This is a genomic window from Bifidobacterium erythrocebi, from assembly GCF_012932675.1.
GTDB lineage: Bacteria > Actinomycetota > Actinomycetes > Actinomycetales > Bifidobacteriaceae > Bifidobacterium > Bifidobacterium erythrocebi.
Genome location: NZ_JAAIIF010000018.1, coordinates 173,015 through 213,423, shown reverse-complemented (window position 1 = coordinate 213,423; position 40,409 = coordinate 173,015). Strand labels below are relative to the sequence as shown.

31 protein-coding genes (1 of these 31 cut by a window edge) are annotated in these 40,409 nt (G+C 60.5%); 14 read left to right on the top strand and 17 right to left on the bottom strand.

Annotated elements, in window-relative coordinates; genetic code table 11:
* Positions 1-344: 344 nt before the first annotated feature.
* Positions 345-1,100, top strand: coding sequence for an SIR2 family NAD-dependent protein deacylase (locus G1C98_RS09170; RefSeq protein WP_169080894.1), 756 nt, complete (start codon positions 345-347; stop codon positions 1,098-1,100).
* 112 nt (positions 1,101-1,212) lie between these two features.
* Here G1C98_RS09170 and ilvA read toward each other — a convergent pair whose 3' ends face one another.
* The 5 genes from ilvA to G1C98_RS09145 all read right to left on the bottom strand — a co-directional run bounded on the left by ilvA (position 1,213) and on the right by G1C98_RS09145 (position 8,118).
* Positions 1,213-2,478, bottom strand: a complete 1,266-nt coding sequence (gene ilvA / locus G1C98_RS09165; RefSeq protein WP_169080893.1) for a threonine ammonia-lyase — start codon at positions 2,476-2,478, stop codon at positions 1,213-1,215.
* 196 nt (positions 2,479-2,674) lie between these two features.
* The gene (locus tag G1C98_RS09160) at positions 2,675-4,495 is read right to left on the bottom strand and encodes a glycoside hydrolase family 13 protein (RefSeq protein ID WP_169080892.1); all 1,821 of its coding nucleotides are present in this window, start codon (positions 4,493-4,495) and stop codon (positions 2,675-2,677) included.
* Positions 4,496-4,995: 500 nt separating this feature from the next.
* Positions 4,996-5,868 carry a carbohydrate ABC transporter permease gene (locus tag G1C98_RS09155; protein ID WP_169080891.1) on the bottom strand — a complete coding sequence of 291 codons (873 nt, stop codon included), beginning with the start codon at positions 5,866-5,868 and terminating at the stop codon, positions 4,996-4,998.
* Positions 5,869-5,887: 19 nt separating this feature from the next.
* Complete coding sequence (locus G1C98_RS09150) at positions 5,888-6,811, bottom strand: carbohydrate ABC transporter permease (RefSeq protein WP_169080890.1); 924 nt, start codon at positions 6,809-6,811, stop codon at positions 5,888-5,890.
* A gap of 14 nt (positions 6,812-6,825) precedes the next feature.
* Complete coding sequence (locus tag G1C98_RS09145) at positions 6,826-8,118, bottom strand: ABC transporter substrate-binding protein (protein ID WP_169080915.1); 1,293 nt, start codon at positions 8,116-8,118, stop codon at positions 6,826-6,828.
* A 306-nt stretch (positions 8,119-8,424) separates the two neighbouring features.
* Here G1C98_RS09145 and G1C98_RS09140 point away from each other — a divergent pair, with 306 nt between their 5' ends.
* Complete coding sequence (locus tag G1C98_RS09140; RefSeq protein ID WP_169080889.1) at positions 8,425-9,627, top strand: ROK family protein; 1,203 nt, start codon at positions 8,425-8,427, stop codon at positions 9,625-9,627.
* A 194-nt stretch (positions 9,628-9,821) separates the two neighbouring features.
* Here the strand turns inward: G1C98_RS09140 and G1C98_RS09135 are convergent, their stop codons facing one another.
* Positions 9,822-12,116 (bottom strand): alpha-galactosidase, encoded by a 2,295-nt coding sequence (locus G1C98_RS09135; protein ID WP_169080888.1) that lies wholly within the window; start codon positions 12,114-12,116, stop codon positions 9,822-9,824.
* A gap of 195 nt (positions 12,117-12,311) precedes the next feature.
* Here G1C98_RS09135 and G1C98_RS09130 point away from each other — a divergent pair, with 195 nt between their 5' ends.
* Positions 12,312-13,166 (top strand): sulfite exporter TauE/SafE family protein, encoded by an 855-nt coding sequence (locus G1C98_RS09130; protein ID WP_169080887.1) that lies wholly within the window; start codon positions 12,312-12,314, stop codon positions 13,164-13,166.
* A 62-nt stretch (positions 13,167-13,228) separates the two neighbouring features.
* Here G1C98_RS09130 and G1C98_RS09125 read toward each other — a convergent pair whose 3' ends face one another.
* Entirely contained in the window at positions 13,229-13,672 is a 444-nt protein-coding gene (locus G1C98_RS09125) for a nucleoside deaminase (protein WP_169080886.1), read from the bottom strand.
* A 160-nt stretch (positions 13,673-13,832) separates the two neighbouring features.
* Between G1C98_RS09125 and G1C98_RS09120 the strand changes: the two genes are divergently transcribed.
* From G1C98_RS09120 to rlmB, 4 genes are all read left to right on the top strand, one after another.
* Positions 13,833-15,905, top strand: coding sequence for a cation:proton antiporter (locus tag G1C98_RS09120; protein ID WP_169080885.1), 2,073 nt, complete (start codon positions 13,833-13,835; stop codon positions 15,903-15,905).
* Between the two features lie 336 nt (positions 15,906-16,241).
* Positions 16,242-16,823: a dCTP deaminase gene (gene dcd, locus G1C98_RS09115; RefSeq protein ID WP_169080884.1), complete on the top strand. Its 582-nt coding sequence runs from the start codon at positions 16,242-16,244 to the stop codon at positions 16,821-16,823.
* A 77-nt stretch (positions 16,824-16,900) separates the two neighbouring features.
* On the top strand, positions 16,901-18,472 hold the full coding sequence (locus G1C98_RS09110) for a PAT1 family protein (RefSeq protein WP_169080883.1): 1,572 nt from the start codon (positions 16,901-16,903) through the stop codon (positions 18,470-18,472).
* A gap of 175 nt (positions 18,473-18,647) precedes the next feature.
* The gene (gene rlmB, locus G1C98_RS09105; RefSeq protein ID WP_169080882.1) at positions 18,648-19,640 is read left to right on the top strand and encodes a 23S rRNA (guanosine(2251)-2'-O)-methyltransferase RlmB; all 993 of its coding nucleotides are present in this window, start codon (positions 18,648-18,650) and stop codon (positions 19,638-19,640) included.
* Between the two features lie 402 nt (positions 19,641-20,042).
* Here the strand turns inward: rlmB and G1C98_RS09100 are convergent, their stop codons facing one another.
* The 9 genes from G1C98_RS09100 to dnaA all read right to left on the bottom strand — a co-directional run bounded on the left by G1C98_RS09100 (position 20,043) and on the right by dnaA (position 33,944).
* Complete coding sequence (locus tag G1C98_RS09100) at positions 20,043-21,455, bottom strand: DUF4032 domain-containing protein (protein WP_169080881.1); 1,413 nt, start codon at positions 21,453-21,455, stop codon at positions 20,043-20,045.
* A 254-nt stretch (positions 21,456-21,709) separates the two neighbouring features.
* Positions 21,710-22,837 (bottom strand): ABC transporter ATP-binding protein, encoded by a 1,128-nt coding sequence (locus G1C98_RS09095; protein ID WP_169080880.1) that lies wholly within the window; start codon positions 22,835-22,837, stop codon positions 21,710-21,712.
* A 391-nt stretch (positions 22,838-23,228) separates the two neighbouring features.
* On the bottom strand, positions 23,229-23,831 hold the full coding sequence (locus tag G1C98_RS09090) for a DUF3566 domain-containing protein (RefSeq protein ID WP_205831964.1): 603 nt from the start codon (positions 23,829-23,831) through the stop codon (positions 23,229-23,231).
* Positions 23,832-23,886: 55 nt separating this feature from the next.
* Positions 23,887-26,568 carry a DNA gyrase subunit A gene (gene gyrA, locus G1C98_RS09085; protein ID WP_169080879.1) on the bottom strand — a complete coding sequence of 894 codons (2,682 nt, stop codon included), beginning with the start codon at positions 26,566-26,568 and terminating at the stop codon, positions 23,887-23,889.
* A gap of 162 nt (positions 26,569-26,730) precedes the next feature.
* Positions 26,731-28,821, bottom strand: coding sequence for a DNA topoisomerase (ATP-hydrolyzing) subunit B (gene gyrB, locus G1C98_RS09080; RefSeq protein ID WP_169080913.1), 2,091 nt, complete (start codon positions 28,819-28,821; stop codon positions 26,731-26,733).
* A gap of 157 nt (positions 28,822-28,978) precedes the next feature.
* Positions 28,979-29,449, bottom strand: coding sequence for a DciA family protein (locus G1C98_RS09075; RefSeq protein ID WP_169080878.1), 471 nt, complete (start codon positions 29,447-29,449; stop codon positions 28,979-28,981).
* The gene (recF, locus tag G1C98_RS09070; protein ID WP_169080877.1) at positions 29,446-30,636 is read right to left on the bottom strand and encodes a DNA replication/repair protein RecF; all 1,191 of its coding nucleotides are present in this window, start codon (positions 30,634-30,636) and stop codon (positions 29,446-29,448) included. Before recF ends, G1C98_RS09075 begins: the two co-directional genes overlap by 4 nt.
* A 65-nt stretch (positions 30,637-30,701) precedes the next feature.
* Entirely contained in the window at positions 30,702-31,826 is a 1,125-nt protein-coding gene (gene dnaN, locus G1C98_RS09065) for a DNA polymerase III subunit beta (RefSeq protein WP_169080876.1), read from the bottom strand.
* Between the two features lie 558 nt (positions 31,827-32,384).
* A complete protein-coding gene (gene dnaA, locus G1C98_RS09060; RefSeq protein WP_417852316.1) occupies positions 32,385-33,944 on the bottom strand; it encodes a chromosomal replication initiator protein DnaA in 1,560 nt (519 codons plus the stop codon).
* Between the two features lie 312 nt (positions 33,945-34,256).
* Here dnaA and rpmH point away from each other — a divergent pair, with 312 nt between their 5' ends.
* The 6 genes from rpmH to rsmG all read left to right on the top strand — a co-directional run bounded on the left by rpmH (position 34,257) and on the right by rsmG (position 37,564).
* Positions 34,257-34,391 (top strand): 50S ribosomal protein L34, encoded by a 135-nt coding sequence (rpmH, locus tag G1C98_RS09055; RefSeq protein WP_003825298.1) that lies wholly within the window; start codon positions 34,257-34,259, stop codon positions 34,389-34,391.
* Positions 34,392-34,417: 26 nt separating this feature from the next.
* Positions 34,418-34,780 (top strand): ribonuclease P protein component, encoded by a 363-nt coding sequence (rnpA, locus tag G1C98_RS09050; protein ID WP_169080874.1) that lies wholly within the window; start codon positions 34,418-34,420, stop codon positions 34,778-34,780.
* A 1-nt stretch (position 34,781) separates the two neighbouring features.
* Positions 34,782-35,099, top strand: a complete 318-nt coding sequence (yidD, locus tag G1C98_RS09045) for a membrane protein insertion efficiency factor YidD (RefSeq protein ID WP_169080873.1) — start codon at positions 34,782-34,784, stop codon at positions 35,097-35,099.
* Entirely contained in the window at positions 35,099-36,139 is a 1,041-nt protein-coding gene (yidC, locus tag G1C98_RS09040) for a membrane protein insertase YidC (RefSeq protein ID WP_169080872.1), read from the top strand. Before yidD ends, yidC begins: the two co-directional genes overlap by 1 nt.
* Positions 36,140-36,256: 117 nt before the next feature.
* On the top strand, positions 36,257-36,775 hold the full coding sequence (locus G1C98_RS09035) for a Jag family protein (RefSeq protein WP_169080871.1): 519 nt from the start codon (positions 36,257-36,259) through the stop codon (positions 36,773-36,775).
* A gap of 120 nt (positions 36,776-36,895) precedes the next feature.
* Complete coding sequence (rsmG, locus tag G1C98_RS09030; protein ID WP_169080870.1) at positions 36,896-37,564, top strand: 16S rRNA (guanine(527)-N(7))-methyltransferase RsmG; 669 nt, start codon at positions 36,896-36,898, stop codon at positions 37,562-37,564.
* Positions 37,565-38,195: 631 nt separating this feature from the next.
* On the opposite strand, the gene trxB is transcribed toward rsmG, so the two are convergent.
* The gene (trxB, locus tag G1C98_RS09025) at positions 38,196-39,143 is read right to left on the bottom strand and encodes a thioredoxin-disulfide reductase (RefSeq protein WP_169080869.1); all 948 of its coding nucleotides are present in this window, start codon (positions 39,141-39,143) and stop codon (positions 38,196-38,198) included.
* A 585-nt stretch (positions 39,144-39,728) separates the two neighbouring features.
* Here trxB and G1C98_RS09020 point away from each other — a divergent pair.
* Positions 39,729-40,409 carry the 5' portion of a ParA family protein gene (locus tag G1C98_RS09020; protein WP_169080868.1) on the top strand. The gene runs 285 nt beyond the window's last position, so 681 of the gene's 966 nt are visible here — the first part of the coding sequence; its start codon is at positions 39,729-39,731; its stop codon lies off the right edge, out of view.

Sequence of the window (40,409 nt, the reverse complement as noted above, 5' to 3'; positions counted from 1 at the left end):
CATAAAGTAGTACAGACACGCTCTTGAGTTCTCAAACCACCACCGCACCGGACCCGGAGGAACCAGACCCAAGGGGCGAACCCCCGTGCCGAGCAGCAAGAGAAAAACTTACACCAACCACGCCCCCAACGCAACCCCGCACACCCGAGACAACCCCGGAACCCTTGCAAACACACGCATCCACCGGCGTGTCGAAAACAAGACAAAACACCCAGAAGGACACGCAAAACGAAAGAGAACAAGACGAAAAACAACACAAAAACAGAAAAACAACGGCGCGTTGCATTTCCCAAACCGTATTCAAGACCCATGCATATATATCCGAAAGGCGTAGGGTAGTGGTCATGAGCAAAAAAATCGCAGTATTGACGGGCGCGGGCATTTCCACCTCCGCCGGCATCCCCGACTTTCGCGGACCGGACGGTGTATGGACCAAACACCCGGAGCAAATGAACGTATACGACATCGACGCCTTCATGGCCAACAAGGAGGACCGCGAGTACTCGTGGCGCTGGCAGAAGGAATCGCCGGTATGGAACGCACAGCCCGGAGCGGCACACAAGGCCCTGGTCAAGCTCGAAAAAGCCGGCATGCTGACACTGCTGGCCACGCAGAACTTCGACGCATTGCACGAGAAGGCCGGCAACAGCAGTGACATCATCGTGAACCTGCACGGCACCATTGGCACGTCGCATTGCATGAAGTGCCATCAGAAATACGACACCGCAGACATCATGAACCACCTGGACGAAGAGCCGGACCCGCACTGCCACCGCAAACTGCCATACAGCGGAAATATGCCATGCGACGGATTGATCAAAACCGACGTCGTCTACTTCGGCGAGGCACTGCCCGATGGCGCGATGGAAAAATCGTACCGGCTGGCCACGCAGGCGGACGAGCTGTGGGTAATCGGCTCCACCCTGGAAGTGATGCCGGCGGCAAGCATCGTCCCCGTCGCGGCGCAGGCCGGCGTACCGATCACCATCATGAACATGGGTCGCACGCAGTACGACCGCCTGGCAACGCGACTGATTCGCGACGACATCGCGGTTGCGCTGCCGCAATTGGTCGACGAGACAATCGCGGCAAACAGCTGAACGACAGACCGGTTGCCGACGGGCAGCCAACCGCACAAACAAAAGGTCCGGTTCATTGTGAACCGGACCTTTTAAGTACCCGCAAGCGTCATATGCATGACGCGAACTGCAATCAGTAGATGCGCTTGGGCTGGAAGCCGGCTTCGCGCAACGCCGTAAGAATACGGTCGATATGATCCGGACCGTTCGTCTCCACGGTCACGCCCAGAGCGACGGCATTGGTGTAGTGGGCGGAGGCCTTGAACTGGTCATGATCAAGCGCAATGACATTGGCGCGCTCATTGGCCAGGATGGTCGCCACCTTGACCAGCTGGCCGGGCTTATCGGGAAGCTCGACCTCGAAGTTCATGATGCGCCCGCGGGCGATCATGCCTTTCTGAATCACAGCGCCGATGGAGACGGTATCCTCGTTGCCGCCGGAAAGAATCGGCACCACCACATGCGGGCCCTGCGCCTCGGCGAACTTGCGGGAGCGGAGATTGAGGTGTTCCAGCGCAGCCAGGGACACCGCACCGGCGGCCTCGACCACCAGCTTGTGCTTTTCCAGCATGAGCAGAATCATCTCGTTGATATCGCGCTCAGACACAGTAACCAGATCGTCAAGGAACTCATTGAGCAGCGCGAACGTAAGGTCGCCCGGACGCTTGACCGCAACACCTTCCGCGGAAGTAACCACATCGTCGGCAGGCACGACACGGCCGGCGGCGAGAGAATTCTTCCACGCGGGGCTGCCCTCGGGAATCGCGCCGATCACACGCACTTCCGGCTTGAACGTCTTGATGGCCAGCGCCACGCCGGCACCCAGACCACCGCCGCCCAGCGGAACGACGACATCGGTGACGTTCGGCACGTCTTCAAGGATTTCAAGACCGATGGTGCCCTGGCCACACAGCACCTCATAATCGTCGAACGGCGGCACGTAGATCATGCCCTCGGTATCGCTGAGTTCCTGGGCACGGGCGGCAGACTCATCGAACACCTCGCCGTACAGCACCACATCGGCACCGTAGGCCTTGGTGGCATCGACCTTAAGCGGGGGAGTGATCTGCGGCATGCAGATGGTCGCCTTGGCACCACGTTCACGAGCGGCATAGGCCACGCCCTGGGCATGATTACCGGCGGAAGCGGTGACGATGCCGTGGGACAGTTCCTCCTCGCTCAGGGAGGCGATCTTGTTGTACGCACCACGGATCTTGAACGAACCGGTGACCTGCAGGTTCTCCGGCTTCAGAAGAATCTCGTGGCCGGTCATTTCGCTCAGCACGGGGGAGGGAATGATCTCAGTATGACGTGCGGTGCCCTTCAAACGCTTCGCTGCGAGTTTGAGTTCGGCTGCATGGTCACGCTGCAGTGCTTTCAGTACGTCCTTTTGTTCCATAAATGGCATTGTAAGAGTCGCTCCTGTCATTGGGCAAACCGCTTCTCGCACTTGGATAGACCAGACGCGCCACAAACCGCGTGCGGCAGGCGGACAATGCACGACATCAATAGGGGAGAGCGCGATATTCTCACGCTCTCCCCATGCAATCAATCATGCGCGCACGTGCGGTATGCCAGGCCGTGCGTACCATTCGTCACAGTTCGACGACAATGCCCTCCCAGGCGCTCAGCTCCCTGTTCGCCAAAGAGACCACGGCATGAGACGCGCCATGCGTGGAAATCACGATCTGAGGCTCGGAAACACCGGAAGCCACCAGCGCCGCGCTATCGGAGGGAATGGCCACGCGATTGCCGGACAGGTTCACCATGGTCAGCAATGTCGTACCGTTCAGTTTGCGGGTGAACGCGTACACATACTCGTCATTGGCATCGATCAGCTGCCATTCGCCCGCGGCGACGACAGGATTGCCATGACGCAGGGCAATCAGCTGACGATAGAACGCATACACGGAGTTCGGATCGTCGACCTGCTTGGCGGCGTTGACCGTGACATGGTTGGGATTCACGCTGATCCACGGCTCGACTGGCGCATGCTCGTCAGTGAATCCGGCGAACTTGGACTCATCCCACTGCATGGGGGTGCGCGCATTATCGCGGCCGATCAGCGCAAGCGCGTCCATCATGGATTCGGAAGACTGCACCTTGGCCTCTTCCACACGCTGACGGTATGCGTTCAACGCCTCAAGATCGCGGTACTGATCAAGCGACGTGAAATGGGCGTTGGTCATGCCCAGTTCCTCGCCCTGGTACACATACGGCGTGCCACGATGCATGTGCAGCAGCAGCGCGAACGCCTTCGCGGAGGCGACACGGTTCGCTTCGGTGGAATCATCGCCCCAACGGGACACCACACGCGGCTGATCGTGATTGCAGAAGAACAGGCTGGCCCAACCGACCTTGGACACGGCATCCTGCTGCTCGGCCAGTTCGCGACGCAGATTCGCCACCTTGAACGGCACGGTATCCCACTTGGAACCGGACTGATCGATGCCCACATGATTGAACTGGAACATCATGTCCAGCTCGCCGTTGGCGGGATCGGTGATGTGCTCGTTGCGGGCGGGGGTGACGCCGGGAGCCTCGCCCACGTTCATATAGCCGTCACGCCCCTCGAACACCTCGCGACGCATCTCGGCCAGGAACTCGTCGATACGCGGGCCATCCGAGCAGAACGGGAACGGGCTGGAATAGCCCTCCGGACCGACAGGCTCGTCGGCGATAAGGCTGCCGTCCTCACCAGGTAGCTTGCCATTGGCGTCCACGACCTTGGAGATCTGCGTGATCACATCCATACGGAAACCGTCGATGCCGCGATCCATCCACCAATTCATCATCTTGTAGACGGCCTTGCGCACCTCCGGATTCTCCCAATTGAGATCGGGCTGCTTCTTGGAATACTGGTGGAAGAAGTATTCGCCGCGCTTCGGGTCATACTCCCACGCAGAGCCGCCGAAATAGGAACCCCACTGGTTCGGTTCCGCGCCCGGAGTGCCCGGCTCATGGCCCGGCTTGGCAGGACGCCACCAATACCAGTCCGCATGCGGATCGTTCTTATCGCGGGAAGCCTGGAACCAGGCATGTTCATCGGACGTGTGGTTCACCACGAGATCCATGATGATCTTCAGCCCACGCTTGTGTGCCTCCGCAAGCAGCTCATCCATGTCTTCCATAGTGCCGAACAGCGGGTCGATGGCCTGATAGTCGGAAATATCGTAGCCGTTGTCGTCCTGCGGGGACTTGAACACGGGGGAGAGCCACAGCACATCCACACCAAGACCGGCAAGATAGTCAAGACGGCTGGTGATGCCCTTGATATCGCCGATGCCGTCGCCATTGGAATCCTGGAAGGAACGCGGATAGATCTGATAGACCACCGCGTTGGACCACCACGGGTTGGGTGTGGCACCGTTGGTGCGCACGGAATCGGGAAGGACGGGACGATTCGAATTGGTCATGGTATACAAAGCTCCTTTGCTTTCCGGACTGCATTTCCTCGTGACTCTCACTTTAGATAAGAACCATACAAATGACCATTTATAGCGTGAAACACTTACAGAAACGCGGTTGGTCGGACATTCCCGAAGGAATATCCGACCAACCGCAGGTTGAGGGGGATAAGGACGGCCTACGGCCGCATCGCCGCTGCCCTCGCTCGCCTATCGGCTCACTCAGGGGGAGCCTATGAACAGCCCACAGGGCTGTTCATTTAACGGCGTCCTGCAATTAAGGACCGCGCTACGCACGGACTCAATATTTACCTCGCGGGATTACACCTCGCAGCACAGCTGCTCGGCTCGCCTACGGAGAGCCCACTGGGCTCTCCGCTTCACGGCTCGTCCCGCTCGGCGCTGTGAAGTTTTACTTCACAAGCAGACGGCCTACGGCCGCATTGTTCCTGCCTTCGCTCGCCTATCGGCTCACTCAGGGGGAGCCTATGAACAGCCCACAGGGCTGTTCATTTAACGGCTCCCCTCATCACACCACCGACGACCCACTTCTGGGCGAAGACATAGACGATGAGTACCGGAGCCATGGCCATCAGGTAGGAGGCGAAAGCCATCGGGTAGTTCGACGTGAACTGGCTCTGGAACACGTACTGCGCCAGCGGAATCGTCTGATTGCTCTGGTCGGTCAGCGTAATCAGCGGCAGCAGGAAGTCGTTCCATGCCCACAGTGCGGTCAGGATGGCGATCGTGGCGTTGATCGGCCCCATGAGCGGGAAGATCACCTTCCAGAAGATACGCCAGGTCGAAGCGCCGTCGATGCGCGCGGCCTCTTCCAGCGAAATCGGAATCGAACGGATGAACCCGATCGCGATGAACAGATTCGTACCGATGCCGAGAATCGTATACAGCACGATCAGGCCGAGCTGGTTGTCGAGATGCAGCGTGCCCATTTCCTTGGCGATCGGCAGCATCACCACCGTGAACGGCACGAACATCATTGCCAGGAAGAAGTAGTACAGAAAGCGGAAGAACCGCTTATCCATGTTCCTTGCTACGGCGTACGCCACGAACGTGTTGGTCAGCAGCGTGAGCACCACCGCGCACACGGTGATGATGGCGGAGTTGAGCGCGGCCTTCGGATAATTCACCTTGTTCCACGCGTCGACGAAGTTATGCCATTGCCATGAGGACGGCAGGCCGAACGTGCCGGCCTCGCCCGGCGTCTTCAACGCGGTGACCACGGTGAAGTACAACGGCACCAGAACCGTCAGGCTCAGCACCGCGACGGCCGCGGTGAGCCACCAGTTGATCTTGTGATCCCGGCGGACCTTGGTATGGCCCGCGGAGCCCTTGGCAGTAATCGAAACATTTGCGGAAGTCATGATAATCGCCCCTTACCTTTCAGACCTTTTCCTTATCGCCGAAGAACTTCAGCTGCACGAACGCGAGGATCGCCAGCACGATGAAGAACGTGACCGCATTCGCCATCTGATAGGAGTATTCGCCATTGCCCAGGCCGTTCTGGAAGATCAGGTAGGAGACGGTTTCGGTCTTGGAATCCGGGCCGCCCTTGGTCAAGGCCATGATCTGATCGAACGCGCCGAGCGAGTTCTTGAGGCTCAGCACCATATTGATGGTGAAGAACGGTCCGATCAGCGGGAAGGTGATCTGCCAGAAGTTCTGCCATGCACTCACGCCGTCGATCGCCGCGGCCTCGTAGATCTCGTTGTCGATGGTCTGCAGGCCCGCCAGATACAGCAAGGTGGAGTAGGCCACGCCCTGCCAGATCGACAGGAACACGATCGGGAACCATGCCAGGTCGGGGTTGGACAGCATCGACGTGGACAGCCAGTCGATGTGCAGGGCCTGGCCGAGCGCCGGCAGCGGGGTCATGAAGATGTACTTGAACACGTAGCCGATGACCAGCACCGACAGGGTGTACGGGATGAAGAAGATGGCGCGGAACCCGTTCTTGAAGGCGATCTTGGAGTTAAGCAGCACCGCCAGGAACATACCGAGGAAATTCGTGCCGATGGTGATCAGCACGGCGATGAAGATCGTGAACATGTAGGCGTGGCCCACACGCGAATCCTGGAACATCGCGATGTAGTTCTTGAATCCGATGAACTTGAAATCGCCGTAGCCCTGCGAGTTCGTGAACGAGTACATCGCGCCCTGAAGGAACGGGAAGTACAGGAAGATGCCCACCAGGATCGCGGCCGGGACCGTCATCCAATAGAACGCCGGGTCGACCTTGCGCTTGGAGAACTTCGAAACCTTCTTCTTCGGTTTCTTGTCAAGCTTTACAGCAGTAGTGCCAGTCATTGTCGTTCCTCCCCTCACCTGAAGTTCCTGGCTTCGATCTTGTCGTATTCGGCCTGCATGCCGTTGACGAAATTGGCGACATTGCCCGACTGGACCAGCGTCTGCAGGAAGCCTGCGGTGTTGATGCTGCCCGGCACGTAATGGTCGCAGAAATCGGTCAGCTTTCCGGCCTTGTAGAAGCTCAGCACGCCGTTGAGCGCCTCATCGCCCACATAGGTGTTCTTGTATGGGGTGAAGGCGGACTGCTGCCTGGAGTAATCCTTCACGACCTTCTCGCTCATGAGGAAGTCGATGAACTCTCGCGCCTCCTTCTCATGCTTGGTGTGTGCGCCCATGGTGAGCATCACGTCGTCACCCGCGGTGAGCTGCTGTTCCTTGATGTTGTCGGTGGCTGGCATCTGTGCGAATCGCAGATTGGCGTTCTTGTTGATCAGACGCACCTGCGGAATCGCGTACGTGCCGAGCGGCAGGATCGCTGCCTTGCCGGCGGCCAGATCCTGTGTGGCCTGCTGGTAGGTGACGGCCGGGTTCTTCTGCGTGTAGTTCTGGTAGATCTCGATGAGCTTCTTACTGACCGGAGTCCACAGGTCGGAGAACTTCTTGGTGCCGTTCTTCAGATTCGTGTATTCGCTTTCCGGAACCAACGTGGAGTTGAGCGACGACAGCGGGGCCTGCAGCGTCCAGGGGTCGCCGGTGCTCGCCTCGATCGGCGTGATGCCCTTCGCCTTGAATCGCTTGAGCAGCGCGATGAATTCGCTCCAGGTCTGCGGCGGATTCTCGGGATCTTCGCCGGCCTGCTTCCACACGTCGACGTTGATGATGTAGCCGCTTGCGTTTCCGGCGTAGGGAATCGCGTACAGGCGCTTCTTCGACTGGTCGGTGGTCTGCACGAGGTTCTTGGCGATCTTCACCATGCCCGGGTTGAGCTTGTCGACGATCTTGTCGCCGGTGAAATCGTGGAAGACGCCGGCCTCGGCAAGCATGCCGTAGTTGATGTCGCCGTTGATGGTGATGACATCGGGCTCGCGGTTCTTCACCAAGCGCGTGCGCAGATCGGTGGTCGCGTCGGACGAATTATTGACATTGATCTTGATGTTGGGGTGGGTCTTCTCGAATTCACGGGCCTTGGCGGTGAACCAATCGGCCGCTTCCGCCTTGTATTGGAAGAAATCCAACGTTACCGTGCCGGCGTTCGCCGTACCGCAGCCGGCGACGCTCAGTCCCATCATGACCGCGCACGCCGCCGTCACCGTACGCGCAAACGTACGTGCCAACCTTCCGTGTTGTATATGAGATCCGGTTCTCATCATCGATCCTTTTCCCTTCCTTGGAGTGCGGCACCATTACCGCAACCGACATGGTTTCATGTTAGGTTTTCGGCATTTTCATTCCCACTCCATTCGCGTGTCAATGTGGCGCGTAATTAAACAGCGGTGAATTACGTGCAGAGGGAAAGAAATTAATCGGAGAACAAGGCGCAAGGCAGGAAGCGGAACTTTTGCAAGTCATGTCGGCCTCCACATGACAGGCATCCACCGCGCCACGCCACGCATTGTTGGCAAGTTCCGATAATTAGTTATTCTTGGAGAGTAATTACGAAAAGAGAAGAGTCTATGGCGACACACCCCATCCCTCAATGGTTCGAGGGATCAGAATACACGCATGAGGTAGCGGCCTGCATCACAAAGTACGGGCCCATATCACGCATCACGCTCGCGCATATCCTGGGACTATCGCAGGGCGCGGTCTCACGCATCACCAGCGACCTCATCCACAGCGGCGTCATTGTGGAGACGGATCCCGGCGAGCCCATGTCCACCATATTGCCCAAGGATTTCACGATTCCACCCACCACCGAACGCCGCGGCAGACCCCAAACAGGATTGAAACTGAACCGCCGTTCCAAGACCTTCGTCGGCATCAAGCTCAGCGGCACCATGGCGTCCGCCGTCATCGTCGACGCGGGCAGCGGCATCGTCACCGGATGCCATGAAGAGGCGATCACGGACACCGCGCCGGACATGGTGGTCAATGTCATCCTTCGACTGGTCGATGATTGTTCCAGCGAGGCGATAACCGCCGGTCTGCCGAGCCCCTGCGCCATCGGCATCGCCATCGGCGGGCATGTCGAGCACGATACGACCGTCACGTTCGCACCGTTCCTGCACTGGGAGCATGACGTTGATCTCTCCGCGCTCATCAAGAACGCCACCGGCCTGCCGACCGGCATATACAACGATATCGATTCGATGCTGGTGGACGCCTGCTGGTTCGGACCGGGGGTGGGGTCGCGTAGCTTCGCCGCGCTGACCATCGGCTCCGGCGTGGGGTATTCGCTGGCCATGCACGGCAAGCTCATCGATTGCGCGGATAAAAGCTATGGCCTGGTGGGGCATATCCCCCTGGACCCGGACGGCCCGAGCTGTGAATCGGGGCATCGCGGCTGCTCGCAATGCCTGACCAACGATTCCATCGCCGACCAGTATTCCCAGCTGCTCGGCAAACCGGTCTCGTTCGACGATTTCGAACGGGACGTGCACAACAATGTGCCGCAGGCGACCAAGTTGGTGAATCGTACGTGTTTCCGGCTGGGAACGCTGATCGCGATCATCTCGAATATCGCGATGCCGGAGAAGATCATGATCGCGGGGGAGTCTGCCTTTATCGCGCAGCGGGGGCTCGACGCATTGCGCGACGGCATCGGCGCGTACCGGCATAAGCAGGCCTCGCCGGTGGAGTTCGAGATTCTCGACCACGACTGGGCATTATGGGCCAAGGCCGCGGCATCGCGAGTGATTGTGGATCATATCGGCTGACCCGATAAGTCACCGGAAAAACGGAAAGGCTGGGAGGCGATTCATATATCATGAACCGCCTCCCAGCCTTAATCATTGTGCGAAGGCATCATGCACGGACTGCCTTGAAAAGGCAGGCCTGTGCAGGCTGAGCCGTCAAACGGGGAGCCCAGTGGGCTCACCGTAGGCGAAGTGAGCAGCTTGCTGCGAAGGCATCATGCACGGACTGCCTTGAAAAGGCAGGCCTGTGCAGGATGCAACGCCGGCGGACGGATACCGTAGGTGGCCAGCGCGCGACCGGTCATCTTCACGCCTTCGGCGTTCCACCAGCCCAGCGGGCTCTGGCCGTTGCCAATGTCCTGCTTGGCGAGGTCGAGGCTCACATCGAGCGGGGACACCTCGTATACAGCGTCGGGATCAAGCCCTGGCAGGCGCACGGGTGCCGCAGGGTAGGTTTGCGATGTGGTCAGCTGGGTGAAGCGGTAGATGGCGGCGTCCTTGTTGGGCATGACGCAACCGTCCACGCGTACGGCCGGATCGGCGGCATCGGAGTGCACGACCGTGTCGACGGCGAACCATTCGCGATGCTTCTTGAATTCCGCAATCCATTCGTGCAGCTTGTCGATGTCTTCCTGCGGCTGCTTCAGCAGGTTCCATTCGACGCCCATATGCCCGAAGAACGCCATGGCCATGCGCATTTCCTGCGAGGTGGCGCGATGGGTGGAGTGTGCCGGGCTGTCGCCGACGTGTTCGCCCATCATTTCCGGGGGCACCAGCAGCGACGTGTATCGCTGGATGTCGGCGCGTTCGACCGGGTCGACGCAATCGGACACCCAGACGCGATCCGCGACTTCGAGGATGCCCACGTCGATACGGCCGCCGCCGGAGGAGCAGCTTTCGATTTCCAGGCCGGGGTGCGTCGCCTTGAGATCGTGGAAGATCCTGTAGACGGCGAGGGTCTGCGCGTGCGCGGCCGGACGGCCGGTGCGGGGGGACACCTCTTCGGTGGCGAGCTTGTTGTGATCCCACTTGATGTAGTCGATGCCGAGTTCGCCGACCAGCTTGTCCATTGCGCCGTACACGTAGGCGTAGGCGTCCGGGTTGGTCAGGTCGACGACCTGCTGGGTGCGGCCCTGCATCGGCAGTCGGTTTGCAGTAGGCTTCATCACCCAGTCGGGGTGGTTGCGGAACATGTCGGAATCGGGGTTGACCATTTCCGGCTCGAACCACAGACCGAATTCGAGCCCCTTGCCGTGCACGTAGTCGGCCAGCGCCTTGAGCGACTTGGGTCCGTCCGGCCACACGTCCTGAGAGATCTCCCAATCGCCCAGACCGGAGGTGTCGTCGCGGCGGGAACCGAACCAGCCGTCATCGACCACGAAGCGTTCGACGCCGCTTTCCACGGCCTTGTCGGCCAACGCGGTGAGGGTGTCGTAATCGTGGTTGAAGTAGACGGCCTCCCACGTGTTGAGGATGACCGGGCGGGGCTTTGCGGCGATGCCGTGTTCCGCACGCCAGTCGCGGTGCACGTTGCGGATGTAGGAATGGAATCGGGCCGAGACCTCGTTGAGTCCGGTGCCGTACGAGCCGTACAGCCATGGAGTGGCGTATTCCTCGCCTTCGCCCAGGCTGATCTCGCCGCCCAGCAGCACCTCGCCGCCGCCCAGCACACCGGCGGTGTAGGGCAGACGCTCCGCGGAGAGCACGCTGTTGCCGCTCCAACCGACGTGTGCGGAGTACACTTCGCCACGGGTGAATCCGAATCCGGTCTCGCCTACGGAAAGCAGCAGCGTGGCGTCGAAGTCCGGGCGCCCGACCATGGAGACCTTTTCGAACCTGCCGACGGTGAGCGGCTGGCGTTGCGGCGAACGTTCGCGAAGATGATGGCCCGTGGTGGTCAGGATTTCGGTGGCGTCTGCGGGGAGGGTGTAGGCGAGCTCCACTTTGCCGACTTCCAGCTTGCCGGAACCGGTGTTGATAACGGTTGCCTTCTGACGTACGAGGCCGCTGATGTCGAGTTCGCAGGTCCAGATGATCTTGACGCCCTGTTCCGCGTCTTCGGCCGTGACCACGATGGTCGGCGTTGCCTTGGGACGATCCGCGACGTTCCACTGGGGGTAGCCGTCCTTCACCGTCATGTCATAGGCGTTGCCGGCTTCCATGTTGGTGGCCGAGATGTCGCTCACGATGAACTTGCAGAACAGCTTGCGTCCGTCACGGCGAACGTCGAAGCGGTCGGCACCGATCCAGGATTCGGATTGGGTGGGCAGAACGCTCGGCCATGGCGTGTAGTCGAGCGCACCGGACACGCGCTGCGGGTTCTGTGCATCGTAGGCGCCCAACAGCGTTTCGGGTGCACTGAGCGGACGACCCCAGTGCACGAGTCGGGGCAGGTCGCTGCCGACGAACGCGAATGCCACCGCCACGTCGGCGTCTGTCTGTTCCGCGTATACGACGGTGATCGCCGTGCCGTTTGCGATATTGCCTTGGAATTGTTGAATGCGCGACATTGCATCATCCTTTTCTTCGTGGAATCTTCGGGGATTCTGTGCCCCTCCATAGTATGCCCTGACGCATTTTTTTACTCGCATCAGCGTGTTTCTTATTTTCAGAAAGTAATTCATTGCGTCATCCCGCACACGACTTAGTATTTCGTTGGATTCCGGAAGAGAGAACCGGAACAACAAGGGGAGGCGATTCATTCCATGGACCACGAACAGGCGGCACTTCACGGCAGCGCACGGCGCACACTGTGCATTCTTCTTGCAGTCGGCTTGATTTCCGGACTGTTCTCCGGCATGTTCGGCATCGGTGGCGGCACCGTCATCGTGCCGGCACTTGTCTGGATCGGATTGACGCAGCGCCAAGCGGCGGCGACATCGATCTGCGCGATCATCATCACCTCGATCTCCGGCGTGGTCTCCTATGCGCACGGTGGCGACGTGGATTGGATCGCCGCATTGCTTCTGGCGGTGGGCATGATGGTCGGCTCCCAGATCGGCAGCTGGCTGCTGTCCAGGCTTTCCGAGATGTTCCTGCGCTGGTTCTATGCGGTCTTCCTGTGCTTCGTGGTTGTTTCACAGATATGTTTCACGCCGTCCAGGGATTCTTCGATCGCCCTGACGCCGGTAACCGGCATCGCCATCGTCCTTGTAGGCGTATTCATCGGAACGCTGGCCGGCCTGCTCGGCATCGGCGGCGGATCGATCGCCGTGCCCGCGCTCTCGCTGATCTTCGGCGCCTCCGACCTCATCGCACGCGGAACCTCGCTGCTCGCCATGTTCCCCAGTTCGATCACCGCCACCGTGGCGAACAGCAAACGGCACCTCGTAATCGTCAGGGACGGGCTCATCATCGGCATCGTATCCGCACTCTCCGCACCGTTCGGCACCATGATCGCGAGCGCCGTGAGTCCACGCGTCGGCACGAACCTCTTCATCATCTATCTGACCGTCATCGGCATCCGATGCCTGTGGACGGCATTGAAGATCACGCCGGCGGCAAGCGGACTGGTGGCGCGCATCTCACGCGGCAACCATACCGGCGATCGGAACGAGTAGGGGCCGGCAGCTGTCGCAGTAGCTCAGCGACCAGCGACTTAACGACTCAACGACTCAACGACTCAGCGACGAGCTGCGAAGAACTCACGCAGCACCCGGGCGCACTCCCGTTCCATAACGCCGCCATACACCTCCGGCATGGAACCCACATGTGGATCACGGGGAATGTCCCACACCGACCCGCAGGCACCGAGCTTGGCATCCCATGCGCCGAACACGATGCGCCCGATATGCGTCTGCACGCAGGCGCCCGCGCACATCGGGCACGGCTCCAACGTGACCACCAACGTGCAATCGGCAAGGTTCCAGCCATGCTCGGCGGCCTCCCGCATGGCCGCGATCTCCGCATGGGCCAGCGGGTCGCCATCGACCTCGCGGGTGTTCCACCCCTCGCCCGCGATATGCCCCTGGGCGTCCAGCACCACGGCCCCCACGGGCACATCGCCGTGCTCCGCCGCACGCATCGCCAGATCCAACGCGCAACGCATCGCCTTGTCATCGTTCATACCCGCCAGTCTACCCGAGCACGGCCAGACACCACCCTCCCATGTCCTCCCGCATACAGCCCGCAGCGAAGCCCCGCATGCCGCATGGCGCAAGACGTGTAACGTTGTATTGCAGACCTTTCTATACTGTTGAAAACGTCCCTCCAAGGTAAGGAAGCTTGTGGCCGTTATCGAACTCATTCTGTGCATCATCGCCATCGTCGTGGCATCGTCCTTCCTCAGCCGGTTCATACCCAAGGTATCGACGCCGCTCGTGCAGATCGCTTTGGGCGCGCTGGCCAGCCAGCTGCCGTTCTTCCAAGGCGTGCAGCTGAACCCGGAACTGTTCATGGTGCTGTTCATTGCGCCGCTGCTGTATCTTGAGGCGCACGACATCGACAAATCCGAACTGCTGAAAACCGTGAAACTGAGCCTGTCGCTGGCCATCGGACTGGCCATCGCCACCATGGCGGCGGTCGGATTCGCCCTGCATACCATCTGGCCCGCGATGCCGCTGGCCGCAGGATTGGCGCTTGGCGCGGCACTGGGGCCGACCGACGCGGTCGCCGTCAGCTCGCTGGGCAAGGAGGCGTCGCTGACCACGCGTCAACGCAGCGTGCTCAAGGGCGAATCGCTGTTCAACGACGCTTCGGGCATCGTCGGCTTCCAGTTCGCGATCTCCGCCGCCATCACCGGGCAATTCGCCGTGGGAAAGGCCACGGGGGAGTTCATCGTCTCGTTCATCGGGGGAGCGCTGTTCGGCCTCGTCGTGGGCCTGTTCATCAACTGGCTGTTCGAGACGGTACGCTCGTTGGGCTGGGAGAACACCACCACCCGTATTCTGATGGAACTGTTCCTGCCCGTGCTGCTGTACGTCGGAGCGGAGGAATGCCATGTGTCCGGCATTCTTTCCGTGGTCGTGGCGGGTCTGCTGATCCGATTCGACCGCACCGGTATCGGCCCCAATGTGGCACGCACCAACATCGTCTCGTCAAGCGTGTGGGGCGTGCTGTCGTTCGCGTTGAACGGCGCGGTGTTCATTCTGCTGGGCATGCTGCTGCCGCAGGCCATGACGGCGAGCTGGTCCGACCCCGACGTCAGCAACAAGCAGCTGCTGACCGTGATCCTGCTCGTGACCGTCGTGGTGATCGCGCTGCGATTCATCTGGGTAGCGTTCATGCTGCGCATCGCACGCGACACCAAAACCGGCAAACGGCGCAAGATGTCGCCCGACCGTTGGCGTTCCGCGGCGGTCATGACCTTCGGCGGCCCCAAGGGCGCCATCACCCTGTCGCTGATGTTCACCATCCCCTACACCATCGCGGCCGGCGCGGAATTCCCCATGCGCGACGAACTGATATTCATCGCCGCCGGCGTAATCGTCATGACCCTGCTGCTGGCCAACTTCACCCTGCCGCTGCTGGCCCCGAACCATGCGGAGAACACGTCGTCCGAGATGTGCGAGGTCACCATCGAGGTGCTGCGGCGCACGGTGGAGGAACTCACCACCCGCATCACCCCGGACAACCGCCGCGCGGTGCTCATGGTCATCGACTCGTACACCAAACGCATCAGCCGTCTGAAGCAACTCGCCGGCATCACGGATTTGCAGGGCTACGAACAGCTCAAGCTTCAGGCGCTGTATTGGGAGAAGGAATTCGTGCGCAACAGGCAGGCCGAGGTCAAGGCGCATCCGAACCCCAACAAGGCGGTCCAGGAGCTGAATCTGGAAGCCTGCGAGCGCATGCTCGATCAGATCATGAATTCGCTGCGTCACGCGGCTGCGGACCCGGAGTCGGGTCATACCGTCTCCCAGATCCGCGGGCGTTTGCGCCGTTTCCAGCACCGGACCGGCAATGTCGTCAAGCGTGTGGGCAATCGTATTCGCCGTACCACGCCTTTGGTGAGTGAGGATCAGATCTTCGCGCATACGCAGGTGCTTCAGGTCGAGGCCATCGATCATGTCATCGGCCGGCTGAGCGAGGAGATGACCAAGGACACCTACAATACGGAATTCTGTTCCGCGCTTATTCTCGATTATCGACGGGCGGAGGCTTCGCTGAAGTCGCGTCCGAATGTTGAGGGCAGTACCGCCGCGGCCAGTCAGGCGGCGGATATCAAGCGCGACAGCTATGGCATCGAGCTCGGCATCGTGCAGGACATGCTTGAGGCCGGCGATATCACGCGTACGCAGGCCAGGACGCTGCGCCGCAATATCTATGTGATGCAGGTGGATGCGGATTCGGGTATGTGATCCGGGTCTGCCGGGGCGCTGCACGCGGAAACCCGGCAGGCCGGTTTTGCCTGGATTTGCTCTGATAAAAGGAAACCCCGGTGGGGTTACCACCGGGGACAGAGAAAGGAGAGAAGAAGAAGATTCAATTATCGGAGCCAATGGCCCGGGCCGAAGGCTTCGATTGCTTTCGACATGTTCCATATAACCGCATGTTTCTGTGCTTACCGATACGGTTGTCTGATAAATTCCTGAGAATTCCTGAACGCTTCCGATGCCAGGGGCATCGATTATGAACCGATAGGCCGCAGGCACTAGACTGACGGTCAGTACCGTTTCCGTTTTCGAGGAGCTTTCATGCTGTTGTCCGACCGCGACATTCTGGCCGCACAGGCCGAGGGCCATATTTCATTGGATCCGTGGACGCCCGAGATGGTGCAGCCCGCTTCGATCGATGTCAGGCTCGACCGTTTCTTCCGCTTGTTCAACAACCATGCCTACACCTATGTCGATCCCGCCGAGAATCAGGGCGAACTGACCGAACAGTTCGAGGTCAAGGCGGACGAGCCGTGGATTCTGCACCCGGGGGAGTTCGCGCTGGGATCCACATGGGAATATGTGAAGCTCGATGCCAGCATCGCGGCACGACTGGAGGGCAAGAGCTCGCTGGGCCGACTGGGCATCCTGACCCATTCCACGGCAGGCTTCATCGACCCTGGTTTCGAGGGGCATATCACGTTGGAGCTTTCCAACGTATCCACACTGCCGGTGAAGCTGTGGCCCGGCATGAAGATCGGCCAGATGTGCTTCTTCCAACTCAGCTCCCCGGCCGAGCATCCGTACGGTTCCGCCGGCGTCGGATCGCATTACCAAGGGCAGCGTGGACCGACACCGAGTCGTTCCTATGAGCACTTCTACCGCGCGCACATCTCCGACTGATCGACTTCGCAGACGGCGCACATCACTCGTTTCGGCGGCCTTTACCGGCCGCCTTCGCATATATAAGGAGCACAACCATGACCGATCCCAATGGCGAATTCAATTTCGACTTCCAGCACAAGCCCCATGCCGCCCGCCCGTCCGACGAGGAGACCACCATACTGAACCAGTCGCAACAGCAGACCTGGAGCACCGGGGCAACGCAGGCGTTCGCCCCCGGTGCGAATCCCGCTGTGGACCCTGCGGAGGAGCCCCGTGACTTGGGTGAGACGCAGGCCATGCCGCCGTTATGGGAATTCGAAGAGGGATTTGCGCCCGGTGCGCAAACGGCAGCACCTACGCAGGCCGTGCCGCAACCCGTGCAGTCCACGCAGGCAATGCAAGCCACGCAGGCAGCGCAACCCGCGCAACCCACTCAGGCCATGCCGCAGGTAGCACAGCCTACGCAGGCGTTCTCCACAATGCCGATGAATCAGGCCACGCCCATGACGCCGGCCCAACCGCAGGCAACCCAGGCGATGCCCGCCATGCCGTCGGCACAGGAAACCCAGACGATGTCGCCGTTGCAGGCCACGCAGGCCATGCCACAGAACGTACAGGGCATGCCGGGCACCATGTTCGCCGATCAGAACACCCAGTCCACGCAGGTCTTCAACCCCGAAACCATGCAGCCGCGCATGGCCGGACAGACCACCCCGCGTACCATCTCCACGCCAACGCAGCCCACGATTCTGCCGCCGAGCATTCCGCCCGAGGACGAGCAGGACGATGAGGACAAGGACGAATCGGGCTCAGGCAAGGGTTCGAAGAAGCTTTCCAAGGGGAAGATCGCCGGAATCGTCATTGCGGTCATCGTGGTCATAGCGCTTATCGCCGGAGGCGTGGCGTTCTTCCGGTCGAACAGCGGAAAACTCGCCTACGCCGCCTGCACAAGCGCGCAATCCTCGTACAACAGCGCCGTCAAGAAGCTGAATGCGGAAGTCACGAAAGCCCAGCAGAACGCGCCCGCCGCCGGAACCGTGGACAACCAGCAGACGCTGACCGACCTCAATCAGGCGATTTCCAATGCCTCGTCCGTCACCACCAAGGCCTCCTGCTCCGCGGACATGAAGAAAGCCGAGCTGAAAAGCAACACCACCAGCTTCAAGAACGCCGCCAAGCAGGCCAAGGAAGCGCGCACGGCAATCGAAGACGCCCTGGATGCGGCGAACGGCAGCAAGAGTGACAAGGACATCAGCGCGCTGAAATCTGATCTGAACGCCAATATCAGCAACGCGCAGACCGTGCTGAACAACTCCGCAGGCAAGGTCGCGGACGAAAGCACGCGCACCGCATTACAGAACGCGATCAGTAACGCGAACAACGTCGCAGGCCAGAGCAAGCCGGCCCAGTCCGATGTGAACAACGCAAAATCACAGCTGCAGAAGGCCACCTCCGACGTCAACGCCTCGATCAGCGCCAAGCAACAGGCCGATGCCGACGCGCAGCGCAGTCAGCAGGAACAACAGAACGCCAACAATCAGAACCAGAACCAAAACCAGAATCAGAACCAGAACTCCACGACCAACGGCCAGACCGACCAGGACCAGAACAGCCAATGCGACGGTTCCACGGACGGCTCCTGCCAGAGCAGCGATAACGGCAACTGATTCCCGAGCGGATCGGGCGAGGACCATCAGCCGGTCCCATACACGATAGATCCGCAACGGCTTTCAGAACGGCACCATCGGCAACGGGGTGCCGTTCTTTATTCGCCCCGTAACCCACCGCCCCATGCCATCAGCGGCATGCGGTATGACGCGGGGTGCTGGGACAATGGGACACATGGCACTTAAGAAAGGACCGACCAAGGGGTCGGGTGGAAAGCATAGGAACGCGCTTCGCGGCAAGGGACCGACTCCCAAGGCGGAAGATCGCGTGTATCACAAGGCATATGCGGCCAAGAAGGCTGCTGATCGACGCAAGATGTCCGATCCGCGACTGGCGGCTCGTCGTCGCGCCGACAAGTTCTCGACGGGCAACACCACGGATCTGGTATTCGGCCGCAACTCCGTGCTTGAGGCGCTGCGCGTAGGCGTACCGTCGAACACGCTGTACATGATGTCCCGCATCGAGCATGACGACCGCACCCGCGAAATCGTCAAGATCGCAGGCGCCCGTGGGCTGCGCATGATGGAAGCGGACCGTCTGGAGATGGATCGCATCGCCAGGTCCGGCAACCATCAGGGCGTGATTCTGAAGGTCGAACCGTACCAGTATTCCTCGCTGGCGGAGCTTGCCGACAGGGCCGACAAGAAGTCCCGCGCCATGGAGGCCGCCAACTCCGCGGCCGCGCGCATCAGCGCACGCCCGCTGTTCATCGCGTTGGACGGCGTGACCGACCCGCAGAACCTCGGCGCGGTGATCCGTTCCGCCGCTGCGTTCGGCGCCAATGGCGTGATTCTGCCGGAACGCCGTTCCGCTTCGGTGACCGCCGCCGCGTGGAAGGTGTCGGCCGGAGCCGCGGCCCATCTGCCGGTGTGCCGCGTGGTCAACCTCACCAAGGCCATCGAGGCGCTGAAGGCCCGTGGCTACTATGTGGTGGGTCTTGACGGCGGCGGCGACAAGCTGGTGGGCGAGACCGGCTTCGAAACCGATCCGTTGGTCGTGGTGCTCGGTTCGGAGGGCAAGGGCCTGAGCCGTCTGGTCCGCGAGGCTTGCGACGCCATCGCCGGCATTCCGATCTCCAGCCAAGTGGAATCCCTGAACGCGTCCGTCGCGGCTGGCATCAGCCTGTATGCCGTGGCCAATGAGCGCCGCAAGGCTGCCGACCGCTGATCATCCAATCGCTTGATCAGCACGGTGCCAGCAAGGCACGAATGATTATTGAATCGCCCTCTGGAGGTTCCAGAGGGCGATTTTTTATGACTTTTCCCAGCTTATAGCGGCGAACTCTCAGGAAATCCCAGCGGGGAACACAGCAACGGGTGGTTATATAGCAATTACCGAAGCAATTCGGGCGGAACCGCAAGGCCCGCATAATTCAATCTCTTCTTCTTTCTCCTTTTTCTTCTCTCCCCGGCGTTCCCCGCGCCGGGGTTTTCTTTTGCGCCCGGCTCGCCATGCCCGAACGGCTCGATGCATGCAGATATGCGTATCCCGCCCAGACAATCGTCCAGACGGGATATATATATAGCAGCCTAAGATCCATTCAGCGGATCCCCGGCGACGAGACGCCGATCAGTGGCTCCACACGACCGCATCGGGATCGTAATCGGGGTCGTAGCCGTCATCGTCGCCATAGGTGCTGTCATCGTCGATGACGCCCGAATCCGCTTCTTCCAGCAGGGCGCTGATGGCCTTGTCGTCGAGCTTGTAGTTCGGCAGCACGTTGTCGATATAGCTCTTCACCGCTTCCGCCATCGGCACGTCATGGCCGGCCTTTTCGGCCAAGTACCAGCGATGGGTCAGAACCTCGTGGAAGAACTGCGCCGGCTGGATCTGGGAACGGTATTCGCGCGGGATCATGCGGACGGTCGGTTCGAACACCTCACGCATCCAATCGGTAGCCACGATTTCCAGGTCCTCGCCCTCACGCCAGGTGGAGGCACGGTACGCGTCAAGATCGTTGAGCAGTCGACGTGCCTGGTTCTCCTGCACATCAAGGCCGGTAAGACGCAGCAACTTGCGGGACGCATAGCCGGCATCCACCACACGCGGACGGACCAGCACGCGCTTGCCGTCCTCGGTGGTCTTCATTTCCAGCTCGTCCACATCGAAGCCGAGATCGTTCAGCTTGTTGACGCGCTTCTCGATCTTCCACATCTCGTCGGGCTTGAACTTGTCGGTGTCGGTGAGCGCGCTCCACAGCGAATGGTAGCGGTCGACCAGACGGTTGCCGATCTCGATCTCGTCCACATCGCCCGGCAGCAGCTTGCCATAGCTCAGATCCATGAGTTCGCCGATGATGTTGGTGCGTGCCAGATCGATATCGTATTCGCGCTGGCCTTCCGTCAGATTGATCTGCAGGTCGCCGGTCTCGGCATCCACCAGGAACGCCGTGAACGCGTCGGCGTCACGCAGGAACAGCACGTTGGACAGGGACACGTCGCCCCAGTAGAAGCCGGCGAGGTGCAGGCGCACCATCAGCACGGCCAGGGCGTCGATCAGACGCTCGGCGGTATCGGGGCGAAGGTTGCGGGCGAACAGCGCGCGATACGGCAGGGAGAACTTCAGATGCTTGGTGACCAGAATGGCCTCCAGCGGCTCCCCGTTGCGGTCGTGGCGCCCGGTGACCACGGCGATCGGCGTGACTGCCGGCAGTTCCAGCTTCTGCAGACGGCGAAGGTTCTCGTATTCGCGTTCCGCCATCTGCTTGGTGATTTCCTTCATCGCGTAGACTTCATCGCCTACGTGCACGAAGCGCACAACGTGCCTTGAGATGCCTCGCGGAAGATTGGCCAAGAGATCCTGCGGCCAGGAGGCGAGCGGCTGGTACCACGGCAGCGTGAACATCTTCGGGTTGGAGCTCGCCGCTGTGATTTTCAGAGCCTGCGGTTCTGCCGCGTCGTCCGAATCGCCTTCCGCGTTCACGGAAGTCGCCATGGCGGCACGGGGGTCCAATTGGGACACATCATTTGGATTTGGGATCATGGCTCATGATTTTACCCGCGCCACCTCCCCATGGACTATGAATGAACTATCGTGTTCCATGATTGGCCGACGAGCGAATTGGCCGACGTGCACAGACCGTGCGGAAAGACAACAAAAGAAGCCCCGCATCATAGCGGGGCTTCTCCAACGAGACGGTTAGAGAGGAAGAGAAAACGTCTCGTTTAATGGTTGACCAGCTCAGTCGAGAATCTGGTCAAGTCTGAAACGACCGGCCTTGCGGCCCGTCACTCGACTCAGTTCAGACGCAGCTCGGTCGACGGAGCGAACAGGTGCATCTTGGCCGGATCGATCTTGATCTTGACGGTATCGCCGACCTTCGGCAGCGCACGCGGGTTCACACGAACCGTGGTGAGCTTGTTCTGGTCGGACATGACCTGGGTGGCCTCGGCGGCGGAGCCGTCGGTCAGGATGTTGCCGTAGATGTAGCCGTCGGAACCAAGATCCTCGATGTTGACGACCTTCAGGGAGAAGGCGTTCGGATCATCGGAGGTAGCCAGGGAGGCGTCTTCCGGACGGAAGCCGACGACGATCTGGCCCTTGTCCTCGGCGGTCAGCTTGTTGACGGCCTCGGCCGGCAGATCCACGGTATCCTCGCCGATCTTGGCCTTACCGTTCACCACCGGGTGGGTGTTGAGGTTCATGGACGGGGAGCCGATGAAGCCTGCGACGAAGACGTTTGCCGGGTGATCGTACAGCTCGGTCGGAGCGCCGACCTGCTGCAGAACGCCAAGCTTGATGACGGCGATGCGGTCGCCCATCGTCAGAGCCTCGGTCTGATCGTGGGTCACGTACAGGGTGGTGACACCCAGCTGACGCTGCAGAGCGGCGATCTGGGTACGGGTCTGCACACGGAGCTTGGCGTCGAGGTTCGACAGCGGCTCATCCATCAGGAAGACCTTCGGCTTACGAACGATTGCACGACCCATGGCCACGCGCTGACGCTGACCACCGGACAGAGCCTTCGGCTTACGGTCGAGGTACTCGGTCAGATCCAGGATCTTGGCGGCTTCCTCAACGCGCTTGCGAATCTCGTCCTTCGGGGTGCCGGCGATCTTCAGGGCGAAGCCCATGTTGTCGGCGACGGTCATGTGCGGGTACAGCGCGTAGTTCTGGAACACCATTGCGATGTCGCGATCCTTCGGCTGCATGGTGGTGACATCCTTATCACCGATGCGGATGCTGCCCTTGTTCACTTCCTCAAGGCCAGCAAGCATGCGCAGGGTGGTGGACTTGCCGCAGCCGGACGGGCCGACGAGCACAAGGAACTCACCATCCTTGATATCAAGATTCAGATTATCCACAGAGGGCTTGTCGTTGCCCGGGTAGATACGAGTGACGTGGTCGAATACGACTTCTGCCATAATTGCAATCCTTTCAGAGGCAGGTACGTGCCTCACGATCCGTTGTAAAGGGATTTTCGGTGCTTCGATCTGTGAATCACCTGCCCGTTCGCATCGCTGCAAACATTCAGGCAAACCGCAAACTTCTGCGTTTACTTGTTTGGTTTTGGGTTCAGCGAGGTCCTCCTCGTTGAGCCTTCTGCCTACTATACACGTTCACCCTGATCCGTCAATCGGCATGTTTCACACCCGACGGTCGAATGTGAGCCATATCACATTACATAGCCGGCAACCGTAATGCCGGCATACACGGCCGTTTCACCACACAGTCGAGCCCGCGGCCAACAAAAAACGGGCGGCGGAATCATCCGCCACCCGTTTGAGGTTTTTGCTATCTGCCGTATCGGTCGTATCAGTCGTCGCCGAGTGTGATGTGCACGCCGCCGACCAGCGAGCTCACCACGTTGTAGATCAGTGCGACGATGGACGCGAGCAGGGTGAACAGCACGATTTCGACGATGGAGAAGATCGTGACCGCGGAGAGCACCGAGCTCAGCGAGAACACGTCGGTGAGGTTCAGTCCGCCGGCGTCAAGACCGGTGGAGGCGACGATCTGCGTGAGCTGGTCGAATACGCCGATCACGTTCAGCAGCATCCAGATCAGGCCCGCCGCGATGACCTGGATGATGCCCCATGCAAGCGACATCATGAACGACACCTTGGCGACGCTCCACGCGTTCAGGCGGGTGAGCGACAGGTTCATACGACGTGCGCGCGGCGTTCCGCGCTTGCCGCTCGGAGCCGGACGCACCGGAACACCGGTGGGCGTGGTCGAGGTCGCCTTCGGGAAGGTATGCGGCTTCTCGACGGCGGGGGACTGGCTCGACACGGAACGTGCCTCGCGCGGAGCGTCGACCGTATCGCGCGGCTGATCGGCCGCCGCGGCCACGTTGGCGTTCGCCGGAGCCTCGGCGGTTTCGGGGGTCACGTTCTCTTCAGGCTTGTCGTCGCTCATGTTGCTCCTTCATGCTTCGCTATCTCTAGCCGAGACTAGCAATCTTTACCGACGATTACTCGGCATCGGCCCCGGTGTTCACATTCTGTCCGTCAACGGGCTGCCCGGCCGGCTGATCGGCGGAATCGGACGGCTCGGACTGGCCTGCGGGCTGGGCGTCGTCCTGCTCGTCGGCATCGTCCTTGTCGGCATTCAGCGCGATGGAGATGATCTCGTCGTTCTTGTCGGGCTTGGCAAGCGTGACACCCTGCGTGTTACGGCCGGTGCGCTTGACCTCGGCCACATCGGAACGGATCACCTTGCCGGACTTCATGATGGCCATCACCTGGTCGTCTTCGGAGACGATCAGCGCGCCGACCAGGGAGCCGCGGCCTTCGGCCAGCTGCAAAGCCTTGACGCCGTAGCCGTTGCGCCCCTGCAGACGGTATTCGCTGACGGCGGAGCGCTTGGCGAAGCCCTCGTTGGTGACCACAAGCAGATCCTTGTCGGAATCGCCCCACACCACATCCATGGCCAGCAGCTCGTCGCCGTCGCGGAACTTCATGCCCTGCACGCCGGCGGTCTGGCGGCCCATCGGGCGCAGCTGCTCATCATTGGCTTCGAACTTCAGGCTCATGCCCTGCCTGGACACCAGGATGATCTCGTCATCGGCGTTGCACAGCGCGGCGCCGATGAGCTCGTCGGCGTTCTCGCCGTTCTCGTCGGTCATGAGACGCACCGCGATCAGGCCGCCCTGGCGCGGGGAATCGTATTCAGCCAGTGCGGTCTTCTTCACCTTGCCGGAACGGGTGGCGAGCACCAGGTACTTGGCGACCTCGTAGTTCGGGATCGACAGCACGGTCTGGATGGTCTCGCCCGGGCCGAACTGCAGCAGGTTCGCCACATGCTGGCCCTTGGAATCACGCGATCCCTCCGGCAGTTCGTAAGCCTTCAAACGGTACACGCGACCCTTGTTGGTGAAGAACAGCAGCCAGTTGTGCGTGCTGGTCAGGAAGAAGTGGTCGACCACATCGTCCTCACGCAGCTTCGCGCCCTTGATGCCCTTGCCGCCGCGATGCTGTGCACGGTATTCGTCGGCCTTGGTGCGCTTGATGAAGCCGGAGTGCGTGACAGTGACCACCACGTTCTCCTCGGGGATGAGGTCCTCGACGTTCATCTCGCCGCTGAACGGCAGGATCTTGGTGCGGCGGTCGTCGCCGTACTTGGCCACGATCTCGTCGAGTTCGTCGCCGACGATCTTGCGCTGGCGGCCCGGGTTGGCGAGGATGTCGTTGTAGTCGGCGATCTTGCGCATGAGCTCGTTGTGCTCGTCGACGATCTTCTGCGCTTCCATGTTGGCCAGTCGCACCAGCTGCATCGACAGGATGGCGTCGGCCTGGATCTGGTCGATGTCGAGGAATTCCATCAGCTTCGGGCGTGCGTCCTCACGGCCCTGGCTGCTGCGGATCAGCTTGATGACCTCTTCGATGGCGTCGAGTGCCTTGAGCAGACCCTGCAGGATGTGATCGCGTTCCTCCGCTTCGCGCTTGAGATAGGCGGTACGGCGTGCGATCACGTCGATCTGGTGGTTGATCCAATGGCGGATGAACGCGTCGAGGCTCAGCGTGCGCGGCACGCCGTCGACCAGCGCCAGCATGTTGGCGCCGAAGGTCTGCTGCAGCTGGGAATGCTTGTACAGGTTGTTGAGCACGACCTTCGGCACGGCGTCGCGCTTGAGCACGAGCACCAGTCGCTGGCCGGTACGGCCGGAGGTCTCGTCGCGCATATCGGCGATGCCCTGGATCTTGCCGTCGCGAACGGCCTCGCGGATGGAGGCGACCAGCCTATCGGGGTTGACCTGGTACGGCAGCTCGGTGACGACCAGGCACATACGGCCCTTGATCTCTTCGGTGTTGACCACGGCGCGCATGGTGATCAGGCCGCGGCCGGTACGGTACGCCTGCTCGATGCCCTTATGACCGAGGATGGTGGCGCCGGTTGGGAAATCCGGCCCCTTGATGATGCGGATCAGGTTGTCGAGCAGTTCCTCGCGGCTGGCTTCCGGGTGATCGAGCGCCCAGTGCACGCCTTCGGCGACCTCGCGCATGTTGTGCGGCGGAATGTTGGTGGCCATGCCGACCGCGATGCCGGACGAACCGTTGCACAGCAGGTTCGGGAATCGCGCCGGAAGCACGGTCGGCTCCTGGGTCTTGCCGTCGTAGTTGGGCAGGAAGTCGACGGTGTCCTTGTCGATGTCACGCACCATTTCCATGGCGAGCGGTGCCATGCGGCATTCGGTGTAACGCATTGCCGCGGCCGGATCGTCGCCGGGGGAGCCGAAGTTGCCCTGACCGTCGACGAGCATGTAGCGCATGGACCAGGACTGCGCCATACGCACCAGGGTGTCGTAGATCGCGGAGTCGCCGTGCGGATGGTACTTACCCATGACCTCGCCGACCACGCGGGCGCACTTGGAGTAGCCACGATCGGGGCGGTAGCCGCCATCGTACATGGCATACACCACGCGGCGATGCACCGGCTTCATGCCGTCGCGCACGTCGGGCAACGCTCGATCCACGATCACGCTCATGGCGTAGGCGAGGTAGGATTCGCGCATTTCCGTCTGCAGGTCGCGCACCTGGATACGCTCGCCGGTCATCAGACCGTAATCGGTGTTGTCCGCTTCCTGCGGGCTGAGCGGTTCCATCGAACCGTCCGGCACGAACTGGCCGTTTTCATTGTTGTTTTCGTCTGCCACTTTTCCTCCGTAGCTATGCTTCCCGTCGGGAAGCTGCCGGCCAGTCGGCCGACCGGGGGAGAAGCCCGACAACGGCTTCTCCCGTTACGTTCCTATGCCCGCCAGGCTTCCATATGGCGACCGGTGTCGCTTCGAAGGCCGGGCGGGGATCGTCAGATGCGCTCAGGCATCGATCCAGCTGACGTTGCGCGCGTTGCGCTGGATGAACAGTCGACGCGGCTCGACCTCGTCACCCATCAGCATGGAGAAGGTCTCGTCCGCGGCTTCCGCGTCCTCGATCTGCACCTGCTTCAGGATGCGATGCTCCGGATCCATGGTGGTCTCCCACAGCTCCTGGTAGCTCATCTCGCCCAGACCCTTGTAACGCTGGATGCCTTCGCCCTTCGGCAGCTGGCGGCCCTTCGCCTTGCCTTCGGCGAGCACGCGGTCACGTTCGGCGTCGGTATAGACGAAATCATGCGCGCCCTTGGTCCACTTGAGCCGGTACAGCGGCGGCATGGCCACGTACACGTACCCGGCGGTGATCATCGGTCGCATGTAGCGGAAGAACAGCGTCAGGTTCAGCGTGGCGATGTGGGCGCCGTCGACATCAGCATCGGCCATGATGATGACCTTGTGGTAGCGCACCTTGTTGATGTCGAAGTCCTCGCCGTAGCCGCCGCCGACCGCGGTGATCAGCGATTCGATGGTCTCGGACTTCATCATGCGGTCGAGGCTCGCGCGCTCGGTGTTCAGGATCTTGCCGCGCAACGGCAGAATCGCCTGGGTGATGGGGTTACGGCCCTGGATGGCGGAACCACCTGCGGAATCACCCTCCACGATGAACAGCTCGCATTCCTCCGGATTGTTGGACTGGCAGTCCTTGAGCTTGTCCGGCATGCCGGCGGATTCGAAGATCGACTTGCGGCGGGTGTTCTCGCGCGCCTTCTTGGCGGCCAGGCGTGCGCGGGAGGCCTCGATGGCCTTCTGGATGACGTTCTTCGCCTCGGTCGGATGTGCGTCGAACCAGTCGCCGAGCTTGTCGGTCATCACGCGCTGCACGAAGGTCTTGGCCTCGGAGTTGCCGAGCTTGGTCTTCGTCTGGCCTTCGAACTGCGGGTTGGTGAGCTTGACGGACACGACCGCGGTCAGGCCTTCGCGCACGTCGTCGCCCGACAGGTTCTCGTCCTTGTCCTTAAGGATGTTCTTCTCACGCGCATAACGGTTGACCAGCGAGGTCAGCGCGGCGCGGAAGCCCTCCTCGTGGGTGCCGCCCTCGGTGGTCGAGATGGTGTTCGCGAAAGTGTGCACGGATTCGGAGTATGCGGTGGTCCATTGCATGGCGATCTCGGCGGAGATGCCCAGCTTCAGATCCTCGGCGTCGAAGTTGATGACCTCGTCCTCCACCGGCACGGCCTTGCGGGACTTCACCAGGTAGTCCACGTAGTCCTTGATGCCGTTGACGTACTGATAGGTGACGGTCTGATGCAGCTCCTCCGCAGCATTGTCGCCATCGCCGGCCACCTCGTCGCCGGCCTCGTCCAGCTGGCGAAGATCGGTCAGGGTGATCTTCAGGCCCTTGTTCAGGAACGCCATCTGCTGGAAGCGGCTGCGCAGCGTCTCGAAATCGTATGTAGTGGTCTCGAAGATCGCCGGATCGGCCCAGAACGTGACGGAGGTGCCGGTGGATTCGCCGTCCGCCATGGGCTGTCCCTTGGCCAGCGGCGCCGTGGGGTGCTGGTCCTTATAGGTCTGGGTCCAGTGGAATCCCTGGCGGCGCACCTCGACGTCCACGCGGGTGGACAGCGCGTTCACCACGGAGATGCCCACGCCATGCAGGCCGCCGGAGACCGCGTAGCCGCCGCCTCCGAACTTGCCGCCGGCGTGCAGCTTGGTCATGACCGTCTCCACGCCGGAGATGCCTTCGCCCGGCACGATGTCGACCGGGATGCCGCGGCCGTCGTCCACGACGCGGATGCCGTTGTCCGGCAGGATCGTCACTTCGATGTGGCTCGCGAACCCGGCCAGAGCCTCGTCCACGGAATTGTCGACGATCTCGTACACCAGATGGTGCAGGCCTCGCGGGCCGGTTGAGCCGATGTACATGCCCGGACGGATGCGCACGGCCTCAAGTCCTTCGAGAACCTTCAGGTCGGAGGCGTCGTAATGTTCGGGAGTCATCGACTCGTCGAGCTCTCCGGCCTGCAGTTCGGCATTATTGATATGTTCGTCTACGGCTTTGAGCTGTTCTTCTTTGCTCGTAGCATTCTCCAGCGAATCCGCCAAGGAGCTTCCTTCCTGCGTCACTGGCTCGCGAAGGGGTTTTTCGCGGTCCATTACCTCAAAAACGCCTTCTAAGGCCCCTTGAGGCGTTTTGACTATACTGCATGTGATTCTAGTCATGTGCCACGACTAGCGCTGTATACAGCCGTTAACGACGTTTGCCCCATTTTCTGGTGTATCCGACCGACGGCCCACTCACCCGAATCTCCCTGATCGGCAGGCCTTCGAGTTTTTCGGTGATGGTGGCGGTGAGCTGCGGAATGAGAAAGGTCAGCTGCGTGGCCCACACCTGGGATTCGGCCCCGATGGTCAGCACGCCGTCACGGAAACTCACCACGCGTGAATGCTGCGCGATGGCGGGCCCCACCACCTGATCCCAATGGTTGTTGAGCTGCGAGATCTTCAGATGGGGAATCCAGTTGCCGTTTTTGGCGATGGCCGCGGCCACACCGCCCAGCTTGGCCGGATCGCGGCCGGGCTTGCCGAAGTTCTCCCATGCGAGTTCGGCGCGCATCCGCCGGAGCTTGCGCGAATCCTCGCGTCTGGCGTACCGTTCGAACACTTGGGCCGGCAGGGTGCTCTGATTGAGTTTCAGCGTCACCGTTATCGGCGGTTTCATGACTGCTCGCCCCCATGTGGCATCGGGATCGCACTGACATCAAAGATGTCCTGTTGCGCCTTCAGCGAGGCGACATCGATGATGTTCGCCTTGCCGTCCTGGGGAATGTCGCCCTTGGCCGCCGCCGTGACGAGCACCTGATCCTGATCGTTGGCGAATGCGAGAATCTGGCGCCGGCGCGACTCATCCAATTGCGCGAACACATCATCGAGGATCACGACGGGCTTGGTGCCGCGCGATTCGGCGATCGCCTCGAACAACGCCATCTTCAATGCCAGCGCCATGGTCCACATCTCGCCGTTCGATGCGAATTCCCGAGCCGGCTCGCCGTCAAGCAACACCGAAAAGTCGTCGCGCTGCGGCCCGATGAGGTTCACGCCGCGAGCCACCTCTCCCGGGTAAAGACGCTGGAAATGCTCGGAAATCTCCAATTCCGGGCTGTCACCGCCGAGTACTTCGGCGAACGACGGCTCATATTCGATGCGCGCCTCGCCCTGCCCCGATGCCAAGCGCGCATAGATGTCGTGGAAGGGCTCGGCCAAAGTGTGCAGGATCTCGGCGCGCATTCGCGTCAGGGCGACGCCGGCCTCGATGAACTGCCCCGTCCAGACTTCCAGACCGCTGAGCACCGCATCGGCGGATCCCTCATGCTGCCCAAGCTGCTTGAGCAGTGCGGCGCGCTGGCGTGCGATCTGAGTGAACCGCTGCAACAGACCGGCATAGCCGGTGAGCAGCATGCCGGCGCTTTGATTGAGGAATCCGCGTCGGGTAGCGGGGTCGGCGCTCACCAGCCGCTGGTCGTCCGGTGTGAACGACACGGAGGGGACAAGCCCGACCACATCGCGCAGATACTGCGACGGACCGGAGTTGATCCTCGCACGGTTCGCGCCACGGGCCGCGATCGTCACCTCATAGGTGGTGACGGTTCGAGCGGGGTCGGTGCCGTCCGTATTGCCATCGGCATGGGCGTTGACGCGGATGGTCGCCTTGCCTTCGCCCCGTTCCACAAGCGGCAGCGAGGAGGATACCCTGTGGCTGCCGCCCGTGGACAGCACCTCCACGGCCTCGACCAGGTTGGTCTTGCCCAGGCCGTTCGGACCATACAGCACGTTCACGCCGGGCTGGAAATCGACCACGACCTGGTTCCAGGAACGGAAGTGGTCGAGGGCAAGACGCGAAATGTACATGATGTTCTGGCTTGGGGTAGGAGGCGGGGTTGCCGCCGGTGTGTTCGGGGGTTGGTGCAGCTGTATCAGTTATTGAAACGCATCGGAACGAGCAGGTAGCGGTAGTCCATGGATTCGTCGGAATCGGCCTCCTGCTGTCCGTTGAATTCCACGGGCTTGACGGCGGTGGTGAGCTTCATGCGCACGTAGGGCTCGCTGATGGCGCTCAGACCGTCAATAAGGTACGACGGGTTGAAGGCGACGGTGATGTCATCGCCGTCCATGTCGACGTCGATGATCTCCTTGGCCTGGGCCTCGTCCACGGCACCCGCGCTCAGGGTGAGTTCCTGCCCGGAGAAGACCATGCGGATCGGGGCGTCACGCTCCGCGACCAGCGCGACGCGCTTGATGGCGCCGATCAGCGCCTGCTTGTCGATGACGGCCTGGATCGGGTAGTCGTCGGCGAACAGACGGTCGACTGCGGGGAATTCGCCGTCGATGAGTTGGGTGGTGGAGGAACGGCCGGCGTTGTCGAAGCCCAGCAGCGACGGGTTCTGCGTATCGAAGTCGAGGGTGAGGTTCTGGCGCTCGTCGAGGGAGCGGGAGATGTCGCGCAGCAGCGAGCCACGGACCAGCGTGGTGGTGCTCACATCCGGATCCTGCGGGCTCCAGGAGAAGGTGGCGCGAGCCAGACGGAAACGATCGGTGGAGGTCAGAACCACCTTGTTTCCTTCGAACTGCATGCGCACGCCGGTGAGCACCGGGCGGTTCTCCTCACGGGAGACCGCGACGCAGGCCTGCGACACGGCCTGCACGAAGGTCGGGGCATCGACCTGGCCGAGCATGCGCGGCATGGTCGGCAGATCCGGGTATTCCGCGGCGGGCATGAGCTGCATGGTGAAGGTGGACTTGCCGGAGGTGATGGTCAGTGTGGTGCCGTTGGAGGCAAGATACGTTTTCTCGGAAGGCAGGGATTTCGTGATGTCGGCGAGCAGCTTGCCCAGCACGAGGATGGTGCCGGGTTCGTCGACGCCGGCTTCGATGTGATGGCGAGCGGAAATTTCGTAATTGAACGCGGAAAGCTGCAAAACCCCATCCACTGCATCGAGACGGATGCCGGCGAGGATTGGGTTGGACGGACGGGTATCGATGACCCTAGTCGTCCATGCCACTGCATCGGCGAGGGCTGCGGAATTGACTTCGACCTTCATAAAAGCCTGCTTTCAATGTGAAGAACTTGTGAATATGGGTGTTTCTTGAGCTGGAATTCATTGTAGCGGTCTGAAGCGGGTTGTTTTCGGGACGGCTCCATCGCGTTATTGTTATTGCGATGAGAACAGGTACACACGTAAGTAATACTCGTAATAAGGCACGGTGGATATGTGGGTAACTTGCGAAAACCGTTCTGCCGACTCACATTGTGGATAAGTGGGTGGATGTGGATAACTCGAAGAGTCATGTGTATAACCAGCCGACTTATCCACAGCCGTTTTGGGCGCTCGAAGTTATCCACAATCGCCTCGTCATTATCCACGAGTTATCCACAATGAAACGGGCGGTCGTCCACGACTTATTCGCAGGCTTTACCCACATTTGTGAATAACTATGTGGATAACTTTTTTCAAAATTTCCGGCTCCGCCGGAGTGTTGCGGCTGGGAGAATCGTTCTGAGCGACCGAAAACGGCGTTTTGGGTAAACCACCCCGAAAAACGCGAAAAACCGTCTCTCAGAACGATTCTCAGAGACGGCGCTTGAATTTTCCGCGAATTTAGTTGGAGCCCTGCTTCAGACGGACGGTAAGCTCCATGACGTAGTTGTAGATATCCTGCCGCTGCTGCATCTCGTTGGTGATGCGGTCGCAGGCATGCATGACCGTGGTGTGGTCCTTGCCGCCGAACACCTTGCCGATATCCACCAGGCTCATGCTGGTCATCTCACGGGTGAGATACATGGCGATCTGGCGGGCCAACGCGATGTTCTTCATGCGGGAACGCCCGACGATGTCGTCGAAGGTGAGATGGAAGTACTTCGCCGCCTGGCTGATGATGTCCGTGGGCTTGATCTCCACATCGGTGGTGAAGAAATCCTGCAGCGTCTGCTCGGCCATGGCACGGGTCACCGGCTGGTTGCTCAGCGACGCCACGGCGGTCACTCGCGTCAATGCGCCTTCGAGCTCTCGGATGTTCTCCGTGAACCGTTCGGCGATCAGGTCGAGCACATCGTTGGGGATGTTGCTGTGGTTCATGGAGGCCATCATGCGAAGGATCGCGATGCGGGTCTCAAGATCCGGCGGCTTCACATCCACGGTCAGACCGGAATCGAAACGCGAGATAAGACGTGCCTCGAACCCCTTGAGGTTCTTCGGCGCCACATCGGATGCGATGACGATGCGCTTGTTCGCCTGGTGCAGGGCGTTGAACGTATGGAAGAACTGTTCGAGGGTTGCTTCCTTGCCGCCAAGGAACTGGATGTCGTCGATAAGCAGCACGTCCACGCTGCGGTACCTGCGGTTGAATTCCGCGATACGACCCTGGCTCTGGGATGGGATCTGCAGCGCCTCGATGAATTCGTTGAGGAATTCCTCGCTGTTGACGTAGCGCACCTTGAGTGTCGGATCCTTGACCAGCGCGTAGTTGCCGATGGCATTGAGCAGATGGGTCTTGCCCAGGCCCGATCCGCCGTAGATACACAACGGGTTGAAGTCCTTGCCGGAGCCTTCCGCCACGGCCAGCGCCACGGTGCGGGCGAAGCGGTTCGAGTCGCCGGGGACGAAGGTATCGAAGGTCGCGTTCTTATTGAGATGCGTCTCGGGATCGCGCTGCACCTTGTTGCGGTCGACGCTGAACTGTCCCTCGACATCGCCGCCGACCTGCGGCTGCAGCGCCGAAGGAACGGTCGGCACGGGGCCTGCGGTTCCGAAGGGCTCCTTGCTCAGATCAGCAAGCGAGGGGGAGGGGCCGTTCAACGGTAGTTCGGGCTGTTCCTCCACACGGGCCGTCTGCTTCGGCTTGGCCTGCGGTTCCGGCTCGGGCTCGATCTTCGGTTCCGGCGCGGTCTGCGGCGGAACGATCTTGAAGGCGGGGAACATGTCCTGGCCGGTGACGATCTTCAGCGCCTCAAGCAGCGATTGCATGAGCTCGTTCTCCAGCGCCTGACGCGTGCTGGCATTATCGACGCACAGCACGATGGTCGTTCCGTACACGGCCTCGGGCGAAACCCCTTCCAGCCAGCCCTTGTCGCGGGGGGAGAGGGATTTCTTATGTCTCAACAGCGTAAGGGCGTCTGACCAAATATTCTTGGCCTGCACTGCTGGGTTCTCGGCGTCCATGGTCATGACACTCCTTTCTCGCCTCTTCCAAGTAGGGACACTCAGACAACTATTGTTACTCGCACCGCATGAGTTATCCACCGCCTAGCGTGTTGCAATTACTGCGTTATGCGCGGCAAATGCGTAATTTGTGGATAACTTTCGCCCGTATTCCCGTGCCGTTGCAACGGTTTACGGCATGTCGTGCGGGTTTGCCGGGCATGGAACATAACCGCTGAGTTGACGTTAGGGCAGGGGTGAGAGTAGTTTTATAGAGCTTGACTCACGTGAGAGCCGCGCGCAAGCGTGGCCGAAGAAACCTAGGAGCTAATTATGAAGAGGACCTTCCAGCCCAACAACCGTCGTCGTCACATGAAGCACGGCTTCCGTCTGCGCATGCGCACCCGTTCCGGCCGCGCCGTGATCAACCGTCGCCGCGCCAAGGGCCGCAAGAACCTGTCTGCCTGATTGTCGCTGCTGACGGCATCGTTACCGTGGAACGGTTGAAGAGCCATAGCGATTTCGTCGCCGTACTGAAACGACGCCGCAAGGTCTCGCGTCATGATTTCATCGTGCATTACGCGATGCGCGATGAGGCCAAGGCGCATGGTGTTGCGACGCCTGGTGCACGACGGATGGGGCTTGCCGTATCCAAATCGGTCGGCAATGCCGTCACACGCAATTCAGTTAAGCGCCGTTTCCGCGTACTGGCTTCGCGTTACGAGCATACGTTGCCTGAGGGCATCGATGTGGTGTTGCGTGCGAAGCCGTCCGCAGCCAGCGCTTCCTTCCAGTCACTGGAACATCAGATGGCCACCGGATTCGAAGCGGTGGCCATGAAGATTCAGCAGGACTGATATGAGTATCGCCGGCGATGCGATCGTGCATCTGATTCGCTGGTATCAGCGGCATTGGTCGGCGAAGCGCGCCGCGCCATGCTGCAAGTTCTACCCGAGTTGCTCCAATTATGCGATTCAGGCTGTGCGGCGTTATGGCGCATTCCGTGGGGGATTGCTGGCTGTTCTACGCTTATTGAGATGCCTGCCTTGGAGTTGTGGGGGCATCGATGATGTTCCGCAGCGCTATTCCGTTTTTTATAGATTTCCGTGGTCGAAGGCACACGAGGAGCCTCGACTCACTCCTCTGGTCGTAGACGATAAGGAGAATGGCCTGTAATGGGTAATCAAGATCAATTCCTCCTCGATAGCGGGTTCTGGGGCTGGCTATACAAGCTCCTGACGCCGATCGAGTGGCTCATGACGCAGATCATGGCCGTATTCCACAAGTTCATGGTCATGCTTGGCATGCATCCGATCGGTTTCTCGTGGGTGCTGTCCATTATCTTCCTGGTGCTGGTGGTTCAGGCCTGTGTGTTCCCGCTGTTCTATAAGTCCATCAAGGGTATGCGCAAGATGCAGGCCCAGATGCAGGTGCTGCAGCCCAAGCTGATGCGCATCCAGAACAAGTACAAGGGCAAGAACGATCCGGCCAGCAAAGAGGCCATGCAGCGCGAGACGATGAAGCTGTATCAGGACACCGGCGCGAACCCGATGGGCGGCTGCACCTCCATGCTGCCTATGTTCGTGCAGGGCCCGGTCTTCATGTGCATGTTCTACATGCTGTCCGCCATCCCGTACATCGCACGCGGCAAACGCGCGGCGCTTGGCGCATTCGATGTCGAAACGGCCAAGGAATTCACCTCGACTACGGTGTTCGGCGTGAACGTGGCGGATAACTTCACCACGGCAGCCGCCTCCGGCAAGGTCGTCATCGGCATCTTCGTCGCGCTGATGTGCTTCTGCCTGTGGCTCATGCAGTACAACAGCATGAAGCGCAACATGCCGCAGAACAACGCGCAGAACAAGCAGGCCGAGACGATGCAGAAGATGATGCTCTGGATCTTCCCGATCATGTACATCTTCTCCGGTGTCGCCATGCCGTTCGCTGTGCTGGTGTACTGGCTGACCAACAACGTGTGCAACCTGCTGCGTTCCGTGTGGCAGATCTACGCCTTCCCGACGCCCGGTTCCCCGGCAGCCGAAGCCAAGGAGCACCGCGACCACAAGAGGGAGAACGAGCGCCGCGCCCGCGCCGGCGAGCCCTCGATCGAGGAGGAGGAGCTGCAGAAGGCCAAGGCCGAGGCCGAGCGGAAACTCACCCAGGGCTATCAGCGAGAGCAGCCCCATCGCAAACGCAAAAACAAAAAGAAGAAGTGACGATAAGGTCTGATGTTTCACATGAAACATCAGACCTTATTCTGACTTTGGGCTGTCGTTGAGCAATTCCGGCAGCTGGTTTAGACTGGTACCTATACGCGCCAAAAAGGAGAATACATGGCACAGGATGACGAGAAGACCTTGGATCAGCTCAACGAGGAAGCTGATATCGCCGCCGATTATCTTGAAGGGCTTCTGGATATCGCCGACTACGATGGCGATATCGAGATGGGTGTCCGCAATGGTCGCCCAACGGTGCAGATCGTCGCCGATGACGATACCGACATCAAGCATCTGATCGGACGTGACGGCGAAGTGGTCGACGCTCTGCAGCAGCTGACCAGGCTTGCGGTCCAGCAGAAGACGGGCGAGCGTTCCCGTCTGATCGTCGACGTCGACGGTTTCCTGAAGCGTAAGCGTCAGCGCCTGCACGACATCGCCCTGGACGCGATCGACGAAGTCCGGGAGACCGGCGAGCCCGTTGACCTCAAGCCGATGAATTCGTTCGAACGCAAGGTGGTCCACGACGTCGTCCGCGAGGAGGGACTGAAGTCCCGCTCCCACGGCGAAGAGCCTCATCGCCATGTGACCATCTACCTGAAGGCCTCCGCGGCCGAGGCCGAGGACGACGAGTAACGATCCATACGCAAGCGGGGAGCCCATAGCGCTATGGGCTCCCCGCTTGCGTATGGGCGGGAGAGCAAACGACAACGAGCAGTAATCAAACGAGCAGGCGAGTAGGAAAGAGCAGTGCCGATGGCAGATGAACTGAACGGTTCTCCGATTCTCAAGGAAGTGCTGGGCGACGCATTGCCCAAGCTTGAGGTGTTTCACGCGAAGCTGGAGCAGGAAGGCGAGCCGCGAGGCCTGATAGGCCCGAGGGACGTCGACATCATCTGGGAACGTCATATCCTCAATTCCGCGGCCATTGTGCCGTTCGTCCGCGAAACGACGGATGGCATGCGGTTCAAGACGGTCGCCGATGTCGGCAGCGGCGGCGGGTTCCCCGGCATCGTCGCGGCGGCGTGCCTGCCCGATCATGAGTTCACGCTGATCGAGCCGATGGAGCGTCGCGTCGAATGGCTCACGGAATGTGTGGACGAGATGGGGCTTGAGAATGTCTCGATCGTCCGTGCGCGGTCGGAGGAGGTCATCACGGTGCTTCGTAAGGATCGCAGCATGCACCCCTATGCCGTGGTCACTTGCAGAGCCGTGGCACCCATGACGAAGCTTTCCGGGTGGACCCTGCCGCTGCTCAAGCCGCAGGGACGCCTGGTGGCGTTAAAGGGCCGTTCCGCGCAGGCGGAGATCGACAAGGCCGCCAAGATGATCGCCAAGTACAAGGGTGTGCGTCCGCGCGTTGTGGAGGCGCCTGTGGGCCCGGGACTGGAGCCCACGCATGTTGTGCTGGTGGATAGGAAATAGGTGCCAGGCAAGTGCCTGTGAGAGCGCATAGTCGGTGATGCCGGAAGCGGTGCCCGTGGTTGCATATGCGGCTGCGGGCACCGCTTTTTTGTTTGCGCGGGTTGTGGGGTGCGCGGGGAATCTCCACTATTGGCAATGTGTTGCATGAGATTGCGATGTGCACGGCGGCGGACGGGTCGATATTCGCGACGGCCGGCATGGTGACAGGCGAAGGCGTGTAGGCGCTGGCCTGGTATGGGGAAGATGAGTGGCTGAAAGCGGTTTAGCGGGGGAGTGTGGTTCAGTGTGGAATCAGGGTGCAACGAGCGATGCTTGGCACCGTTCGTAGAGGAGTTATCCACAAAATCAGGTGGATGAAAAAGTTATCCACAGGTTTTTCCTTAGGCAGTTGATAGTCGGGAAATCGTTGAGCTACCAAGCTTTTCGCGCGATTCCGATGTGGGTTATGCACAAAAATCACCGGATTTATCCACACTTATCCACAATTTGGCCTCTTTATCCACATTTCTTACGTCTGTGCACGCATTTTGCCCGATAATATGGCGATATCCGTGCGATATATATGCAACGAGGGCCTCGACTCATGCCGCCGAGACCCTCGTTATATGCTATGGAAACAGAGTACGAATCGTCAGTCCGCCTGTTCGGCAAGATATGTCTGCGCGTCAAGTGCCGCACGGCACCCCATACCCGCAGCGGAGATCGCCTGACGATACACGCTGTCGACGCAATCGCCCGCGGCGAAGACGCCCGGGGTGCTGGTCCGCGTGCTTGCCCCGTCGACGGTGATGTAGCCGGACTGATCGCGCTGCACCAGTCCGTCAAGGAAGTCCGTGGACGGTGTATGCCCGATCGCCACGAAGACGCCGTTCGCCGTGAGCGTGGATGTCTCCTGGGTCAGCACATTCCTGACGACCAACGACTGCACTCCCTGATCGTCACCCTGGATCTCTTCCACGACCGAGTCGGTCAGCAGGTTGATGCGTTCGTTCGCCTTCGCCCGGTCGACCATGATCTTGGAGGCGCGGAACGAATCGCGGCGGTGGATCAGCGTCACGGAGGAACCGAAGCGTGACAGGAACTCGGCCTCCTCGAAGGCGCTGTCGCCGCCGCCGACCACCACGATCGGCTTGCCGCGGAAGAAGAATCCGTCGCAGGTCGCGCAGTACGAGACGCCGCGGCCGGAGAACTCGGTCTCGCCGGGGATGCCGAGCTTCCTGTACTGGGAGCCAGTGGCGATGATGACCGCCCGGGCCTGGAACGTCTCGCCCTGGTTGGTGGTAACGGTCTTATAGTCGCCGTGATCCTCCACGGAGGCGACATCGTCCTGCAGGAAGGTCGCGCCGAAACGTTCCGCCTGACGTTTCATGGCGTCCATGAGATCGGGGCCGAGGATGCCGTCGGGGAAGCCGGGGAAGTTCTCCACCTCGGTGGTGTTGATCAACTGGCCACCGGGCGTCAGCGCGCCGGCTATGACCAGGGGGGAGTGGCCCGCGCGGCCGAGGTAGATGGCCGCGGTATATCCCGCGGGGCCGGATCCGATGATGATGACGTCTTGTTCGTGATGTTCTTGTGCCATGGTTCAACGATACGTTGCAGGTCGTGCAGCCGTGCCGAATATCGCGCCTGGACGGGCGAATTCGTTATAGGTAGTCGTGATAGGCGGTCACTAGCCGTATCAATAGGCGACATTCGGTGGGGTTGTAAGGAATGTTTCATGTGAAACGTTCGACGTCTGCCGGCTTCGGCAGATGGCAGGGGATGGCGTTGACGGCTTGCGGAGGTGAAGGCACAGCGTCGTCAATCTGGTATATAGATGGGGCGCGAATGGACGCGGCTGGAACTCTTGTGTGTTTCATGTGAAACATCTCATGTGCGCAGGGTGGTGGATCCGCCCTGAGCGTCGGCGTGCGGGGGTCGGATGCAGGGGCCAGCCGGGCATAATGAGGATAACTTATCCACAGTTTTCCACATTGTCGCAAAACCTCGAAAAACGTTCAGGCAGAGGGGATGACCGCGAACGGCAATAATAGGTTATCCACAGAAAAACCCGATTTATCCACAGTTGCCCACATTGTTATCCACAAATCGGAAAACAGGGTTCCTCTGTCCATACAAAAGGCAAAACTGGATACAGATTAGTACACCAAGGAGTTAGTTGTTCATGGCAGATCAGGACATGCCGATTGAGTCCGCCGAAGATACCATCAATCGTATTTTCTCATCGGGTGATTCGACGATGGGGGCGGAAATCACGCACGAATTCAATCGCTATTCCCGTTTGCAGGAAGCGAAGTTTCCCAAGCCCGCACGTACGCGTCTGATCGCAGTCGCCAATCAGAAAGGCGGGGTGGGGAAGACTACTTCGACCGTCAATCTTGCCGCTGCTCTTGCGAAGAATGGTGCGCGGGTATTGGTCATCGATATGGATCCGCAGGGAAACTGCTCGACCGCCCTTGGCGTCAGGCATGAATCCGGCGAACCTTCCGTGTATGACGTGCTGGAAGGACGCATGACCATTGCGGAAGTCAAGAGGCAGTGCCCCGATTTCCCCAGCCTGGACGTCGTGCCGGCATCCATCGATTTGAGTGGTGCCGAGCTTGAGGTCGCGCAGTTCGAGAACCGCAACAATCTGCTCAACGAAGCGGTGCAGCAGTTCCTGCACGAAAGCAACGAGCATTTCGACTACGTGTTCATCGACTGCCCGCCGAGCCTGGGTCTGCTGGTGATCAACGCCATGTGCGCGGTGCGCGAGATGCTTATTCCGATTCAGGCCGAATACTATGCGCTTGAAGGTCTCGGCCAGCTCATCAACACCATCGGTCTGGTTCAGGAACACTTCAAC

Coding starts and splice junctions, on each gene's coding strand:
- rpmH (WP_003825298.1), top strand. CDS start 34,257: ATGAAGAGGACCTTCCAGCCCAACAACCGTCGTCGTCACATGAAGCAC.
- trxB (WP_169080869.1), bottom strand. CDS start 39,143: ATGGCACAAGAACATCACGAACAAGACGTCATCATCATCGGATCCGGC.
- G1C98_RS09125 (WP_169080886.1), bottom strand. CDS start 13,672: ATGAACGATGACAAGGCGATGCGTTGCGCGTTGGATCTGGCGATGCGT.
- ilvA (WP_169080893.1), bottom strand. CDS start 2,478: ATGGAACAAAAGGACGTACTGAAAGCACTGCAGCGTGACCATGCAGCC.
- G1C98_RS09135 (WP_169080888.1), bottom strand. CDS start 12,116: ATGTCGCGCATTCAACAATTCCAAGGCAATATCGCAAACGGCACGGCG.
- G1C98_RS09145 (WP_169080915.1), bottom strand. CDS start 8,118: ATGAGAACCGGATCTCATATACAACACGGAAGGTTGGCACGTACGTTT.
- G1C98_RS09110 (WP_169080883.1), top strand. CDS start 16,901: ATGACCGATCCCAATGGCGAATTCAATTTCGACTTCCAGCACAAGCCC.
- rlmB (WP_169080882.1), top strand. CDS start 18,648: ATGGCACTTAAGAAAGGACCGACCAAGGGGTCGGGTGGAAAGCATAGG.
- G1C98_RS09170 (WP_169080894.1), top strand. CDS start 345: ATGAGCAAAAAAATCGCAGTATTGACGGGCGCGGGCATTTCCACCTCC.
- G1C98_RS09095 (WP_169080880.1), bottom strand. CDS start 22,837: ATGGCAGAAGTCGTATTCGACCACGTCACTCGTATCTACCCGGGCAAC.
- rsmG (WP_169080870.1), top strand. CDS start 36,896: ATGGCAGATGAACTGAACGGTTCTCCGATTCTCAAGGAAGTGCTGGGC.
- G1C98_RS09035 (WP_169080871.1), top strand. CDS start 36,257: ATGGCACAGGATGACGAGAAGACCTTGGATCAGCTCAACGAGGAAGCT.
- G1C98_RS09090 (WP_205831964.1), bottom strand. CDS start 23,831: ATGAGCGACGACAAGCCTGAAGAGAACGTGACCCCCGAAACCGCCGAG.
- G1C98_RS09130 (WP_169080887.1), top strand. CDS start 12,312: ATGGACCACGAACAGGCGGCACTTCACGGCAGCGCACGGCGCACACTG.
- G1C98_RS09160 (WP_169080892.1), bottom strand. CDS start 4,495: ATGACCAATTCGAATCGTCCCGTCCTTCCCGATTCCGTGCGCACCAAC.
- dnaA (WP_417852316.1), bottom strand. CDS start 33,944: ATGGACGCCGAGAACCCAGCAGTGCAGGCCAAGAATATTTGGTCAGAC.
- yidC (WP_169080872.1), top strand. CDS start 35,099: ATGGGTAATCAAGATCAATTCCTCCTCGATAGCGGGTTCTGGGGCTGG.
- dcd (WP_169080884.1), top strand. CDS start 16,242: ATGCTGTTGTCCGACCGCGACATTCTGGCCGCACAGGCCGAGGGCCAT.
- G1C98_RS09155 (WP_169080891.1), bottom strand. CDS start 5,868: ATGACTTCCGCAAATGTTTCGATTACTGCCAAGGGCTCCGCGGGCCAT.
- G1C98_RS09140 (WP_169080889.1), top strand. CDS start 8,425: ATGGCGACACACCCCATCCCTCAATGGTTCGAGGGATCAGAATACACG.
- G1C98_RS09150 (WP_169080890.1), bottom strand. CDS start 6,811: ATGACTGGCACTACTGCTGTAAAGCTTGACAAGAAACCGAAGAAGAAG.
- dnaN (WP_169080876.1), bottom strand. CDS start 31,826: ATGAAGGTCGAAGTCAATTCCGCAGCCCTCGCCGATGCAGTGGCATGG.
- recF (WP_169080877.1), bottom strand. CDS start 30,636: ATGTACATTTCGCGTCTTGCCCTCGACCACTTCCGTTCCTGGAACCAG.
- G1C98_RS09075 (WP_169080878.1), bottom strand. CDS start 29,449: ATGAAACCGCCGATAACGGTGACGCTGAAACTCAATCAGAGCACCCTG.
- yidD (WP_169080873.1), top strand. CDS start 34,782: ATGAGTATCGCCGGCGATGCGATCGTGCATCTGATTCGCTGGTATCAG.
- G1C98_RS09100 (WP_169080881.1), bottom strand. CDS start 21,455: ATGATCCCAAATCCAAATGATGTGTCCCAATTGGACCCCCGTGCCGCC.